Source organism: Pseudomonas sp. ABa2, from assembly GCF_056676075.1.
The window spans coordinates 4,739,885-4,795,526 of sequence record NZ_CM155239.1 but is presented as its reverse complement, the minus strand read 5'-3'; the positions used below and the strand labels follow the sequence as shown (position 1 = coordinate 4,795,526).

Annotated in this window: 51 protein-coding genes, 3 pseudogenes and 1 riboswitch (2 of these 55 cut by a window edge); of the genes and pseudogenes, 32 read left to right on the top strand and 22 right to left on the bottom strand. The window is 67.8% G+C overall.

The window, feature by feature from the left end; genetic code table 11:
- Both metF and ahcY read right to left on the bottom strand, forming a co-directional pair.
- Positions 1-113, bottom strand: the start of a protein-coding gene (gene metF / locus AC1G9C_RS23150; RefSeq protein WP_457788659.1) for a methylenetetrahydrofolate reductase [NAD(P)H]. 733 nt of this gene lie to the left of the window's left edge; 113 of the gene's 846 nt are visible here — the first part of the coding sequence; its start codon is at positions 111-113; the stop codon falls past the left edge of the window.
- Between the two features lie 107 nt (positions 114-220).
- A complete protein-coding gene (gene ahcY / locus AC1G9C_RS23145) occupies positions 221-1,630 on the bottom strand; it encodes an adenosylhomocysteinase (RefSeq protein WP_480408911.1) in 1,410 nt (469 codons plus the stop codon).
- A gap of 22 nt (positions 1,631-1,652) precedes the next feature.
- A riboswitch (S-adenosyl-L-homocysteine riboswitch) is annotated at positions 1,653-1,746 on the bottom strand.
- A gap of 222 nt (positions 1,747-1,968) precedes the next feature.
- Between ahcY and AC1G9C_RS23140 the strand changes: the two genes are divergently transcribed.
- From AC1G9C_RS23140 to AC1G9C_RS23130, 3 genes are all read left to right on the top strand, one after another.
- Positions 1,969-2,355 carry an MAPEG family protein gene (locus tag AC1G9C_RS23140; RefSeq protein WP_480408910.1) on the top strand — a complete coding sequence of 129 codons (387 nt, stop codon included), beginning with the start codon at positions 1,969-1,971 and terminating at the stop codon, positions 2,353-2,355.
- A gap of 150 nt (positions 2,356-2,505) precedes the next feature.
- Positions 2,506-4,095, top strand: a complete 1,590-nt coding sequence (locus tag AC1G9C_RS23135) for a methyl-accepting chemotaxis protein (RefSeq protein ID WP_480408909.1) — start codon at positions 2,506-2,508, stop codon at positions 4,093-4,095.
- Positions 4,096-4,243: 148 nt separating this feature from the next.
- Entirely contained in the window at positions 4,244-4,690 is a 447-nt protein-coding gene (locus tag AC1G9C_RS23130) for a c-type cytochrome (RefSeq protein WP_480408908.1), read from the top strand.
- On the opposite strand, the gene AC1G9C_RS23125 is transcribed toward AC1G9C_RS23130, so the two are convergent.
- From AC1G9C_RS23125 to AC1G9C_RS23105, 5 genes are all read right to left on the bottom strand, one after another.
- Complete coding sequence (locus AC1G9C_RS23125) at positions 4,691-5,071, bottom strand: DUF1090 domain-containing protein (protein ID WP_021445999.1); 381 nt, start codon at positions 5,069-5,071, stop codon at positions 4,691-4,693. It abuts the gene before it with no gap.
- 110 nt (positions 5,072-5,181) lie between these two features.
- The gene (gene ligB, locus AC1G9C_RS23120; protein ID WP_480408907.1) at positions 5,182-6,873 is read right to left on the bottom strand and encodes an NAD-dependent DNA ligase LigB; all 1,692 of its coding nucleotides are present in this window, start codon (positions 6,871-6,873) and stop codon (positions 5,182-5,184) included.
- 183 nt (positions 6,874-7,056) lie between these two features.
- Positions 7,057-8,247, bottom strand: coding sequence for a methionine adenosyltransferase (metK, locus tag AC1G9C_RS23115; protein ID WP_021444172.1), 1,191 nt, complete (start codon positions 8,245-8,247; stop codon positions 7,057-7,059).
- Positions 8,248-9,249, bottom strand: a complete 1,002-nt coding sequence (locus AC1G9C_RS23110) for an ArsR/SmtB family transcription factor (RefSeq protein WP_480408906.1) — start codon at positions 9,247-9,249, stop codon at positions 8,248-8,250.
- Between the two features lie 73 nt (positions 9,250-9,322).
- The gene (locus tag AC1G9C_RS23105; RefSeq protein WP_480408905.1) at positions 9,323-10,204 is read right to left on the bottom strand and encodes a LysR family transcriptional regulator; all 882 of its coding nucleotides are present in this window, start codon (positions 10,202-10,204) and stop codon (positions 9,323-9,325) included.
- Positions 10,205-10,319: 115 nt separating this feature from the next.
- On the opposite strand from AC1G9C_RS23105, the gene AC1G9C_RS23100 reads away from it, so the two are divergent.
- From AC1G9C_RS23100 to fba, 7 genes are all read left to right on the top strand, one after another.
- The gene (locus AC1G9C_RS23100; RefSeq protein WP_480408904.1) at positions 10,320-11,474 is read left to right on the top strand and encodes a TDT family transporter; all 1,155 of its coding nucleotides are present in this window, start codon (positions 10,320-10,322) and stop codon (positions 11,472-11,474) included.
- Positions 11,475-11,586: 112 nt separating this feature from the next.
- On the top strand, positions 11,587-13,587 hold the full coding sequence (gene tkt / locus AC1G9C_RS23095) for a transketolase (RefSeq protein WP_480408903.1): 2,001 nt from the start codon (positions 11,587-11,589) through the stop codon (positions 13,585-13,587).
- A gap of 91 nt (positions 13,588-13,678) precedes the next feature.
- Positions 13,679-14,746 (top strand): erythrose-4-phosphate dehydrogenase, encoded by a 1,068-nt coding sequence (epd, locus tag AC1G9C_RS23090; RefSeq protein WP_480408902.1) that lies wholly within the window; start codon positions 13,679-13,681, stop codon positions 14,744-14,746.
- A gap of 4 nt (positions 14,747-14,750) precedes the next feature.
- Entirely contained in the window at positions 14,751-15,911 is a 1,161-nt protein-coding gene (locus AC1G9C_RS23085; RefSeq protein WP_021446163.1) for a phosphoglycerate kinase, read from the top strand.
- A 68-nt stretch (positions 15,912-15,979) separates the two neighbouring features.
- The gene (locus AC1G9C_RS23080) at positions 15,980-16,165 is read left to right on the top strand and encodes a hypothetical protein (RefSeq protein ID WP_021446164.1); all 186 of its coding nucleotides are present in this window, start codon (positions 15,980-15,982) and stop codon (positions 16,163-16,165) included.
- A 13-nt stretch (positions 16,166-16,178) separates the two neighbouring features.
- On the top strand, positions 16,179-16,499 hold the full coding sequence (locus tag AC1G9C_RS23075; RefSeq protein WP_021446165.1) for an MliC family protein: 321 nt from the start codon (positions 16,179-16,181) through the stop codon (positions 16,497-16,499).
- Positions 16,500-16,659: 160 nt separating this feature from the next.
- Positions 16,660-17,724: a class II fructose-bisphosphate aldolase gene (gene fba, locus AC1G9C_RS23070; protein ID WP_021446166.1), complete on the top strand. Its 1,065-nt coding sequence runs from the start codon at positions 16,660-16,662 to the stop codon at positions 17,722-17,724.
- Between the two features lie 94 nt (positions 17,725-17,818).
- Here fba and AC1G9C_RS23065 read toward each other — a convergent pair whose 3' ends face one another.
- The gene (locus AC1G9C_RS23065; protein ID WP_397495779.1) at positions 17,819-18,502 is read right to left on the bottom strand and encodes a polysaccharide lyase family 7 protein; all 684 of its coding nucleotides are present in this window, start codon (positions 18,500-18,502) and stop codon (positions 17,819-17,821) included.
- Positions 18,503-18,877: 375 nt separating this feature from the next.
- On the opposite strand from AC1G9C_RS23065, the gene AC1G9C_RS23060 reads away from it, so the two are divergent.
- The 3 genes from AC1G9C_RS23060 to AC1G9C_RS23050 are packed head-to-tail and all read left to right on the top strand — an operon-like array spanning position 18,878 to position 21,005.
- Positions 18,878-19,354 (top strand): hypothetical protein, encoded by a 477-nt coding sequence (locus tag AC1G9C_RS23060; protein WP_480408901.1) that lies wholly within the window; start codon positions 18,878-18,880, stop codon positions 19,352-19,354.
- 13 nt (positions 19,355-19,367) lie between these two features.
- On the top strand, positions 19,368-20,468 hold the full coding sequence (locus AC1G9C_RS23055; protein ID WP_021446169.1) for a PQQ-dependent sugar dehydrogenase: 1,101 nt from the start codon (positions 19,368-19,370) through the stop codon (positions 20,466-20,468).
- Positions 20,469-20,510: 42 nt separating this feature from the next.
- The gene (locus tag AC1G9C_RS23050; protein WP_021446170.1) at positions 20,511-21,005 is read left to right on the top strand and encodes a YgjP-like metallopeptidase domain-containing protein; all 495 of its coding nucleotides are present in this window, start codon (positions 20,511-20,513) and stop codon (positions 21,003-21,005) included.
- Positions 21,006-21,210: 205 nt separating this feature from the next.
- On the opposite strand, the gene AC1G9C_RS23045 is transcribed toward AC1G9C_RS23050, so the two are convergent.
- Genes AC1G9C_RS23045 through yccS form a run of 3 tightly spaced genes read right to left on the bottom strand, consistent with a single transcriptional unit; the run spans position 21,211 to position 24,158 of the window.
- The gene (locus tag AC1G9C_RS23045) at positions 21,211-21,444 is read right to left on the bottom strand and encodes a DUF2789 domain-containing protein (protein ID WP_021446171.1); all 234 of its coding nucleotides are present in this window, start codon (positions 21,442-21,444) and stop codon (positions 21,211-21,213) included.
- 59 nt (positions 21,445-21,503) lie between these two features.
- A complete protein-coding gene (locus AC1G9C_RS23040; RefSeq protein ID WP_480408900.1) occupies positions 21,504-21,986 on the bottom strand; it encodes a GreA/GreB family elongation factor in 483 nt (160 codons plus the stop codon).
- A 6-nt stretch (positions 21,987-21,992) separates the two neighbouring features.
- A complete protein-coding gene (yccS, locus tag AC1G9C_RS23035; RefSeq protein WP_480408899.1) occupies positions 21,993-24,158 on the bottom strand; it encodes a YccS family putative transporter in 2,166 nt (721 codons plus the stop codon).
- A gap of 97 nt (positions 24,159-24,255) precedes the next feature.
- Between yccS and AC1G9C_RS23030 the strand changes: the two genes are divergently transcribed.
- The 3 genes from AC1G9C_RS23030 to ald all read left to right on the top strand — a co-directional run bounded on the left by AC1G9C_RS23030 (position 24,256) and on the right by ald (position 27,687).
- The gene (locus tag AC1G9C_RS23030) at positions 24,256-25,704 is read left to right on the top strand and encodes an NfeD family protein (RefSeq protein WP_480408898.1); all 1,449 of its coding nucleotides are present in this window, start codon (positions 24,256-24,258) and stop codon (positions 25,702-25,704) included.
- Positions 25,704-26,456 carry a slipin family protein gene (locus tag AC1G9C_RS23025; RefSeq protein WP_122109370.1) on the top strand — a complete coding sequence of 251 codons (753 nt, stop codon included), beginning with the start codon at positions 25,704-25,706 and terminating at the stop codon, positions 26,454-26,456. Before AC1G9C_RS23030 ends, AC1G9C_RS23025 begins: the two co-directional genes overlap by 1 nt.
- A gap of 109 nt (positions 26,457-26,565) precedes the next feature.
- Positions 26,566-27,687: an alanine dehydrogenase gene (gene ald, locus AC1G9C_RS23020; protein WP_480408897.1), complete on the top strand. Its 1,122-nt coding sequence runs from the start codon at positions 26,566-26,568 to the stop codon at positions 27,685-27,687.
- Positions 27,688-27,712: 25 nt separating this feature from the next.
- Here ald and AC1G9C_RS23015 read toward each other — a convergent pair.
- The 7 genes and pseudogenes from AC1G9C_RS23015 to AC1G9C_RS22985 form a co-directional block, all read right to left on the bottom strand.
- Positions 27,713-28,369: pseudogene (locus AC1G9C_RS23015) on the bottom strand (flavin reductase family protein); the annotation flags it as partial.
- A 14-nt stretch (positions 28,370-28,383) separates the two neighbouring features.
- A complete protein-coding gene (locus AC1G9C_RS23010; RefSeq protein WP_480408896.1) occupies positions 28,384-29,883 on the bottom strand; it encodes an amidohydrolase family protein in 1,500 nt (499 codons plus the stop codon).
- Complete coding sequence (locus AC1G9C_RS23005; RefSeq protein WP_480408895.1) at positions 29,880-31,076, bottom strand: amidohydrolase family protein; 1,197 nt, start codon at positions 31,074-31,076, stop codon at positions 29,880-29,882. The genes AC1G9C_RS23010 and AC1G9C_RS23005 overlap by 4 nt, the downstream gene beginning before the upstream one ends.
- A gap of 83 nt (positions 31,077-31,159) precedes the next feature.
- Positions 31,160-32,212, bottom strand: coding sequence for an extracellular solute-binding protein (locus tag AC1G9C_RS23000; RefSeq protein WP_480408894.1), 1,053 nt, complete (start codon positions 32,210-32,212; stop codon positions 31,160-31,162).
- Between the two features lie 49 nt (positions 32,213-32,261).
- Positions 32,262-33,053 carry an ABC transporter permease gene (locus AC1G9C_RS22995; RefSeq protein ID WP_480408893.1) on the bottom strand — a complete coding sequence of 264 codons (792 nt, stop codon included), beginning with the start codon at positions 33,051-33,053 and terminating at the stop codon, positions 32,262-32,264.
- A complete protein-coding gene (locus AC1G9C_RS22990) occupies positions 33,053-33,967 on the bottom strand; it encodes an ABC transporter permease (protein ID WP_480408892.1) in 915 nt (304 codons plus the stop codon). The genes AC1G9C_RS22995 and AC1G9C_RS22990 overlap by 1 nt, the downstream gene beginning before the upstream one ends.
- A gap of 1 nt (position 33,968) precedes the next feature.
- Positions 33,969-35,057, bottom strand: coding sequence for an ABC transporter ATP-binding protein (locus AC1G9C_RS22985; protein WP_480408891.1), 1,089 nt, complete (start codon positions 35,055-35,057; stop codon positions 33,969-33,971).
- A 142-nt stretch (positions 35,058-35,199) separates the two neighbouring features.
- On the opposite strand from AC1G9C_RS22985, the gene AC1G9C_RS22980 reads away from it, so the two are divergent.
- The 3 genes from AC1G9C_RS22980 (at position 35,200) to AC1G9C_RS22970 (ending at position 37,425) form a co-directional block, all read left to right on the top strand.
- Entirely contained in the window at positions 35,200-35,889 is a 690-nt protein-coding gene (locus AC1G9C_RS22980; protein WP_021446104.1) for a GntR family transcriptional regulator, read from the top strand.
- An 8-nt stretch (positions 35,890-35,897) separates the two neighbouring features.
- Positions 35,898-36,665 (top strand): aspartate/glutamate racemase family protein, encoded by a 768-nt coding sequence (locus AC1G9C_RS22975; protein WP_122109377.1) that lies wholly within the window; start codon positions 35,898-35,900, stop codon positions 36,663-36,665.
- 118 nt (positions 36,666-36,783) lie between these two features.
- Positions 36,784-37,425, top strand: coding sequence for a dioxygenase family protein (locus AC1G9C_RS22970; protein ID WP_480408890.1), 642 nt, complete (start codon positions 36,784-36,786; stop codon positions 37,423-37,425).
- Between the two features lie 19 nt (positions 37,426-37,444).
- Here AC1G9C_RS22970 and AC1G9C_RS22965 read toward each other — a convergent pair whose 3' ends face one another.
- Together AC1G9C_RS22965 and AC1G9C_RS22960 are read right to left on the bottom strand one after the other, a co-directional pair.
- Positions 37,445-39,259: an SLC13 family permease gene (locus AC1G9C_RS22965; RefSeq protein WP_480408889.1), complete on the bottom strand. Its 1,815-nt coding sequence runs from the start codon at positions 39,257-39,259 to the stop codon at positions 37,445-37,447.
- A 135-nt stretch (positions 39,260-39,394) separates the two neighbouring features.
- A complete protein-coding gene (locus AC1G9C_RS22960; RefSeq protein ID WP_480410435.1) occupies positions 39,395-40,531 on the bottom strand; it encodes a BaiN/RdsA family NAD(P)/FAD-dependent oxidoreductase in 1,137 nt (378 codons plus the stop codon).
- Positions 40,532-40,786: 255 nt separating this feature from the next.
- Between AC1G9C_RS22960 and AC1G9C_RS22955 the strand changes: the two genes are divergently transcribed.
- The 13 genes and pseudogenes from AC1G9C_RS22955 to AC1G9C_RS22895 all read left to right on the top strand — a co-directional run.
- Entirely contained in the window at positions 40,787-41,518 is a 732-nt protein-coding gene (locus AC1G9C_RS22955; protein WP_480408888.1) for a substrate-binding periplasmic protein, read from the top strand.
- Positions 41,519-41,806: 288 nt separating this feature from the next.
- A complete protein-coding gene (locus AC1G9C_RS22950; protein ID WP_480408887.1) occupies positions 41,807-43,267 on the top strand; it encodes a 2-hydroxymuconic semialdehyde dehydrogenase in 1,461 nt (486 codons plus the stop codon).
- 13 nt (positions 43,268-43,280) lie between these two features.
- The gene (locus tag AC1G9C_RS22945) at positions 43,281-44,102 is read left to right on the top strand and encodes a fumarylacetoacetate hydrolase family protein (protein WP_480408886.1); all 822 of its coding nucleotides are present in this window, start codon (positions 43,281-43,283) and stop codon (positions 44,100-44,102) included.
- The gene (locus tag AC1G9C_RS22940) at positions 44,099-45,037 is read left to right on the top strand and encodes an acetaldehyde dehydrogenase (acetylating) (protein WP_480408885.1); all 939 of its coding nucleotides are present in this window, start codon (positions 44,099-44,101) and stop codon (positions 45,035-45,037) included. The genes AC1G9C_RS22945 and AC1G9C_RS22940 overlap by 4 nt, the downstream gene beginning before the upstream one ends.
- An 11-nt stretch (positions 45,038-45,048) precedes the next feature.
- A complete protein-coding gene (gene dmpG, locus AC1G9C_RS22935) occupies positions 45,049-46,086 on the top strand; it encodes a 4-hydroxy-2-oxovalerate aldolase (RefSeq protein ID WP_480408884.1) in 1,038 nt (345 codons plus the stop codon).
- Positions 46,083-46,868, top strand: a complete 786-nt coding sequence (locus AC1G9C_RS22930) for a 2-keto-4-pentenoate hydratase (RefSeq protein ID WP_480408883.1) — start codon at positions 46,083-46,085, stop codon at positions 46,866-46,868. Before dmpG ends, AC1G9C_RS22930 begins: the two co-directional genes overlap by 4 nt.
- Positions 46,861-47,286, top strand: a complete 426-nt coding sequence (locus AC1G9C_RS22925) for a RidA family protein (protein ID WP_096827574.1) — start codon at positions 46,861-46,863, stop codon at positions 47,284-47,286. Before AC1G9C_RS22930 ends, AC1G9C_RS22925 begins: the two co-directional genes overlap by 8 nt.
- A pseudogene (locus AC1G9C_RS22920) lies at positions 47,183-47,868 on the top strand (3-hydroxyanthranilate 3,4-dioxygenase). Before AC1G9C_RS22925 ends, AC1G9C_RS22920 begins: the two are co-directional and overlap by 104 nt.
- Entirely contained in the window at positions 47,865-48,851 is a 987-nt protein-coding gene (locus tag AC1G9C_RS22915; protein WP_480408882.1) for an amidohydrolase family protein, read from the top strand. The pseudogene AC1G9C_RS22920 and the gene AC1G9C_RS22915 overlap by 4 nt, the downstream one beginning before the upstream one ends.
- Before the next feature lie 67 nt (positions 48,852-48,918).
- On the top strand, positions 48,919-50,259 hold the full coding sequence (locus tag AC1G9C_RS22910) for an MFS transporter (protein WP_480408881.1): 1,341 nt from the start codon (positions 48,919-48,921) through the stop codon (positions 50,257-50,259).
- Between the two features lie 84 nt (positions 50,260-50,343).
- Positions 50,344-51,300 (top strand): LysR family transcriptional regulator, encoded by a 957-nt coding sequence (locus AC1G9C_RS22905; protein WP_480408880.1) that lies wholly within the window; start codon positions 50,344-50,346, stop codon positions 51,298-51,300.
- Positions 51,301-51,918: 618 nt separating this feature from the next.
- Positions 51,919-53,181, top strand: a complete 1,263-nt coding sequence (locus AC1G9C_RS22900) for an OprD family porin (RefSeq protein WP_480408879.1) — start codon at positions 51,919-51,921, stop codon at positions 53,179-53,181.
- 613 nt (positions 53,182-53,794) lie between these two features.
- Positions 53,795-54,253: pseudogene (locus AC1G9C_RS22895) on the top strand (methyl-accepting chemotaxis protein); the annotation flags it as partial.
- Here the strand turns inward: AC1G9C_RS22895 and AC1G9C_RS22890 are convergent.
- Both AC1G9C_RS22890 and dbpA read right to left on the bottom strand, forming a co-directional pair.
- Positions 54,242-55,480 (bottom strand): diguanylate cyclase domain-containing protein, encoded by a 1,239-nt coding sequence (locus AC1G9C_RS22890; RefSeq protein ID WP_480408878.1) that lies wholly within the window; start codon positions 55,478-55,480, stop codon positions 54,242-54,244. The pseudogene AC1G9C_RS22895 and the gene AC1G9C_RS22890 overlap by 12 nt on opposite strands.
- Positions 55,481-55,505: 25 nt before the next feature.
- Positions 55,506-55,642 carry the end of an ATP-dependent RNA helicase DbpA gene (dbpA, locus tag AC1G9C_RS22885; protein ID WP_480408877.1) on the bottom strand. 1,240 nt of this gene lie beyond the right edge of the window, so the window shows 137 of its 1,377 coding nt (coding positions 1,241-1,377); its start codon lies off the right edge, out of view; its stop codon occupies positions 55,506-55,508.

The window sequence follows — 55,642 nt, the reverse complement described above, 5'->3', positions numbered from 1 at the left end:
AAGAAGTCGGGGTTGTAGCTGGCCAGCTGGCGCGCCACGTTCATCAGTTTTTCGTGCCCGGCTTCGGTCTTGGTGGGGAAGAACTCGAAGCTGTAGCGGCGTTCTTGGCTCATACGGAGTTTCCACGTGTGTAGGGCGGACAGGCGCAGCTTGTCCACCGTCATGCTCGAGCAGGTGGGCAGGCCGCTCGCCGGCCTGCCCACCCTACGCCTGGTGCTGCTTAGTAGCGGTAGGCGTCCGGCTTGAACGGGCCTTCCACGGTGACGCCGATGTACTCGGCCTGCTGCGGGGTCAGGCGGGTGACCACGCCGCCGAAGCCCTTGACCATCTCCAGCGCCACTTCTTCGTCGAGCTTCTTCGGCAGCACTTCCACGGTCAGGCGCTCGGCTTTCTTCTCCGGGGAGAGGTCGGCGAACTTCTGCTCGAACAGGAAGATCTGCGCCAGCACTTGGTTGGCGAAGGAGCCGTCCATGATCCGGCTCGGGTGGCCGGTGGCATTGCCCAGGTTCACCAGGCGGCCTTCGGCCAGCAGAATCAGGTAGTCGTCGTTGGCCGGATCGAAAGTGCCGGCGCCGGTGCGGTGGATCTTGTGCACCTGCGGTTTGACCTCTTCCCACGCCCAGTGCTTGCGCATGAAGGCGGTGTCGATCTCGTTGTCGAAGTGGCCGATGTTGCACACCACGGCGCGCTTCTTCAGCGCCTTGAGCATGCCCGCGTCGCACACGTTGACGTTGCCGGTGGTGGTGACGATCAGGTCGATCTTGCCCAGCAGCGCGGCGTCGACGCTGGCCTCGGTGCCGTCGTTGAGGCCGTTCTTGTACGGCGAGACCAGCTCGAAGCCGTCCATGCAGGCCTGCATGGCGCAGATCGGATCGATCTCGGAGACCTTGACGATCATGCCTTCCTGACGCAGCGACTGCGCCGAGCCCTTGCCCACGTCGCCGTAGCCGATCACCAGCGCCTGCTTGCCGGACAGCAGATGGTCGGTGCCGCGCTTGATGGCGTCGTTGAGGCTGTGGCGGCAGCCGTACTTGTTGTCGTTCTTGCTCTTGGTCACCGCGTCGTTGACGTTGATCGCCGGGACTTTCAGGGTGCCGGCCTTGAGCATGTCGAGCAGGCGGTGCACGCCGGTGGTGGTTTCCTCGGTGACGCCGTGGATGCGCTCGAGCATCTGCGGGTATTTCTTGTGCAGGATTTCGGTCAGGTCGCCGCCGTCGTCCAGCACCATGTTGGCGTCCCACGGCTTGCCGTCCTTGAGGATGGTCTGCTCGATGCACCACTCGTACTCCTGCTCGGTCTCGCCCTTCCAGGCGAACACCGGGATGCCGGCGGCGGCGATGGCGGCAGCGGCCTGGTCCTGGGTGGAGAAGATGTTGCAGCTTGACCAGCGCACCTCGGCACCCAACGCGATCAGGGTCTCGATCAGCACGCCGGTCTGGATGGTCATGTGGATGCAGCCGATGATCTTCGCGCCCTTGAGCGGCTGGCTGGCGGCGTACTTGCGGCGCAGGCCCATCAGCGCCGGCATCTCGGATTCGGCGATGATCAGCTCTTTGCGGCCCCAGTCGGCCAGGGAAATGTCGGCGACCTTGTAGTCGGTAAAACCGGCAGGCGTCAGTACAGCGCTCATGATGAGTTCTCCATTCGTTGTCTGCGAATGGGCGCCGTTGATGCGTATGGTTAACGCCCCATCCGAGCCTGACAAAGTCCGCACCTGGCGGATTTGCTGCAGCGCCCCTCGGACGGGTGGCGGGAGCGGCCGGAGCGGTGCCGGCTGCGTGAAGCTGGCGGATTATAGCCGCGTGCGGCGTGCAGCCCAAGGCTTTCCGTCGGTCTTTGCGCGGCGCCGCTGGCCACTGCCGCCGGCGCATTGGCCGGATCGCCGTCGACCTGTCCCGGCCGGGTCATGGACGCCCGGCCCGCGGGCGGTCCAAGCTGCGCACTCCCTCAGCGAACTGCGGAGCCTGCATGACCCTCGCCTACTGGTGCGTCCTGATCGCCATCGTCCTGCCCTACCTGGCCACCGCCAGCGCCAAGTTCCTCGGCGCCGGCTACGGGCCGCGCGCCAACAGCGACCCGCGCGCCTTCCTCGCCGCTCTGCAGGGCTGGCGCAAGCGCGCCCACAACGCCCAGCTCAACGGCTTCGAGGTGACCCCGGCGTTCGCCGCGGCGGTGATCATCGCCCACCAGGCCGGCGGTGCCGCGCAGGGGCTGCTGGATCAACTGGCGATCGCCTTCGTGGTCAGCCGGGTGCTGTATTTGCTCTGCTACCTGGCCGACTGGGGACCGATCCGTACGCTGGTGTGGCTCGCCGGCATGGGCCTGATCGTCGCCCTGTTCGTGGTCTCGGCCTGAGCCGAAACGGCGCGTGACCGCTCGGTCGGCGCGCCGTTCTGGTGCATTTTGCCGCGATAAACAGGGCGCCAGGCTGCTGGCGGCTGGCCACTTTCTTGCTTGCTCCCGATTATTTGGCGGGGGTTCCCGCCGTCTGCCAGGGAGCCTCTCATGTCCGCCACCGCCTTGTTCGACCGCCTGCTCTGCGCCATCGGCCTGCGCACGCTGAATCAGCAGTTCCTGTTTTCCTACGCGCTGATGTTCCTCCTGGCGGTGATCGCCTCGGTGGCGCTGTACCTGAGCATGTCGGTGTCGCCGGAGACCATCAACGTCGCCGGTGCGCAGCGCATGCTCAGCCAGAAGATGACCAAGGAGGCGCTGCTGCTGCGCGAAGGCGTGCTGCCGGCGACCGCCTTGGAAGCGACCATGGCGCAGTTCGACGGCGCTCACCGCGACCTGCTGGCCGGCAACCCGGCGCGCAATATCAGCGCCATCGCCGAGCCCAACGTGCAGGCGCAGATGAACAAGGTCGGCGCTCTCTGGCAGGGCTTTCGCGGCCAGCTGCAGCGCCTGGTCGGCGGCGACACGGCGGTCGACCTCGCGGCCCTGGAGCAGCAGTCGGTGCAGCTGCTGCGCGAGATGAACCAGGCCGTCGGGCTGATGGCGGCGCACGCCGAGGGTAGCCAGCGGCGGCAGATGTGGCTGGCCTTCGGCTGCGTGCTGGGCATCCTCGCCCTGGTGGTGCTCGGCCGCCAGTTCGGCCTGCGCCCGCTGATGCACAACCTCAATGCGGTGGAAGGCGCGCTGACCCGGGTCGGCTCCGGCGACTTCACCCGCGGCCTGGACGGGCGCCAGGGTGACAACGAGATCGGCCGCATCTTCGCCGGCTACAACCGCATGCAGGAGCAGGTGCGCGGCCTGCTGGCGGAGGTCAAGCGCAGCGGCGAGCGCACCGGCGAACACGTCGGCAGCGTGGTCGGCGCGGCGCAGGCGGCCGGCGACGGCGTGCGCCGCCAGTACGAGGACCTCGACCAGGTGGCCACGGCGATGAACGAGATGAGCGCCACCGTGGCGGAGGTGGCCCGGCATGCCGCGCACGCCGCCGAATCGGCACGCAGCGCCGACGACTGCGCGCAGAGCGGCCAGCAGGTGGTGCAGCGCAGCGCCGCGCAGATCGCCGAGCTGAGCGCCCAGCTGCAACGCAGCGGCGCCCAGGTGCAGTGCCTGGAGGCGGAAACCACCGGGGTGGGCAAGGTGCTCGAGGTGATCAGGTCGATCGCCGAACAGACCAACCTGCTGGCGCTCAACGCCGCCATCGAGGCGGCGCGCGCCGGCGAGGCCGGGCGCGGTTTCGCCGTGGTCGCCGACGAGGTGCGCACCCTGGCCAGTCGCACCCAGCAGTCCACCGGCGAGATCCAGGCGATGATCCAGCGCCTGCAGAGCGGCGCCCGCGATGCGGTGACGGCGATGCAGCAGAGCGCGCAGCTGGCCGAGGACAACCTCAGCCATATCCGCCAGGCCAGCGAGGTACTCGACGCCATAGTCGGTGCGGTGGACGGCATCAACGCGCTGAACGCGCAGATCGCCACCGCCGCCGAGCAACAGAGCCAGGTGGCGCAGGAGATCGACCAGCGCGTGACCCATATCTCCAGCCTGGCCGAACGCAGCCAGGGCGAGACCGCAAGCGTGGTGCAGGTCAGCGCGCAGATTCACGGCGAGGTGCGCCAGCTCAACCAGCAGCTGGATCGTTTCCGTACCTGAGTAGCTGGTGCGCACGGCGCCGCCTGCCGACGTCGGACGTCGGACGGCGGGCGGCGGGCGGCGCGACAACTGCGGTAAAACACCGCGCTTGGCCTGATCGGGTCGAGTGGCGATACTGGCCGCCCGTTTTTTTCCGGAAGGCGTCGCGATGAAGTTCAAAGCCCTGCTGCTGGCCTGCGCCTGCCTGACCCTGGTCGCCTGCGGCGGCGTCGATCCCGATTCGCCGCTGGGCCAGCGCCAGGCGCTGTTCAAGCAGATGCTCAAGGTCAGCGAGGACCTTGGCGGCATGCTGCGCGGGCGCATTGCCTACGACGAGGCCGGCTTTATCGCCGGCGCCGCCGAGCTGGAGCGTCTGTCGCGCCAGCCCTGGCAGCACTTTCCGCAGATCCGCGACGACGAGCGCAGCAAGGCCACCGACGAGGTCTGGCAGCGGCAGGCGCAGTTCCAGCAGCTGGCGCGCGAGCTGGAGCAGGCCACCGCCGCTCTGGTGCAGGCCACCGCTGCGCCGCCGCTGCGCCGCGCCGCGTTGGAGCCGGCGGTGCAGCAGGTCGAGGACAGTTGCGAGGCCTGTCACCAGGCGTTTCGCGCCTACTGATCAGCGCGCGAGTTCGGCCTCGGCCTGTTCCAGTTCGGCGCGCGCCTCGGCCAGCTTGGCCTGGCGCTTGGCGATCTTGTCCGGATCGCCCTTGCTCAGCGCATCGCGCAGGTCCATCTCGCGCTGCTCGATCTCCTGCCGCGCCTCGTCGATCTCGGCCTGGCGCTCGGCCTGCAGGGCGCCGTCGTGGCAATGCGCTTCGACCTGCGCCAGGGCCTGTTGCAGGCCGGCCACCTGGTCAGGGTTGTGGTGCTGACGGGCGATCTCGATCTTCTCCTGCAGGGTTTGGCGCTTGGCCGCGCAGCCGCTGACGCCGCTGTCGGCGAAGCTGAAGGCGGTGCTGGCGACCAGCAGGGCGAGCAGGCTGAGCTGACGAATCATGGGCTTGTCCTTATGGCTGGGGTTTGGAGGAAGACCGCGTCGCGGCGCCGGGGTTCGCTGCGGCCGAGCCAGGAAGGCGCTGACCATGATCTGGGTCAAGGTTGCGCGCGTTATTGCGCGGCGGCCTGCAGGCGCGGTTGAAAGGCGGCAATGCCGGCCTGCTGCAACTGCGCGCCGAGGCGCCGCACCTCCGGGTGCTGGAAGAACGCCAGCAGCCGCTCGGCGCCCTGCGCGCCGACGCCGCGCTGGCGTTGCCAGTCGGCGCGGCCACGGGCGAGCAGGCTGGGCCAGTCCGGCGTCGGCTCGGCGGCGAAACCGGGTGGGGCGCCGAGGGCGCGCAGCCATTGCTCGAGCGGGCGCTGGTGGGCCAGGGCGAAGGCCTGCTGCAACTGCGCCGCGCGGCGCGCACCAATGCCGGGCAGAGCCTGCAGCTGGGCGGCGTCCAGTTCCAGCCAGTCGAGCAGACCGTCCAGCTGGGCGTTCGCCACCAGGCTGTGCCAGGTGCCCGGGCCGACGCCGGGCAGGGCCAGGCCCCCTTTGCCGCCGAGCCAGCCCAGGCGCGCCTGGAACTGCTGGCGGCAGTTCGCGCTGAGGCGCCAGCAGCTCAGCGCGTGGTAGTCGGCCGGATTGGGGGCCTGCACCGGGGCGCGCTGCGGGCTTCGCCAGATCACCCCGTCCAGGCGCGGGATGGTCAGCCCGGCCAGGCGGATGGCCACCTGGTCGCCGGGCCGCACGTCCAGCGTGCGCCAGCCCTGCAGCGAACCCAGGGCGACGCGGCTGATGCGCCGCTCGTCGAGGTCGACCGGCTGCAGGCGCAGGATCGGGGTGATGCGCCCGCTGCGGCCGATGCTGAAGTCCACCGCCTGCACCACCGCCAGCGCCTGGCTCGGCGGGTATTTCCAGGCCACCGCCCAGTGCGGCGCCTCGGCCTGCCAGCGCCGGCCGGGCGGCCGCGCGCCCTGGCGCAGCACCACGCCGTCGCTGGCGAAGGGCAGGGCCTGGCGATACCAGTGCTGGCGCCAATGGCGGGCTTGCTCCGGCGTGTGCAGCGGCTGGGTGTAATCCGCGCTGTCGACGAAACCCAGCGCCTGCAGGCCCTCCAGGCGTGCGCGCATATCCGCCGGGCCGTCCGGCCAGTCCCAGACGAACAGGCCGACAGCGGCCGCCTCGCGCTCGTCCAGGGTCTGCCGCGCCATCAGTCCGGCCACCTTGCCGCGTGCCCCGGCGCCGCCGGCGAGCGCCTGCACATGGCCGTCCAGGCGCCAGTACAGCTCGCCCTGCAGCACCGCATCGAGCGGCTCGCGCAGGCGCCTGGGAATGGCCGGCAACTGCCGCGCCCGCGCCGTCCAGTCCTGGCCCTGGCGGCCGTCGCCGCGGCTGATCGCCTGCTGCAGCGTGCCGCCGCGGTAGACCAGGGTGACCGCCACACCGTCGACCTTGGGTTGAATCCACAGCTCCTCGCGGCTGGCGATCCACTCGGCCACGGCCGCATCGCCGAGCTTGCGCAGACCGGTCTGTGGTATCGGATGGTCGAGCCGGGTGGCGGCGCCGGCCAGCGGCTCGGCCAGCGCCGGGGCGGCGTCGGGGAAGCAGGCGCGCCAGTGCTGCAGACGCTCGCGCGCCTGGTCGTAGAGCTCGTCGGCGACCAATGAGCGGCCCTGGTTGTGGTAAGCGTCGTCCCAGCGGGCGATCTGCTCGGCGAGGGCATCGAGTTCGGCGCTGGCGCGCCCGGCGGGCCAGTGCGGGCAGGGCTCGGCCTGGGCGGCCAGGGGCAAGAGGAGCAGGGCGATCCAGGCCTTCATGGCAAGCGTCCGTGCTTGGGGGGAAGGCTTGAGCCTAGTCGAGCGCATGCCGGTGCGCGAATGACGCCGCTGCTGCGGCGCGTAGCTCGGGTGCAGCCAGCGTTTCCCGGGTGGCATCCGGGCTACGAGCGGCCAACAAAAAGCCCCGCACGATGGCGGGGCTTCGGCTGTTGCGCTGGGGGCTTACAGGCCGGCGGCGGCGCGCAGGTCGGCGGCCTTGTCGGTGCGTTCCCAGGTGAAGGTGGTGAAGCTGTCGTCGCCCACCGTCTTCTGCTGCGGGGTGCGGCCGAAGTGGCCGTAGGCGGCAGTGTCCTGGTACATCGGGTGGAGCAGGTCGAGCATGCGGGTGATGGCGTAGGGCCGCAGGTCGAACACTTCGCGCACCAGCTGGATGATCTTGTCTTCGGCGATCTTGTGGGTGCCGAAGGTATTGACCGAAATCGAGGTCGGCTGGGCCACGCCGATGGCGTAGGACACCTGGATCTCGCAGCGCTCGGCCAGGCCGGCGGCGACGATGTTCTTGGCCACGTAGCGGCCGGCGTAGGCGGCGCTGCGGTCGACCTTGGACGGGTCCTTGCCGGAGAAGGCGCCGCCGCCGTGACGGGCCATGCCGCCGTAGCTGTCGACGATGATCTTGCGCCCGGTCAGGCCGCAGTCGCCCACCGGGCCGCCGATGACGAACTTGCCGGTCGGGTTGATGTGGTACTGGGTGTCTTTATGCAGCAGTTCGGCCGGCAGGCTGTGCTTGACGATCAGCTCCATCACTGCTTCCTGCAGGTCGCTCTGGCTGATTTCCGGGTTGTGCTGGGTGGACAGCACCACGGCGTCGATGCCGACCACCTTGCCGTTCTCGTAGCGGCAGGTGACCTGGGATTTCGCATCCGGGCGCAGCCAGGGCAGCAGGCCGGACTTGCGCGCCTCGGCCTGGCGCTCGACCAGGGCGTGGGACAGGCGGATCGGCGCCGGCATCAGCACGTCGGTCTCGTTGCTGGCGTAGCCGAACATCAGGCCCTGATCGCCGGCGCCCTGGTCTTCCGGCTTGGCGCGGTCGACACCCTGGTTGATGTCCGGGGACTGCTTGCCGATGATGTTGAGCACGCCGCAGGTGGCGCCGTCGAAGCCGACGTCGCTGCTGGTGTAGCCGATGTCGCAGATCACGTCGCGGACGATCTGCTCCAGGTCGACCCAGGCGCTGGTGGTGACTTCGCCGGCGACGATGGCCACGCCGGTCTTGACCAGGGTTTCCACGGCCACGCGGGCGTGCTTGTCCTGGGCGATGATGGCGTCGAGCACGGCATCGGAAATCTGGTCGGCGATCTTGTCCGGATGCCCCTCGGACACGGACTCGGAGGTAAACAGGGAATATTCGCTCATCTATCGGTTCCTTTCTTGCCGGAGGCTGAGGGCGCTGCGCGCATCGGGTTTGGCGAAGTGCCGTAACTGAATTTGAAAGCCGTTCTTCAGGCCAATGTAGAGGCTCTCGCCGGCAACCAGGCCGGCGGCGCTGGCCCAGCGGGCCAGGTCGTCCTGTTCGAAGCCGAGCCAGAGGTCGCCGCAGGCTTCCCTGGCCCAGCTCTGGTCGTGGCTGCACAGCTCGCTGAGCAGCAGGCTGCCGCCGGGCGCGACCAGCCGCGCCAGCTGACGGAAGGCCTCGGCCGGGGTGGCGAAGTGGTGCAGCACCATGTTCAGCACCACGCAATCGGCGGCCGCTTGTTCGTCCTGCAGGGCGTCGGCCAGGCGCAGCTCGACGTTGTCCAGGCCTTCGCCGACGCAGCGCTGGCGCGCCAGCTCGAGCATCGCCGGGCTGTTGTCCAGCGCCGTGACACGGGCGAAGCGGCGGGCCAGCTCGGGCAGGAAGGCGCCGTCGCCGGGGCCGATTTCCAGCGCGCTGGCGGTCGGCGCGAAGTGCAGCGCATCGAGCAGCGCCAGCAGGCTGTCGCGGTACTGCGCAAGGCTCGCGATCAGGTCCTGCTGGGCCTGGAAGCTCGCCGCCATGCGCGCGAAGAAGTCGCGGCTGGCGGTGGCACGCTGCTGGTGCACGGTGGCGATGCGTGCCTGCACTTCGCCTGGCAGCGGCAGCGCGTCGATGTCTTCCAGCAGCGCCGCATGCAGGCGGCCGCCGGGCAGGGCGCGGCGGTAGAAGATGGCGTTGCCTTCGCGGCGCGTGGCCACCAGGCCGGCCTGGGCCAGCACCTTGAGGTGGTGGCTCATGCCCGACTGGCCGATGGCGAAGATCTGCGCCAGCTCCAGCACGCCGAACGAGTCGTTGCTCAGCGCGCGCAGCACGTTCAGGCGCAGCGCATCGCCGCCGGCCTTGCACAGGGCGGCGAGCTCGTCGCAGGGGTCGAAGTCCAGCTGGGAGGCACGCAGGGTCATGGTGGCGCAGTCTAGTCGGTCATTTTTCATCCAGCAACAGCAATATCAAAAAGTTTTGATATTGCTCGAGGGCTCATTCCGGCGCTTCGCTCAGCGCCAGGAAGGCCGCCGGCGCCGGGCTCAGGCTGGCGCCGGGGCGCCACAGCACATGTAGCTCGCGCTCGATCTGCAGGTCGGCTACCGCCAGGCGGCGCAGCTCGCCGCTGGCCAGCTCGCGCTCGACGACCCGTTGCGACAGCCAGGCGATGCCCTGGCCGTCGGCGAGCAGGCGCTTGAGCGCCTCGGTGCTGCCGATGGCCATGCCCGCCTGCGGCTCCAGGTCGTGGGCCCGGTAGGCCTGCTCGACGCTGGCGCGCGCGCCCGAGCCGGGTTCGCGCATGTACAGCGGGTAGGCCTGCAGGTCCGCCGCCTGCAGCCGCTCGACCCCGGCCAGTGGATGCCGCGGTGCCACCACCGGCAACAGCGCGTCGCGCGCCAGCAGGCGGTGATCGTAATCGGCTCGGGCGAAGGGGCCTTCGACGAAGCCCAGGCTGATCCGGCCCTCGTCGAGCTGGCGGGTCACCGCCTCGGTGTTGCTCACCTCCAGGCCGACGAAGATCTGCGGGTGCAGCGCGCGGAAGCGGTTGATCAAGGGCGGTAGCAGGTAGGCGCCGAGGGTGGCGCTGGCGCCCAGGTGCAGCTCGCCCTGTTCCAGCTGGGCGAAGTCGCGCAGGTCGCGCTCGGCCGCCTGCTCCAGGGCGAAGATGCGCCGCGCGTAGTCGTGCAAGCGCCGGCCGCCTTCGGTCAGGCGCACGCCGCGGGCCTGGCGGTCGAACAGGCGCAGCTCGAGGCTGGCCTCCAGGTCGCGGATCTCGCGGGTCACCGCCGGCTGGCTGATATGCAGGCGCGCGGCGCCGGCGCTGATGCTGCCGGCCTCGGCCACGGCGAGAAAGACCTTGAGGTGATGCAGGTTCACGCGGTCTACCTATAAATGGAAGGTATGCAAAAGATGCTGAATATGTATTTTTAATATGGCAGCTGCGGCCCTAGGCTGACCACCCCTTCAGCCATGCCACGGGATCACCCGATTCATGCCGCGCCCCTTCAGTCGTCTGCCCGAACCGCTCGCCTTTATCCGCCACTTCACCCCCAACTGGTTCGCCATGACCATGGGCACCGGCGTGCTGGCGCTGGTGCTGGCCCATCTGCCGTGGCAGCTGCCGGGCCTGTATGCGCTGGGCGAAGGGTTGTGGCTATTCGGCGTGGCGCTGTTCGCGCTGTTCAGCCTGCTGTTTGTGCTGCGCCTGGCGCTGTTTCGCGAGACGCTCTGGCCGATGCTGCTGCACCCGGTGCAGTCGATGTTCCTCGGCGCCATTCCCATGGGCCTGGCGGTGCTGCTCAAGGGCCTGCTGCTGTTCGGCGTGCCGCGCTGGGGCGAGGCCGTCTATGCGCTGGCGCATGCCCTGTGGTGGCTGGACGCCGCGTTGGCGCTGCTCGGCGCGCTGCTGGTGCCCTACCTGATGTTCACCCGGCAGAACCACGCGCTGGAGAAACTCACCGCCGTCTGGCTGCTGCCCATAGTCGCGCCGGAGGTGGCCGCCAGCACCACCGGCTCGCTGGCGCCGCACCTCTCTGCCGCGGACGCGCAGCAACTGCTGGTGGCCGGCTTCGTGCTCTGGGGGCTGTCGCTGTCGCTGGCCTTCTCGCTGATCACCCTGGTGCTGCTGCGCCTGGCCCTGCACAAGCTGCCGGACACCGATTTCGCCGCCACCAGCTGGCTGCCGCTGGGGCCGCTGGCCACCGGCTGCCTCGGTCTGCTGAGCATGGGCCAGGCGGCGCCGGCGGCCTTCGCCGGCACGCCGCTGGCCGGCGCCGCCGAGCTGGCGCGCGACCTCGGCCTGCTCGGCGGCCTGGCGCTGTGGGGCGCCGGGCTCTGGTGGCTGGTGATCGCCAGCCTGTTCACCCGTCACTACATCCGCGACAACATGCCGTTCAACCTCGGCTGGTGGGGCTTCACCTTCCCGCTGGGGGTGTTCACCCTGGCCACCTTCGAGCTGCAGGCGCTGACCGGCCTGGCCTTTTTCGCCCTGATCGGCCTGGTGCTGACGGTGCAACTGAGCGCGGTCTGGTCGCTGGTACTGAGCCGCACCCTGGCCGGCGTCTGGCACGGCGAACTGTTCCAGGCACCCTGTCTGGCCGGGCCGGGCAGCCCGGCAGTAAGCGTGTTGAGCGAGCAGGCGGGCTGATTCGGCGCGATCTGCGACCATCTGTCATTGCCCCGCGGGGGCCGGCTGGGCGAAAATGGCCGCCTTTTTCGCCCCTTCATCAAGAAGCAGCCCCCCGTAGGAGATTTGAGCGATGCCCAGCCGTCGTGAGCGAGCCAATGCCATCCGTGCCCTGAGCATGGATGCCGTGCAGAAAGCCAACAGCGGCCACCCCGGTGCCCCCATGGGCATGGCGGACATCGCCGAAGTGCTTTGGCGCGACTACCTCAAGCACAACCCGAGCAACCCGAATTTCGCCGACCGCGACCGCTTCGTGCTGTCCAACGGCCATGGTTCGATGCTGATCTACTCGCTGCTGCACCTGACCGGCTACGACCTCGGCATCGAGGACCTCAAGCAGTTCCGCCAGCTGCACAGCCGCACCCCGGGCCACCCGGAATACGGCTACACCCCGGGCGTGGAAACCACCACCGGCCCGCTCGGCCAGGGCATCGCCAACGCCGTCGGCTTCGCCATCGCCGAGAAGGTGCTGGGCGCGCAGTTCAACCGCGACGGCCACCAGATCGTCGACCACTTCACCTACGCCTTCCTCGGCGACGGCTGCATGATGGAAGGCATCAGCCATGAAGTCTGCTCGCTGGCCGGCACCCTGGGCCTGGGCAAGCTGATCGCCTTCTACGACGACAACGGCATCTCCATCGACGGCGAGGTCGAGGGCTGGTTCACCGACGACACGCCCAAGCGCTTCGAGGCCTATGGCTGGCAGGTGATCCGCAACGTCGACGGCCACGACGCCGAAGAGATCAAGATGGCCATCGACACCGCGCGCAAGAGCGCGGACCAGCCGACCCTGATCTGCTGCAAGACCACCATCGGCTTCGGCTCGCCGAACAAGCAGGGCAAGGAAGAGTGCCACGGCGCGCCGCTGGGCAATGACGAGATCGCCCTGACCCGCGCCGCCCTGGGCTGGAACCATGGCCCCTTCGAAATCCCGGCCGAGATCTATGCCGAGTGGGACGCCAAGGAAGCCGGCGCCGCCGCCGAGGCCGCCTGGAACGAGAAGTTCGCTGCCTACGCCGCCGCTTACCCCGAGCTGGCTGCCGAGTTCAAGCGCCGCATCGCTGGCGAGCTGCCGGCAGACTTCGCCGCCAAAGCCGCCGCCTATATCAAGGATGTGGCCGAGAAGGGCGAGACCATCGCCAGCCGCAAGGCCAGCCAGAACGCGCTGAACGCCTTCGGCCCGCTGCTGCCGGAATTTCTCGGCGGCTCGGCCGACCTGGCCGGCTCCAACCTGACCCTGTGGAAGGGCTGCAAGGGCGTCACCGCCGAGGACGCTTCGGGCAACTACCTGTTCTACGGCGTGCGCGAGTTCGGCATGAGCGCGATCATGAACGGCATCGCCCTGCACGGCGGCTTCGTGCCCTACGGCGCGACCTTCCTGATCTTCATGGAATACGCGCGCAACGCCGTGCGCATGTCGGCGCTGATGAAGCAGCGCGTGCTCTACGTGTTCACCCACGACTCCATCGGCCTCGGCGAGGACGGCCCGACCCACCAGCCGATCGAGCAGCTGGCCAGCCTGCGCGGCACGCCGAACCTCGACACCTGGCGCCCGTGTGATGCGGTGGAGTCCGCCGTGGCCTGGAAGCACGCCATCGAGCGTAATGACGGCCCGTCCGCGCTGATCTTCAGCCGGCAGAACCTGCCGCACCAGGCCCGCGATGCCCAGCAGCTGGGCGATATCGCCCGCGGTGGCTACGTGCTGAAAGACTGCAGCGGCGAGCCGGAACTGATCCTGATCGCCACTGGCTCCGAGGTTGGCCTGGCCATGCAGGCCGCGGCCAAGCTGCAGGAGCAGGGCCGCCAGGTGCGCGTGGTGTCGATGCCGTCGACCAGCGTGTTCGACCAGCAGGACGCCGCCTACAAGCAGGCCGTGCTGCCGCTGCAGGTCGGTGCGCGCATCGCCATCGAGGCCTCGCACGCCGACTACTGGTACAAGTACGTCGGCCTGGAAGGTCGCATCATCGGCATGACCAGCTTCGGCGAGTCGGCGCCGGCGCCGGCGCTGTTCGAGCACTTCGGCTTCACCGTCGAGAACATCCTCGCCACCGCCGACGAGCTGCTGGACGCGTAGGATGGCTTGAGCGAAGCGATACCCATCGATCTGCCGTGATGGGTATCGCAGGCTCAACCCCTCCTGCGGTCGCCATCCATTCGAGATCGCCATGTCCCATCGCCCCTACCGCGTCGCCCTCAATGGCTATGGCCGCATCGGCCGCTGCGTGCTGCGCGCCTTGTACGAGCGCGGCGCCGGGGCGGGCCTGGAGATAGTCGCGCTGAACGACCTGGCCGATCAGGCCAGCATCGAATACCTGACCCGCTTCGACTCCACCCACGGGCGGTTTCCCGGCGAGGTCAGGGTCGACGGCGACTGCCTGCATATCAACGGCGACTGCGTGAAGGTGCTGCGCCAGAGCGAGCCCGAGGCCGTCGACTGGGCGGCGCTGGATATCGACCTGCTGCTGGAGTGCTCCGGCGCCTACCACAGCCGCGCCGACGGCCAGCGCTTCCTCGACGCCGGCGCGCCGCGGGTGCTGTTCTCCCAGCCCATGGCCGGCGAGGCCGATATCGACGCCACCGTGGTCTACGGGGTCAACCAGGCCTGCCTGACGGGCGCCGAGCGACTGGTATCCAACGCCTCCTGCACCACCAACTGCGGCGTGCCGCTGCTCAAGTTGTTGAACGAGGCGGTGGGGCTGGAGTACGTCTCCATCACCACCATCCACTCGGCGATGAACGACCAACCGGTGATCGACGCCTACCACCACGAAGACCTGCGCCGCACGCGCTCGGCCTTCCAGTCGGTGATCCCGGTGTCCACCGGGCTGGCGCGCGGCATCGAGCGTTTGCTGCCGGAGCTGAGCGGGCGTATTCAGGCCAAGGCCATCCGCGTGCCGACGGTCAACGTCTCCTGCCTCGACATCACCCTGCAGACCGCGCGTGATACCAGTGCTTCCGAGATCAACCGGGTGCTGCGTCAGGCGGCGGAAAGTGGCCCGCTCAAGGGGCTGCTGGCCTACACCGAGCTGCCGCACGCCAGCTGCGATTTCAACCACGACCCGCACTCGGCCATAGTCGACGGCAGCCAGACCCGCGTGTCCGGCCCGCGCCTGGTCAACCTGCTGGCCTGGTTCGACAACGAGTGGGGCTTCGCCAACCGCATGCTCGACGTCGCCGAACATTTTCTCGCTGTATCCACTTCCTCCGTACAACCAGCCCCCGTGAAGGACTGATGCCATGACCGTTCTGAAGATGACCGACCTCGACCTCGCCGGTAAGCGCGTGCTGATCCGCGAAGACCTCAACGTCCCGGTGAAGGACGGCGTGGTCAAGAGCGATGCGCGCATCCTCGCCGCCCTGCCGACCATCAAGCTGGCGCTGGAAAAGGGCGCGGCGGTGCTGGTCTGCTCGCACCTGGGCCGGCCGGAAGAGGGCGTGTACAGCGAGCAAGACAGCCTGGCGCCGGTCGCCGCCTACCTGAGCCAGGCGCTCGGCCGCGAAGTGCCGCTGGTCAAGGACTACCTCGGCGGTGTCGAGGTCAAGGCCGGTGAGCTGGTGCTGCTGGAGAACGTGCGCTTCAACAAGGGCGAGAAGAAGAACAGCGACGAGCTGGCGCAGCAGTACGCGGCGCTGTGCGACGTGTTCGTGATGGACGCCTTCGGCACCGCCCACCGCGCCCAGGGCTCGACCCACGGCGTGGCCAAGTTCGCCAAGGTCGCTGCGGCTGGCCCCTTGCTGGCTGCCGAGCTGGACGCCCTGGGCAAGGCCCTGGACAAGCCGGCGCGCCCAATGCTGGCCATCGTCGCCGGCTCCAAGGTGTCGACCAAGCTCGACGTGCTCAACTCCCTGGCCGACATCTGCGACTCGCTGATCGTCGGCGGCGGTATCGCCAACACCTTCCTCGCTGCGGCCGGCCTGCCGGTGGGCAAGTCGCTGTACGAGGCCGACCTGGTCGACACCGCCCGCGCCATCGCCGCCAAGGTCAGCGTGCCGCTGCCGGTGGACGTGGTGGTGGCCAAGGAATTCGCCGAATCGGCCTCCGCCACCGTCAAGGCGGTCAAGGACGTGGCTGAGGACGACATGATCCTCGACATCGGCCCGCAGACCGCGGCGATGTTCGCCGAGATGCTCAAGGCCTCGCAGACCATCCTGTGGAACGGCCCGGTCGGCGTGTTCGAGTTCGACCAGTTCGGCAACGGTACCAAGGCCCTGGCCCTGGCCATCGCCGAGAGCCCGGCGTTCTCCATCGCCGGCGGCGGCGACACCCTGGCGGCCATCGACAAGTACGGCGTGGCCGAGCAGATCTCCTACATCTCCACCGGCGGCGGTGCCTTCCTCGAATTCGTCGAGGGCAAGGTGCTGCCGGCCGTGGAAGTGCTGGAGCAGCGCGCGGAGTAAACCGAATTAAACCCTGGCGTGATCGGGCGGTCTGTTACAACTGGAACAAGCGCACAAGGAGTCACGCCATGGTCAAGCTAGCCGCGTTGGGCATCATCGGGATTTTCCTGGCCGGCTGTGCCGGTGGACGGGAGCAGGCCTGCGAGGTGTTCAGCCCGGCGCCGATCGACCTGCCGACCACCCAGGACGATCGGCGCATCGAAGGGCAAAGCAGTGGCGACCCTACCGGCACGGTGCCGGAGCAGCGCTGCTGACAGGGAGCGATAAATGGATACGAGGATTCTTGCCGCGCTGGCGGCCGTGGCACTGGCGGGGTGCAGCAGCCAGCCGCAGGCGCCGGATCAGTGGACCCGCTGGGTCTGCGACAGCCAGGCCGAGCTGCAGTGGCGCTTCGCCGATGGCGGCTACGATCAGATCGACCTGCGCCTGGGCGGCGACGATATCGTCTACCGCCTGACTCAGGAACCGGCGGCCTCGGGCGCCTTGTACAGCGACGGGCGGCTGTCCTTCCACACCAAGGGCGAGGAAGGCCTGGTCTACTGGACCGCGACCGACGACCTGATCGGCCGCGGCTGCAAGGCGCCCTGAGGTATAGCCCGGATACAATCCGGGGCATGGAAATGACTAGCCCCGGCAGAGCCGGGGGCGGAGCCGGGGACGACCCCTTGTCCCGCGAAACTTGAACAACGCCGGCCCCTGCGGCAGGCTTGCACGATTAACGACCTCCAAACCGGGAGACAGGAACACCATGGCACTTATCAGCATGCGCCAGATGCTCGACCACGCCGCCGAATTCGGCTACGGCGTGCCGGCCTTCAACGTCAACAACCTCGAGCAGATGCGCGCCATCATGGAAGCCGCCGACAAGACCGATTCGCCGGTCATCGTCCAGGCCTCCGCTGGTGCCCGCAAGTACGCCGGTGCGCCCTTCCTGCGTCACCTGATCCTCGCCGCCATCGAAGAATTCCCGCACATCCCGGTGTGCATGCACCAGGACCACGGCACCAGCCCGGACGTGTGCCAGCGCTCGATCCAGCTGGGTTTTTCCTCGGTGATGATGGACGGCTCGCTGAAGGAAGACGGCAAGACCCCGGCCGACTACGACTACAACGTGCGCGTGACCCAGCAGACCGTGGCCTTCGCCCACGCCTGCGGCGTGTCCGTGGAAGGCGAGCTGGGCTGCCTGGGCAGCCTGGAAACCGGCATGGCCGGTGAGGAAGACGGCGTCGGCGCCGAAGGCGTGCTCGATCACAGCCAGCTGCTGACCGACCCGGAAGAGGCCGCCGACTTCGTCAAGCGCACCCAGGTCGACGCCCTGGCGATCGCCATCGGCACCAGCCACGGCGCCTACAAGTTCACCAAGCCGCCGACCGGCGACGTGCTGTCGATCGAGCGCATCAAGGAAATCCACAAGCGCATCCCCAACACCCACCTGGTGATGCACGGCTCCTCCTCGGTACCGCAGGAGTGGCTGAAGGTGATCAACGAGTTCGGCGGCGACATCAAGGAAACCTACGGCGTGCCGGTCGAGGAAATCGTCGAAGGCATCAAGCACGGCGTGCGCAAGGTCAACATCGACACCGACCTGCGCCTGGCTTCCACCGGCGCCATCCGTCGCATGATGGCCGAGCACCCGAGCGAGTTCGACCCGCGCAAGTTCTTCGCCAAGACCATCGTCGCCATGCGCGACATCTGCATCGCCCGCTACGAAGCCTTCGGCACTGCCGGCAACGCCTCCAAGATCAAGCCGATCTCCCTGGAAGGCATGTACCAGCGTTACGCCAGTGGCGAGCTGGCCGCCAAGGTCAACTGACGCCGTCGCGACCGCCTGCGCGGCTCGCCCAAGCAAACGCCGCGGCTCCTCACGGAGTCGCGGCGTTTTTTATCGCCTGCTGCTCCGGCGGGCCTTATTGCACGGTGCCGAGCAGCGGTCGGTGCTCGATGCCAAGCTTGTCGAAGCGCGCCGCGCCGGCTTCGGTTTCGTAGCCGGTGTTGTCCTGGGTGTAGACCCCGGCCTTGAAGTACAGCGGCTTGGGCGCCCAGCTCGAGTCGAGGCGGGTACTCCATTTGACCCCGTTGACGTTGATGCCCAGCGTGCCCTTGGGCGTCAGGTGCACGACATAGGTGAAGCGCTGGTTCAGGGCGATGCCGCTGGCCAGGGTCACGGTCTGGATCGCCGACTCGGGCGCCAGGCGCACCTTGGCGACGATATTGCCGCTGGCGGCGTAGGCCTTGTACTGGTACTCCAGCTTGAGCAGCGGCATCGAGCTCTTGTAGGCGTGGATCTGGCCGATGACGATCTTGCCGGTGGACGGCACCTGGCTGACGCGCAGTCCGGCGTGCAGGAAATTGTCGGCCTCCGGATAGGTCCAGTTGCGCAGGCGGCCGTCGGCATGGGTTTCGCGCAGCTCGCTGCGCGGGTAGCTCGCGCTCTCGGTCGTGGTGCCGTTGACCGGGGCCCAGAAGAAGATGGCGCCGTCCCTGGATTGGAAATAGTGATCCTGATAGCCGCCGGCCAGCACTGGGGTTTCGATGGTGGTGGCGGGAACGCCGACTGGAACGCTGAGATTCCACATGGCGAGTTCGATCATGCTCGATGCTCCTGAAAAAACAGAAACTTCAGTCGAGGGCACATCTCATCCAGGAGTCAGTAACGGCTTACTTGGCGTTCCAGCGGGTGACACACGCGAACTAGAAGGAGGGCAGGGCTGCCCGTGCCGCAGGGCGGAATGCTCTGGCGGCACGCTTTGTAACGGCAGTCGCGGCGAATAGCTGAGAGCCGCTCGTCGTATTATTGGCGTCAATATATGGTCGACATGAGCCGGCCTCGGCTCCAGACCTCCGCGCGCGGCGAGATGCCTCGGCGCATGGGCGGCGCAGGTAAAACCCTGTAAAACACCGGCGCCGTGGCGGCCGGCGGGCTGCGCCATAATTCCCGCACTGTAGTTCCGGGAACCCCCCTGCCCATGTCCAGCACGCCGCGCCTGTTGTTCGCCTTCGTTGTCGCCGTGGCACTGGCCTCGCTGCTCGCTTCGATCTTCCAGACCCAGTCCAACCTCGCCGCCCTGCAGGCGCTCGGTGCGCCGATGCCATTGGACGTGCGCCTGGGCACCACCTGCCTCGACCTGCTCGGCTTCGCCCCGACCTTCGCCCTGCTCGCCGCCCTGGGCTTTGCCTTCGCCCTGCCGCTGGCGCAGTGGAGCGCGCGGCGCCTGCCGCGGCTGCGCTGGGCGATCTTCGTCGGCGCCGGCGCCGCGGCGATCTGGCTGGCGCTGGCCCTGGCCAATGCCCTGGCGCCGATGCCGACGCTGATCGCCGCCGACCGCGACCCGCTCGGCACCCTCGGCCTGATGGCCTGCGGCAGCGCCGGTGCACTGCTGTTCGGCCTGCTCGGTCGGCGCGCACGCTACCGCACGCAACCGACCCCATCCGATTCCCCGTGACAAGGCCCAGCCCATGTTGAGACCCCTTCGCGCGCTGCTGCTCGGCGCCCTGCTCGTCGGCGCCCCGGCGCTGGCTCAGGACTACCGCATCGAGACCTTCGGCGAAGGCCTGGAGCATCCCTGGTCGCTGGCCTTCCTGCCGGACGGGCGCCTGCTGGTGACCGAGCGGGTCGGCCGCCTGCGCATCGTCGAGGCCGACGGCAGCCTCGACCCGCAGCCGGTGGCGGGGTTGCCGGAGATCTTCGTCGCCGCCCAGGCCGGGCTGATGGAGGTGGCGCTCGACCCGGACTACGCCGATAACCGTTGGCTCTACCTGAGCTACGCGCACGGCTCGCTGGAGGCCAACAACACCCGCCTGGCCCGCGCCCGCCTGGTGGACGACGAGCTGCACGACTTCGAGGTGCTGTTCACCGCCGCACCGCTCAAGGCCGGCGCCGCCCACTACGGCGGGCGCATCGCCTTTCTCGCCGACCAGAGCCTGGTGCTGACCCTGGGCGACGGTTTCGACTGGCGCGAACAGGCGCAGAACCCGGCCAACCACCTGGGCAAGATCGTGCGCCTGAACCGCGACGGCAGCGTGCCGCAGGACAACCCGCTGGTGGGGCAGGCCGGCGCCGCGGCGGAGATCTACAGCCTCGGCCACCGCAACGTGCAGGGCATCGTCTTCGATGCCGAGAGCGGCCGCCTGTACAGCCACGAACACGGCCCGCGCGGCGGCGACGAGCTCAACCTGATCGAGCCCGGGCGCAACTACGGCTGGCCGCTGGCGACCTTCGGCATCGACTACACCGGCGCGCGCATCAGCCCCTACACCGAGCTGCCGGGGCTGACCCCACCGCTGCTGCACTGGACGCCCTCGGTGGCGCCGTCGAGCCTGACCCAGTACCGCGGCGCGCTGTTCCCGGAATGGCAGGGCGACCTGTTCGCCGCCACCCTGGTCGAGCGCAGCGTGCGCCGCATCCGCCTGCACGACGGCATGCTGGCCGGCGAGGAGAGCCTGTTCGAGGAGCTCGGCGAGCGTATCCGCGACGTGCGCGTCGGCCCCGACGGCGCGCTCTACCTGCTCACCGACAATGCAGACGGCCGGCTGCTGCGGGTGCTGCCGAGCGAGTGAGGCGGGTTACACTGACGACCCTTTCCGCGCAGGACCTCGCCGTTGAAATACCTCCAGGGCTACCCCGCCGCCGTCCAGCAGCAGGTGCGCCAGCTGATCGCCGACGACCGTCTGGGCGACTACCTGGCCCAGCGCTACCCCGGCCGCCACCAGGTGCAGAGCGACAAGGCGCTGTACGGCTACGTGATGGAACTCAAGCAGGAGCACCTGAAGAACGCCCCGGCCATCGACAAGGTGCTCTACGACAACCGCCTCGATCTGACCCACCGCGCCCTGGGCCTGCACACGGCGATCTCGCGGGTGCAGGGCGGCCGGCTCAAGGCGAAGAAGGAGATCCGTGTCGCCGCGCTGTTTCGCGACGCCGCGCCGCTGTTCCTGCAGATGATCGTGGTGCACGAGCTGGCGCACCTGAAGGAGGCCGAGCACAACAAGGCCTTCTACAAGCTGTGCGACTACATGCTGCCGGGCTACGCGCAGATCGAGTTCGACCTGCGCCTGTACCTGACCTGGCGCGAGATGAGCGGTTCGGGGGCGTAGGTTGGCGCTTCGCGCAGCGAAGCCCAACGGGGCGTGCGCAGCACGCCGCCCGGCGATCCGCAGCACTCCGCCCGGCGAGCGCCGCGGCCGGCGATCCGCCGCCGCCGTTGGGCTTCGTCGCGGGCTCCTCAGCCCAACCTACGCGGCGACGCGTCTTCGGCGTAGCCTGGATGCCATCCGGGGCAACGGGGCCTGGCAATCCGCTTCAGCCGCGCAGCAGCACATTGAGCTGGTCGACCACCTCGGCCCAATCGGCGTCTTCGAGGATTTCCTCGCGCAGGAAGGCCGCCTGCGCCGGGCTCCAGAACGCGGCGTCGGCCAGCTTGCGCTCGGCCGGCAGCGGCGCGTGGGTCCGGATAAAGGTCTCGATGCTGGCCGCATCGTTGGCCAGGCCGAGTTGCTTGAACAGCGCGGGCAGGTCGTGGATCGGGTTTTCCATGGCGGTTTCCTCTGGCGGGTGTCGGCTCGTCTAGCAACCCTAGCCCAGATAGCCCCCGCTCACTCGACCGCCAGTACCTCGAACGACTGCACGCCGCCGGCTGCCGCCAGACGCACCTCGTCGCCCGGGCCCTTGCCGAGCAGGGCGCGACCCAGCGGCGCGGCGCTGCCCAGCACCTGGATCTCCAGGCCCTGCTGCTGCAGCTTCATGCTCGCCCCCTGCGGGCCGAGAAACAGCCAGCGTTCGCGCTCCTGCGCGTCGACCAGCAGGACCAGCGCGCCGAGGGCGATGCCCTGCGCCGCGTCGAACGGCCGCGGGCGCAGCTGGCGCCAGGTGATCAGGGTCTGGCGCAGCTCTTCCACCCGGCGCGCCTGGCCGCTGGCCAGGTAGGCGGCCTCCAGGCCGAGGGTGTCGTACTTGTTCTCGGCCACGTTCTCTTCGTGGGTGGCTGCCTCGTGGGCGGTCTGCGCGGCGTGCTGGGCCTGCAGCAGGTCGGCCTGCAGCTGCGCGAGCACCTGTTCTTGCAGGAGGTTCTTGTCCATGTCCGGCTAACCCTTGTCCTGGCGCAGATGGGCGCCCAAGGTGCGCAGCGGCGCCAGCTGGCGGCAGATCAACGCCAGCTGGGTCTGCACCAGGCGCTGGCGTTCGTCGGCGTCCTCGGCGATCTGCTCCAGTTCCTGCGCCAGCGCCTGTTCGGCGTCGCTGTGGATCGCCAGCGGGCGTTCGCCGCGCAGGCCGGCGGCGATCTCGTCGAGGCTTTGCGCGATGGCCTCGGCCTGCTCCAGCAGGCGCGTCTGGGCCGCCTGCGGCAGCTGTTCGCCGCGGTGCGCGCCGAGTGCGGAGAGGTAGCTGAGCAGGGTGTGCGAGAGCACCAGGAAGCGAAAGCCCAGGTCCGCGTCTTTGCGGAAGTGCCCCGGCTCCATCAGCATGTTGCCGAGGGTGGTGGACAGCGCCGCGTCGGCGTTGTGCGCGTTGCGCCGGGCCAGGCGGTAGCCGAGGTCGTCGCGCTTGCCGTGGGCGTACTGGGCGATGATCTGGCGCAGGTAGGCGCTGTTGCAGCTCAGGGTGCCGGCGAGCATGCGCCCCAGGCGCCGGCCCTGCCAGTCCGGCAGGATCAGGAACACCGCCAGGCCGGCGATCAGGCCGCCGAGCAGGGTGTCGATCAGGCGCGGCAGGAACAGGCCGTAGCCGTCGCCGATCTGGTTGAAGCAGAACAGCACCAGCAATGTGATCGCCGCGGTGGCCAGGGTGTAGCGCGTGCTGCGGGTGGCGAAGAAGGCCACCCCGGCGACCACGGCGAACAGCGCCTGGATACGCGGGTCGGGGAACAGGTCGATCAGCGCCCAGCCGAGCCCCAGGCCGAGCAGGGTGCCGGCGATGCGCTGCACCAGCTTGAGGCGGGTGGCGCCGTAGTTCGGCTGGCAGACGAACAGGGTGGTCAGCAGGATCCAGTAGCCCTGGGTCGGGTGGATCAGGTGCAGCAGGCCATAGCCGGCGGCCAGGGCGACGGACAGGCGCAGGGCGTGACGAAACAGCAGCGAGGTGGGCGTCAGCTGCTGGCCGATACGTTCGGCCACCTCCCTCAGCGAGTGCGGTTCGCGGTCGAGCAGGCTGCTGTCCTGTTCCTCGGCCAGGGCGTCGGGGTTGCTGGCGTTGCTCAGCAGCTGGTCGAGGCTGGCCAGGTTGCCGGCCAGGGCGCCGAGCGAGCGCAGCAGGCGGCGCCAGGCCGGATTGCTCTGCAGGTGCAGGTGATCGAGCGAGGCGTGCAGGTCCTCCAGCGCCTGGCTGCACAGCTCGCGGTACTCGAACGGCTGGCGCAGCTCGATGGCGCTGCCCAGGCGCTGGCAGGCCTCGCCGTGCAGGCGCAGCAGGCGCTGGCAGCGAAACAGCACGTCGCTGTGGAAGAAGGCCTCGGCCAGCTCGTTGTAGGGGTAGTGCGAGGAACTGGCGCGCTCGTGAATGTCCTGGGCGAGGAAATACAGCTTGAGGTAGCGGCTGACCTTGGGCCCTGGGCGGCCGTCGCCGACCCGGTGGAGGATGATCTCCTTGGCCGCGTTGAGCGCCGACACCACCCGGCCGTTCTGCTTGGCCAGCTCCAGGCGCCGCGCCTCGACGTCGAGCTGGCGCAGCGGCTCGAACAGCGCGGCCTTGAGCTTGAGGTAGCGGCCCAGCTCGCGGAACAGCCGGGCCAGGCTGTGCTGCAGCGGCTGCTGGGCGAACAGCGCGTGCCAGATCACCGACAGCAGGCCGTACCAGGCGGCGCCGGCCACCAGCAGCAGCGGCTCCAGCCACAGGCCGGCGACGCCGCCGCGCTGCTCGACGCCGATCATGCTGTACACGGCGAGGATCAGGGTGCCCGAGCCGAGGGTGGCGAAGCGCTCGCCGAGGGCGCCGAGCATGGTCAGGCAGAAGGCCGACAGCGCCAGGGCGACGACGAACAGCCAGGGGTAGGGGAACAGCCACTCGACCGCGTAGGCCGCGGCGCTGAAGCAGCAGAGGGTGACCAGCACGGTGCCCAGGCGACCCTGCCAGCTGTCGTCGGTCTCGGTCAGGGCGCTGGCGATGATGCCGAGAAACAGCGGGATCAGGGCGTGCATCCAGCCCTGCCACCAGCACAGCGCCAGGGCCCCGGCCAGGGCGATGAATACCCGCAGGCTGGCGCTGAACTTGTCCAGCGCCCACAGGCGGCGCAGCGATTGGCGAAGGCGGGGCATGGGCGGCCTGGTCGGGAAAGATGCGAGCAGCCTACCGGAACTGGCCGGTCGCTGGGTATCCATCCGCGACCTGTCGGGGGCGCCGAGGCCATGGACTATGCTCAGTGAGGGAGCGCCGCCAGCTGACCGGCATCCGCGCGACTCCCGGGAGGCGAAGGTGTTTGCTGCGTGGCTGCGTCTGTGCCTGGGCGCCCTGATTCTCGGCGGCTCGCTGGGTGCGAGTGCGGCGCCGGGGGCGGTGGTGCAACTGCAGGTGGACGGGGTGATCGGCCCGGCCAGCGCCGACTACCTGGTGCGCGGCCTGGCCAAGGCGGTGGACGAGGGCGCGCAGCTGGTGCTGATCCAGATCGACACCCCCGGCGGCCTGGACACCTCCATGCGCGCGATCATCAAGGCGATCCTCGCCAGCCCGATTCCGGTGGCCAGCTACGTCGCCCCCGGCGGCGCGCGGGCAGCCAGCGCCGGTACCTATATCCTCTACGCCAGCCACGTCGCCGCCATGGCGCCGGGCACCAACCTCGGCGCGGCCACCCCGGTGGCCATCGGCATGCCCGGCACGCCGAGCAAACCGCCGGGCGAGAGCAAAGACGAGGGCAAGGGCAAGGACGGCGAGGCGGACAAGAGCCCCGGCGATGCCATGACCGCCAAGCAGGTCAACGACGCCGCCGCCTATATCCGCGGCCTGGCGACGATGCGCGGGCGCAACGCCGAATGGGCCGAGCGCGCGGTGCGCGAGGCGGTCAGCCTGGCCGCCGAGGAGGCGCTGGCGCAGAAGGTGATCGACTACCTGGCCACGGACCTGGCCGACCTGTTGCGCCAGCTCGACGGCAAGACCCTGCAGGCCGGCGGCGTCGACCAGACCCTGGCCACCGCCGGCGCGCCCCTGATCAGCCATGCGCCGGACTGGCGCACCCGCCTGCTGGCGGTGATCACCAACCCCAGCGTGGCGCTGATTTTGATGATGATCGGCGTCTACGGCCTGTTCTTCGAGTTCTCCAACCCCGGCAGCGGCGTCGGCGGCGTGCTCGGCGGCATCAGCCTGATCCTCGCGCTCTACGCCCTGCAGCTGCTGCCGGTGAACTACGCCGGGGTGGCGCTGATCCTGCTCGGCATCGCCTTTATCGCCGCCGAGGCCTTCCTGCCCAGCTTCGGCGTGCTCGGCATCGGCGGCGTGGTGGCCTTCGTCTTCGGCGCGCTGATCCTGATCGATACCGACGTGCCGGGCTTCGGCATCCCGCTGGCGCTGATCGTCACCCTGGCGCTGGTCAGCGCCGGGTTGATCCTGGCCATCCTCGGCATGGCGCTGAAGGCCAGGCGGCGCCAGCAGGTGGCCGGCGACAGCGGTCTGGTCGGCAGCCTGGTGGCGGTCGCCGCGGTGCAGGCCGAGGACCCTTGCAGCGGCTGGGTGGCGCTGCAGGGCGAGCGCTGGCAGGTGCAGGGCAGCGAACCGCTGCGGCCCGGACAGCGGGTGCGGGTGACGGCGCGCCAGGGCGTGCAACTGCAGGTCAGCGCGGTGGATGAACCGCCGCCCCAAGGAGGTCACTGATGGGTTTCGAACTGAGTTTTCTCTCGCTGACGATCATCGTCCTGGCCCTGCTCGCCTCGGCCTTTCGCATCCTGCGCGAGTACGAGCGCGGCGTGGTGTTCCAGCTCGGCCGCTTCTGGCGGGTCAAGGGCCCGGGCCTGATCCTGGTCATCCCCGGCTTGCAGCAGATGGTGCGGGTGGACCTGCGCACCATAGTGCTGGACGTGCCGACCCAGGACGTGATCTCCCGCGACAACGTCTCGGTCAAGGTCAACGCGGTGGTCTACTTCCGCGTGCTCGACGCGCAGAAGGCGATCATCCAGGTCGAGGACTACCACATCGCCACCAGCCAGCTGGCACAGACCACCCTGCGCGCGGTGCTCGGCAAGCACGAGCTGGACGAGATGCTCGCCGAGCGCGAGCGGCTCAACGTCGACATCCAGCAGGTGCTCGATGCGCAGACCGACGCCTGGGGCATCAAGGTGGCCAACGTCGAGATCAAGCATGTCGACCTCGACGAGTCCATGGTGCGCGCCATCGCCAAGCAGGCCGAGGCCGAACGCGAACGGCGGGCCAAGGTGATCCACGCCGAGGGCGAGCTGCAGGCCTCGGAAAAGCTCATGCAGGCCGCTGAGATGCTCGGCCGCCAGCCCGGCGCCATGCAGCTGCGCTACATGCAGACGCTGAGCAATATCGCCGGCGACAAGAGCTCGACCATCGTCTTCCCGCTGCCGGTGGAGCTGCTGCAGGGCATCGCCGAGGTGAAGAAATAGCCGCCCGGCGCGGGACTATTCCCTGAAAAACCTGGCGAAAACAGATGGCCGACTGCCAGGTCTTTTCTAGACTTCAAGAAGGCAACGGGTCCTTCCAGCGGAGGTCGCTATGCGCATCGGTGTGCCCAAGGAAATCAAGAACCACGAGTACCGCGTCGGCCTCACCCCGCAATCGGTGGCCGAGCTCGCTGCGCTGGGCCACGAGGTCTGGGTCGAGACCCAGGCCGGCGCCGCCATCGGCTTCTCCGATGACGACTACCGCCAGGCCGGCGCGCAGATCGCCCAGGGCGCCGGCGAGGTGTTCCAGGAGGCGCGGCTGATCGTCAAGGTCAAGGAGCCGCTGGCGGTGGAACGGGCCAAGCTGCGCCCGCACCACACCCTGTTCACCTACCTGCACCTGGCCCCGGACCGGCCGCAGACCGACGAGCTGATGGCCGGCGGCGCCACCTGCATCGCCTACGAGACGGTGACCGACGGCCAGGGGCGACTGCCGCTGCTGGCGCCGATGTCCGAGGTGGCCGGGCGCATGTCGATCCAGGCCGGCGCCAGCTGCCTGGAGAAGGCCCGCGGCGGCCGCGGCGTGCTGCTCGGCGGGGTGCCCGGGGTGGCCCCGGGCAAGGTGGTGATACTCGGCGGCGGCGTGGTCGGCAGCCATGCGCTGGCCATGGCAGTGGGCCTGGGCGCCGATGTCACGGTGCTGGACAAGAGCGTCGATGCCCTGCGCCGGCTCGATGCGCTGTACGGCAACCGCATCACCACGCTCTACTCGACCCGCGCCGCGCTGCGCGAACAGGTGCTGGCCGCCGACCTGGTGATCGGCGGCGTGCTGATCCCCGGGGCCGCCGCGCCCAAGCTGATCAGCGCCGAGATGGTGCGGCACATGCGCCCCGGCGCGGTGCTGGTGGACGTGGCCATCGACCAGGGCGGCTGCGCCGAGACCTCGCGCGCCACCACCCACGCCGAGCCCACCTATGTGGTCGACGAGGTGGTGCACTACTGCGTGGCCAACATGCCCGGCGCGGTGGCGCGCACCTCGACCCTGGCGCTGAACAACGCCACCCTGCCGTTCGTCGTCGCCCTCGCCGAGAAGGGCACGCGGCGCGCCCTGGAGGAAGACCCGCACCTGCTCAACGGGCTCAACGTGGCCAAGGGCGTGATCACCTGCGGCAGCGTCGCCGAGGCCCACGGCCTGCCGTTCCAGTCGGCGGCCGGGGTGCTGGAGCACCTGTAGCGGGGCGTGCTCGTGGCGCTGGCTCGGCTCCCGGCCAGAGCCGCTCTCCACCGCCCGGCCGTTCCCGCCAGGCCTGCAACGAGCGGGTCGGCAGATCGAAGTAGTCCCGCGTGCGGGCGTAGCCGTGGCCGCCCATGCGGCCGATGGCGTCCAGACCGAGCTGGTCGATATAGAGCGTCTTCGGGTCGATCAGCTCGTCGCGTACATGCACCATCAATACTTCGCCAAGGATGATTTCCCGCGACTGGCCGATGGACAGGCCCATCATTCGCCGGCACTCCAGGGCGACCGGCGCTTCGGCAATGTACGGGCAGCCGACGCGGCTGCCGGGCAGTGCGGTGAGCCCGGCGGCGAGCAGTTCGTCGAAGCCGGGTTCGAAGGGCACCGCGCAGACGTTCATGGCCTCCACCAGCGCGTCGGAAACGATGTTCACGGTGAACTCCTGGTTCAGCAGGATGTTGCGGGTGGTGTCCTTCGGGGTCAGGTCGGCGTGATTCTCCACGCCCAGGGCGAGGATCGGCGGGTCGGCGGACAGGGCGTTGAAGAAGCTGAAGGGCGCGGCGTTGGCACGGCCTTCGGCGTCCACTGTGGTGACCAGCGCGATGGGCCGGGGCACCACGCTGCCGATGAGGACCTTGTATTTCTCGCGCGGGCTCAGTTGGGCGAAGTCGAAGCTCAGCATGGCGTTATCTCTTGTTATCGGTCGGGTTCGCTGGCGAAGGCGCACAGCGGGTGTTCTGCGCTCCAGGCATCGGCGAAGGGAATGGCCGGCTGGAACAGGTCGCGCCAGTCGGGCTGGCCGAAGGCGCGGTCGGCATGGCTCCGCATCAACCTGTGGTACTGGCGCTGGGCCTGACGCTGCAGGTCGCGATAATCGACGCCGTTGACCTGGCCGCTGTCCATCACGCAGCGGCCGCCGATCCAGCTGGCGATGCAGTCGTCGCCGCGGCCGGCGAGGACGAGGTTCTTCAGTGGGTCGAACAGCGGCCCCAGGTGCAGGCCGTCGAGGCTGAACACGGTGATATCGGCGCAGGCGCCCGGTGCCAGCCGGCCCAGGTCGTCGCGGCCGAGTGCCCGGGCACCGCCCAGGGTGGCGGCGTTGTAGAGGTCGAGGGCGCTGGTCTGCGCGCTGCCACCTTCCTTGAGGCGGGCGATGTTCAGGCCCTGGCGCATGTTCTCCAGCAGGTCTGCCGGCCAGGTGTCGGTGCCGAGGGCGAAGTTCACCCCGTGGGCCCGGTAGCGGCCGAAGGAGTCCAGCGCTTCGCCGTCGCGGGCGAACACCACGGGGCAGTGCACCAGGCTGCTGCCGCTGTTGGCCAGGCGCGCGAGGTCGTCGTCGTCTTCGATGTAGATGCCATGGGGCAGCAGCGTTCGTGGGCCGAGCAGGTCCAGCTCCTCCAGCCAGGCCAGCGGCGCCTTGCCGCGCAGCGCTTTCACCAGCGCCACTTCGCCAGCCCCCTGGCAGCAGTGCAGACGAACCGGAGCGGTCAATTCGCGGCTGAGGGTAACTGTGCGTTGCAGCAGCGCTGGGGTGCAGGTCTGGATGCGGTCCGGCAGCAGGGCGCCGCGAATCAACCCGTTGTGAGCGCCGTCGAAGTCGCGGAAGAAACGCTCGGCGGCGTCCAGCCCGGCCAGGCCACGGGGTTCGTCCCAATGCTCGGCGAGGCTGCCGTCGGCGCGCAGGTACTGCATGCCGCTCATGAAGCAGGGGCCGAGGTAGGTGCGCAGGCCAAGCTCGCCGGCAACACCGGCGACCGCCGCGAATTCGTCGTAGGTTTCGGCCCACTCGCGGTAGTACATGGAGGTGATCGGCATGGCGGTGGTGATGCCGTTGCGGATCAGTTGGGTGAAGGCGTAGCGGTACTTGAAGACTTCCTCTTCGAAGCGGTAGCTCTCCTTCGGCCCACGGGCGAGGTATTCCGCCGACCACATGCGGCCCATGGCGGCCTCGTCGCCGTTGTCGAGACACAGCACGGTGGAGTCGAGATCGCCCAGGGCGTCGAGGTCGATGAAGCCGGGGCCGAGCAGGGCGTTGCCGTAGTCGATCCACTGATCCACCGGGCCGGGAAAGCCCCGGCCGACGAAGAGGATGCGGGCGCCTTCGATGATCACCTCGCCATCGCGCCAGAGCACGTGGCGAGTGCCATCGAAGCCCACCACGCAACTGGCCTTGAGGCCGATGCGCGGCGTATTCACAGACGGCGCTCCAGTAGGCGGCCCTGGGCTGCTATCAGCTTGCCGGCGCGATACACCTGGCGCGTCGGCCGCGCCACCACGGCTTCGCCGAGGCTTTGTGCATCCATCAGCAGGAAGTCGGCGCGGGCACCGAGGGTGAGGCCGTGTTCCGACAGGCCGAGGGCCTTGGCGCCATTCTGGCTGGCGGCATCGAAGGCGGCGGCCAGCTCGTCGTCCTTGGCCAGATCGAAGCGGAAGGCCAGCAGCATGGCGCGCTCCAGCATGTCGCCGTTGCCCATGGGCGACCAGGCGTCGCGGATGCCGTCAGAGCCCAGGCAGAGGTTCACGCCGGTTTCGCGCAGGGCGAGGAAGGGCGGCACTGAGCAGTCGGCCGGTGCCGAGCTCATCAGCGAAATATCCAGTGCAGCCAGACGCTCGGCCAGCGGCTTGACCTGGCTCCAGGGTGCCATGCCCAGGCAATAGGCGTGGCTGATCATCACCCGGCCCTGGCGGTTGAAACGCTCGGTGTAGTCGGCGATGCGGGCGATCTGCCAGAGGCCCAGCTCGCCCTTGTCGTGCAGGTGGATGTCCACGCCCCGGTCAAACTCGGCGGCCAGGCCGAAGACGATGTCCAACTGGGCGATGGGGTCATTGTCGATGCCGCAGGGGTCGAGTCCGCCGACGTTTTCCACGCCCAGGCCCATGGCCTGGCGCATCAGCTCGGCGGTGCCGGGGCGGCTGACCAGCCCGGTCTGCGGGAACACCACCAGCTCCAGGTCGATCAGGTCGCGGTAGCGCTCGCGCAGGGCCTGCATGGCCTCCACATGGCGCAGGCCGAATTCGGGGTCGATATCCACATGGCAGCGCATGGTCAGCGAACCACGGGCGATGCAGTTTTCCAGCAGCGCGCCGGCGCGCTCGGCGATGGGCGCGGTGACCTCGCGCAGCACGCGGCGCTCGTTGGCGATGTAGTCCTTGAGCGTCGGGCCGGCGCTGTTGGGGCGCCAGGGTTGGCCCCAGAGGGTCTTGTCCAGGTGGATGTGGCTTTCCACCAGGGCGCAGGTCATTAGTTGGCCGGCGCCATCGATATCACCGTCGGCACACGGTGCAGCGCTGGCCGGGCGGCGCTCGGCGAAGCGCCCGTTCTGGATGAGGAAGTCTTCAGCCGCGCCGCCGAAGGGGCGGACGTTGCGCAGCCAGTAAGTGTCGGTCATGGGGGCATCTCAACGCATGAAGGTGGACAAACGTAGGATGGGTTTCGCTGCGCTCTACCGCATCCTACAAAGGCCCAAAGGCGTCAGCCCTTGAGCTTGGACCAGATACGGTCCTGCAGCTCGCGGGCCTGGTTGCTGCACTCCTTCTCGGGGCGCAGGCGCTCGGCGTAGGCGTCGGGCATGTTGATGGCGTCCATCACGCGCCACTTCTGGTCCAGCAGCGCGTCGCTGTCGATGCCGTTGGCATAGGCGATGGCGTTGGACACGGCAGCAGCGTTTTCCGGCTTCATCATCCAGTCGATGAAGACCTTGGCGTTGCCTGGGTGCGGCGCGCTCTTGGGCACGGCGAAGTTGTCCTGGAACATGGCCACGCCTTCACGCGGGTAGACGTACTTGATGCTGCTCTTCTGCAGCGTGGCGCGGGCAGTGGAGCCGTTCCAGTTCTGCATCATGATCACCTCGCCCGAGGCCATGCGGTCCACGGTATTGTCGGAGCTGTACATCTTCAGGAAGGGTTTCTGCTTCTGCAGCAGCTCGAGGATGCGCTTGGCGTCCTGCGGGTTTTCGCTGCATTCATCCACGCCCAGGTAATGGCTGGCGGCGTTGATCAGGCTGCTCGGCGTATCCAGCGCAGCGAGTTGGCCTTGCAGTTCGGGACGCGGGTCGAAGAATTCTTTCCAGGAGTCGTCCAGCTTGCCCCCCGGCACCCGCGCGCTGTCGTAGGAGAAGCCAGTGGTGCCCCAGAGGTAGGGCGCCGAGAACTTGCGGCCGGGGTCGAACTCGGGATCACGGAAGGCCGGCTTCACATGGGGGAAGTTCGGCAGGCTCGGCGCGTCGATTTCCTGCAGGTAGCCCTGCTCGATCAGGGTGCGCATGATCGAGTGCGACGGCACGATCACGTCGTAGGCGGCGCCGCCGGCCTGCAGTTTGGCCAGCAGGGTTTCGTTGCTGTCGTAACCGTCCATGGTGACCTTGATGCCGGTCTCCTTCTCGAACTTGGCCAGCAGTTCCACCGGGTAGTAGTCGGTCCAGTTGTAGAAGAACAGTTCCTTGGGTTCGTCCGCCTGGGCGCAGGCGGCGGCGAAACAGCCGAGGGTCAGACCGGTTACCCCATGACGCAATGCTTTCAACTTCATTGTTTTTTCTCCGGTTGAAGAACAGGTTGGGCAGAGATGGAGCAAGGGATCAGGCGGTGGGTTTGCCTCGCTGGCCGAGCCAGAAGGAGAGCACCACCAGGACGATGGAAATCACCAGCATCAGGGTCGAGATTGCGTTGATCTCGGGAGTTACCCCGGCCTTGATGGCCGAGAAGATGTACACCGGCAGCGTGGTCGCACCGGGGCCGGCGACGAAGAAGGTCATGATGAAGTCGTCCAGGCTGACCACGAACGCCAGTACTGCGCCGGACAGCACCGCCGGGAACAGCAACGGCAAGGTCACCCGGCGGAAAGTGTGGAAGGGGTTGGCGTAGAGGTCGCCCGCCGCTTCCAGCAGGCTCTTGTCCAGGTCGTTCAGGCGCGCGCGAATCGGCAGGTAGGCGAACGGAATGCAAAAGCCGATGTGGGCGATGATCACCGTCAGCAGGCCGAGCTTGATGCCGAGCGCCATGAATAGCAGCAGGGTGGCCACCGCCGTGACGATCTCCGGCAGGATCAGCGGCAGGTTGATGCCGCCTTCCACCATCTTCTGCCCGTAGAAGGGCCGGTAGGTGGCCAGCGCCGCGAGCAGGGCGATGGTGGTGGCGCAGACGGTGGCGATACTGGCGACTATCACCGAGTTCAGCGCCGCCGCCTGGATCGACGGGTTGGCGAGAATGCGCCCGTACCAGGCGAAGGAGAACTCGGTCCACACCGTGGCGGTGCGGTTGGCGTTGAAGCTGTAGGCGATCAGCACCAGGATCGGCAGATACAGGTAGGCCAGCACCAGCAGGCTGGTTTCGCGGGTCAGCGGCAATTTCTTCAGGTGGTTGGCGATCATCAGCGGGCTCCCTGGCGAATGGCCTTGGCGGCTTTCTTGGCGTAGAGGGCGTAGAGCACCAGAGTCAGCAGCATCAGCCCGAGCAGAAGGAAGGACAGCGAGCTGCCCAGCGGCCAGTTGCGCGCGGTGCCGAACTGCTGCTGGATCAGGTTGCCGATCATCAGCGTCTTGCCGCCGCCGAGGATGGCAGGGGTGATAAAGGCGCCCAGGCTCGGCACGAACACCAGCAGCGCACCGGCCACCACGCCGGGCATGGACAGCGGCAGGATCACCCGGCGCAGTGCCTTGAAGCGGTTGGCGCCGAGGTCGTAGGCGGCTTCCACCAGGCGCCAGTCGAGCTTCTCCAGGGTGGAGTAGATCGGCAGGATCATGAACGGCAGGAAGCTGTAGACCAGCCCGACGACCACGGCGAAATCGTTGTACAGCAGGGTGATGCCGCCGGCCTGCGGGAACAGCGCATTGAGGCTCTGTGCCAGCCAGCCGTGTTCGCGCAGGATGATCAGCCAGGCGTAGTTGCGAATCAGCAGGTTGGTCCAGAACGGGATGGTGATCAGCAGCACCATGATGTTGCGCGAACGTTCGCTGAGGCTGGTCATCCACAGGGCCACGGGAAAGCCCACGAGGAAGCACAGCAGCGTGGTGCCACCGGCCTGCAGCACCGAGCGCAGCAGTGCCTGGGCGTAGACCCAGTTCAGTTCGAGGTTGCCGTCGAAGTCTTCCTGGAAGAACAGCTGCGTGTAGCTGTGCCACTGCCAGTCGGCACTCCAGTCCACGCCGCCGTAGAGGTTGCGCGGCAGCAGGCTGATGTAGCCCATGATGCCCAGCGGAATGGCGATCAGGCAGAGCAGGGTGAGCAGCACCGGCGACAGCAACAGCAGCCGGTTGAGGCTGGGGGAGGTGGCGCTGACGCTCATCTCAGGCCTCCATCAGCAGGCAGGCGTGGGGCGGCAGATGCACCGTCACGGGCGAGCCCACGGGACGGGCGCCGGTGGCGCCTTCGTTACTTTCGCGCAGCATCACTTTCACATCATTGGCCAGCCGGCACTGGTAGAGCGTGGCCGTGCCGATGTAGAGCACGGCCTCGACCACGCCGCGCAGGTGGTGCGGTTCTGACGGAGCCACCAGCTTCGACCGCTCCGGACGGAACGCCAGTTGCGCGCGGCCGGCCAGGGAGTCGCCGTTGTTGGTGCAGGGAATGTCCACCGCAAGCCCATCGGGGCGGAACAGGCGACCGTTCTGCGGGCACTGGCGAAGCTGGCCGGGGAGGAAGTTGATGTCACCGATGAAGTGGGCGACGAAGGGGTGCTGCGGTCGCTCGTAGACCTCGCTGGGGGTGCCGATCTGCAGGATCTTGCCGCTGGCCATCACGGCGATGCGATCCGACAGGGTTAGCGCCTCCTCCTGGTCGTGGGTGACGAAGATGAAAGTGATGCCCGCCTCCTGTTGCACACGCTTGAGCTCTACCTGCATTTCCTTGCGCAGCTTGAGGTCCAGCGCGGAGAGGGGTTCGTCCAGCAGCAGCACGTCCGGGCGCGGTGCCAGCGCACGGGCCAGGGCCACGCGTTGCTGCTGGCCGCCGGAGAGTTCGGCGGGGCGGCGGCGGGCCAGGTGTTCCATCTGTACCAGTGCCAGCATCTCCCGCACCCGCACGGGAATGGCAGCGCGCGCCAGGCCCTGCATCTCCAGGCCGAAGGCGACATTCTCGGCCACCGTCATATGAGGGAACAGCGCATAGTTCTGGAACACGGTATTGATCCGGCGCTGGTACGGCGGCAGCTCGTCCACCCGTTGTCCGCCGATATGGATGCTGCCGGAGCTGAGTTGTTCGAAGCCGGCGATGCTGCGCAACAGTGTGGTCTTGCCACAGCCCGAGGGGCCGAGCAGGGTGAAGAACTCGTTGGGGCGGATGCTCACCGTAACGTCGTCAAGCGCCGGGGCCACTTCAGGGTCGTCGATATAGCGCTTGCTGACGCGTTGCACTTCGATGGACGATTCGCGCTTCATTTTGGTGCGTCACCTTTTGTTTTTGTATGCAAAAATTGAATGCAATCTACAAATAGCCCGTTTAAGCTGATTGCGCAACAGGCTTTTTCTGGCGGAATCTCTCCCTCCGAAGCAGGCCGTTCAGCGCAACAATGGAGTGACCATGACCGACAAGAAGCTGGAAACCATGGTGGACCGGGTCTATCAGGGGGTTTACCAGGCCATCAGCAAGCGCTCGCTGCGACCCGGCATGAAACTGGGCGAGGCTTCCCTGGCGGGGTTGTTCGGCGTCAGCCGCACTTCGGTGCGGGCGGCGCTCAAGCAACTGGAAGCCGATGGACTGGTGAGCTCCGAGCCGAACAAGGGCTGTTGGGTCTCGCTGCCCAGCGACGAGGAGATCCGCTCATTGTTCGAGACCCGGCGGCTGATCGAGATCGGCATCGTCACCGAGCTGTGTCGGCGGCGTGACGCGGCGGCCATGCGCAATCTGCGTGAGCATCTGCTGCTGGAGGAGGCGGCGCGGCGCGAGCATGACCATGAGCGGCTCATCCACCTGCTGGGCGAATTCCACATCAAGCTGGCCATGGCGCTGCACAACCCGGTGCTGCTGGACTGGTTCCGCAAGCTCATCTCCCGCGCCTCTCTCTACGCCGCGGCGCTGGACGACGAACGCCATGACGCCTGTCGTGACGACGAGCACCTGCGGCTGATCGAGTTCATCGAGGCCGGCAACCAGAACGCCGCCATCGAGTTGACCTGTTTCCACCTAGCCGCTATCCAGAACGCCATCCTCGAATCGGCCGACAAGCTCAAGACCGGCTACCACCCGCTGAAGCACCTTATCGAGAGCTGAGCGCAGCGATGAAGATCCAGTTGATCAACCCGAACACCAGTGCCGCCATCACTGCCCGCCTGGCCGAGGTCGCTCGAGATCTGCTGCACCCCGGCAACCAGTTGCTGGCCGTGACCAATGGCGCGGGACCGAGCTCCATCGAGAGCCACTACGACGAGGCGCTTTGCCTGCCAGGCTTGCTCCAGGCCATTCGTGACGGTGAGCGCGAGGGTGCCGAAGGGCATGTGATCGCCTGCTTTGGCGACCCGGGCCTGCTCGCTGCTCGGGAAGTCGCCCGCTATCCGGTGATCGGCATGGCCGAGGCGGCGATGCACTTGGCAGCCTGGGTCGCGACCGGGTTCAGCATCGTGACGACCTTGAGCCGTACCAAGGTCATTGCTCGCCATCTCGTCGAGCGTTATGGCTTCGCGCAGCATTGCCGGGGCATTCATGCGGTGAACATCCCGGTGCTGGCTCTGGATGGACAGCCGCAAGGCCTGCAATCTCTGATGCACGCCGCCTGCCTCGAGGCCTTGGAACGTGATGAGTCCGCCGCTATCGTCCTCGGTTGCGCCGGCATGAGCCACTTGGCCGAACCGCTCAGTCAGGCGCTTGGCGTGCCCGTGATCGACGGCGTGGGCGCCGGCCTGAAAATGGTGGAGTTGCTCGGCGAACTCAAGCTGAGTACCAGCAAACGGGGTGATTTGGACTATCCGTTGGCCAAGCCCTATACGGGGTTCCTGCAGGGCTTCGCCTGGACGGAACGCCTGCCCCCCAAGCCTCGTTTTGCCGATTGATTGTCTGTTTGGCGCCTTGGGCTGGCATGCCCTGGCGCCCGTTGGTTTAGGCCGGAGGCGGCGCACCTGGCAGAGCGCACTACACTGCATGACAGGGCTTGCCATAGAGGGGCGTGCCATGTCTGAGATCAGCCGTCGCCATCTGCTGCTCGCCGCCGGCGGCGCCCTGCTGGCCAGCCCGGCGCTGGTGCTGGCCGAGCGTCTGCTGACACCGGCGCAGACCCTCGGGCCCTTCTACCCCGACCAGCTGCCGCTGGATCGCGACAACGACCTGGTGCAGGTCGAGGGCCAGGCCGAGCCAGCGCGCGGCACCCGCGTGCAGCTGCACGGGCTGATCCTCGATGGCCGCGGCCAGCCGCTGGCGGGCGCGCTGGTGGAAATCTGGCAGGTCGATGCCAACGGCATCTACCTGCACAGTCGCGGCGGCGACCGCCAGCGCCGCGACCCCGGCTTCCAGGGCTACGGCCGCTTCACCACCGGCGCCGACGGCCGCTATCGCTTTCGCACCATTCGCCCGGTGGCCTATCCCGGGCGCACCCCGCATATCCACCTGGCGGTGACCCTGCCGGGGCTGCCGCGCTTCGCCACCCAGTGCTATATCCGCGGCGAGCCGGGCAACCGCCGCGACGGCCTGCTCAATGCGATCCGCGATCCGCAGCTGCGCGAACTGCTGATCGTGCCCTTCGTGCCGGTGACCGGGCAGGTCGACGAGCAGGTGGCGCGTTTCGACGTGGTGCTGGGCGTTACCCCGGCTTCATGATCGCCCTTTGCACAAGCGCCTACAGCGGCCAGACCCACAACAGCAGCGGCACGCTGACCAGCACCACGAGAATCTCCAGGGGCAGGCCGAGGCGCCAGTAGTCGCCGAAACGGAAGCCGCCGGGGCTGAGAATCAGGGTGTTGTTCTGGTGGCCGATGGGGGTGAGGAAGGAGCAGGAGGCGCCGATGGCCACCGCCATCAGCAGCGAGTCGGGGCTGACCCCGAGCTGGCTGGCGGCGCTGAGGGCGATGGGGCACATCACCGCGGCGGTGGCGGCGTTGTTCATGAAATCCGACAGGGTCATGGTCACCACCAGCAGTAGGGTCAGGGTGACGATGGCGTTGCCCTGCGCCAGGTGCTCCATCAGCAGGCGCGCCAGCAGGTCGGCGGCGCCACTTTCCGACATGGCCCCGGCCACCGGGATCAGCGCGCCGAGCAGCACGATCACCGGCCAGTCGACGGCCTCGTACACCGCGCGCAGCGGGATCAGGCGCAGCAGCATGTAGGCCAGCACCCCGGCGGCGAAGGCCACTGCCGCCGAGAGCAGGCCGAAGGCGGCCGCAGCGATGGCCAGCAGCATCACCCCCAGGGCCAGGTTGGCCTGGCGCGGGTCGGGAATGTTGATGGCGCGCGCGGCCAGCGGCACGCAGCCATAGTCGTTGGCGAATTCGCCGATGTCCTCGGCGCCGCCCTGCATCAGCAGCACGTCGCCGCTCTGGATCAGGGTTGAGCGCAGGCGCTTGATCGAGCGGTGGCTCTGCCGCGAGATGGCCAGCAGGTTGATGCCGTAGCGGCTGCGCAGGCGGGTGCTGCTGGCGGAACGGCCGATCAGTTGCGAGTCGGGCTTGACCAGCAGTTCCTGCAGCGCGCGCTCCTCGCCATTGCTCTCCTTCTTCTCCGGCTCGGCGCCATCCTCCTGGCGCTGCTGCTCGGCCTCCTTGGCCTCGCGCTCGGCTTCCAGCAGCAGGTCCAGCTGGCCCAGCACCTCGCCCAGTTCCTCGGGCTCGGCCTCGATCACCAGCACGTCGTCGGCCTGCAGCACGCGGCGCGGGTTGGGCGCACTCAGGCGCAGCTTGTTGCGTACCATGGCCACCACCTGGGCGTCGGCCTCGTCGAGCAGTTGCTCGATCTCGCGCAGGGTCTTGCCCTGGGCCTTGCCGCCGTCCTTGACGCGCGCCTCAGTGAGGTAGCGGCCGGTGTCGAAACTGGCGGCGTTGCACACCTCGCGCCTGGGCACCAGGCGCCAGCCGAGCAGGGTGATGAACAGCACGCCGGCCAGCGCCACCGCCACACCTACCGGGCTGAAGTCGAACATGGCGAAGGGGCCGGCGCCGTGCTGCGCGCGGAAGCTGGAGACGATCAGGTTGGGCGGCGTGCCGATCAGCGTGGTCATGCCGCCGAGAATGGTGCCGAAGGCCAGCGGCATCAGCACCCGGCCGGGCGGCAGCTCCAGGCGCGCGGCGATCTGCAGGGCGATGGGCATCAGCAGGGCGAGGGCGCCGACGTTGTTCATGAAGGCCGAGAGCAGGGCGCCGAGCCCGGTCAGTGCGGCGATCGACGCCAGCCCCCCGGCGTTGCCGGGCAGCAGGCGCTGGGCCAGGCGGTTGACCGCGCCGCTGCTCTGCAGACCATAGCTGAGCACCAGCACGCAGGCCACGGTGATCACCGCCGGGTGGCCGAAACCGACGAAGGCCTCGCGTTCCGGCACCAGACCGGCGATCACGCAGGCCAGCAGGGCGCCGAGGGCGACCACGTCATGCCGCCAGCGGCCCCAGATGAACAGCCCCATGCTGGCGACGAGAATGGCGAAGATCAGGCCTTGGTCGAGGGTCATGGGGCGGACTGTCCTTGTGCGAGGGGCGCAGGTGCTTGTTGTAGCAGAGTCCATACCGCCGCGGCGGTTCCCCGCTCGTTGGGGCATTGGTGCGCAGGGCGCACCCTAGGGCGGCAAACCGCGTTGGCGGATGCCTCAGACGTACTGCGCGGCGGCGTAGCCCGAGGCCCAGGCCCACTGGAAGTTGAAGCCGCCGAGGTGCCCGGTGACGTCGAGCACCTCGCCGATGAAGTACAGCCCCGGCACCCTGAGCGATTCCAGGGTCTTCGACGACACCTCGCGGGTGTCGACGCCGCCCAGGGTGACCTCAGCGGTGCGGTAGCCCTCGGTGCCGGCCGGCACCAGCTGCCAGTCGGACAGGCGCTCGGCAATCGCCTTCAGCTCGCCCGGGCTGTACTGCTTCAGCGGCTTGTTGGCGAACCAGCTGTCCACTAACAGGGTCGCCATCTTCTTGGTGAACAGCTCGGCCAGCAAAGTCTTCAGCTCGCTGGCGCCGCGTTCGCGCTGCTGGGTCGCCAGCCACTCGGGCAGGTCGATATGCGGCAGCAGGTCGATATGCAGGGTGTCGCCCGGCTGCCAGTAGGAGGAGATCTGCAGGATCGCCGGGCCGGACAGGCCGCGGTGGGTGAACAGGATGTTCTCCTTGAAGCTCTGCCCGTTGCAGCTCACCAGGCAGTCCTCCACCGAGGTGCCGGACAGCTCCGTGCACAGCGTCTTGAGCTGCGGGTCGGTAATGGTGAAGGGCACCAGGCCGGCGCGGGTCGGCAGCACCTGATGGCCGAACTGGCGGGCCACCTGGTAGCCGAAACCCGTGGCGCCGAGGGTGGGGATGGACAGCCCGCCGCTGGCGATCACCAGCGACTGGCAGGCGATCGCGCCGAGGTCGCTGTGCAGCAGGAAGCCGCCGTCGGTCTTGGCGATGCTCTGCACCGCGGTGTTCAGGCGGATCTCGGCGCCGGCCTCGGCGCACTCGGCCAGCAGCAGATCGAGGATGGCATTGGCCTTGTGGTCGCAGAACAGCTGGCCGAGCTTCTTCTCGTGATAGGGCACGCCGTGCTTGGCCACCAGGCCGATGAAGTCCCACTGGCTGTAGCGCGCCAGGGCGGACTTGCAGAAGTGCGGATTTTCCGAGAGGAAGTTGCCCGGCTCGCAGTACAGGTTGGTGAAATTGCAGCGCCCGCCGCCGGACATGAGGATCTTCTTGCCGGCCTTGTTGGCATGGTCCAGCACCAGCACGCGGCGGCCGCGCGCGGCGGCGTTGGCGGCGCACATCAGGCCGGCGGCGCCGGCACCGACTATCACTACCTCAGTGTGCAACACGAGAGTTCCCCAGCGATTCGAGCGCACAGGCGGAGGCTGCGCGAAAACCCGCGCATCTTACCCGAAGCCGCTCTGGCCCGCCGATCCTGGCGCGGCAGGGCGGATGGACGGCCGCCCTGGCCAGCACCTGTATCAAAAATGAGACAGTGACGAGGGCTTTCGCGCCTGCTATCACTAGCATTGATCATTCCCCACGGATCGCCGCCGATGCCCGCAGTGCGCGCCTGGCTGTTGCTCTTGCTGCTGTCGCCGGCTCTGGCGGCGGGCGAATCGTTGCGCCTGGTGGCGGACCCCTGGCCGCCGTTCAACGACCGCCGCCTGCCCGGAAACGGCCTGGCCAGCGAGCTGGTGGAGCAGGCGCTGCAGCGCGCCGGCTACCGCTCCAGCTACGTCGAGGTGCCCTGGCAGCGGGCGGTGCTGGGGCTCAAGCGCGGCGACTACGACGTGCTGATCAACGCCTGGTACAGCCCCGAACGCGCCGAGTTCGGCCACTACTCGCAGCCCTATCTGGTCAACCGCATCCGCTTTCTGCAGCGCAAGGGCGCCGGCATCCGCTTCGACAGCCTGGCCGATCTGTATCCGCACAGCATCGCCGTGGTGCGTGGCTACGCCTATTCCGCCGAGTTCGACGGTGACGAGCGGCTGCGCAAGGTCGGCGTCGGCGGTTTCGCCACCGCCGCGCGCATGCTGCACGCCGGGCGCGTGCAGCTGACCCTGGAGGACGAGCTGGTGGCGCGCTATCACCTCGGTCGCGAGCTGCGCGCCATGCGCGACGAGCTGGAGTTTCTGCCGCTGCCGTTGAGCGAGAACGGCCTGCATATCCTGGTGCGCCGCAGCCACCCCGAACACCGCGAGATCGCCACGCGCTTCGACCGGGCGATCCAGGCCATGCGCGACGACGGCAGCTATGCCGCCACCTTTCGCCGGCATGGTCTCTGAGGCCTGCCAGGCGCCGCGGCGCTGATCGCTCCCAATCAGATCCGCTGCGTCAGTGCCGGATGCCTCGGGCGGGACTGGCACGCTGAACGGCGCATGCCGCGGGGGTCGCGCCCGACGATGGCGAACTCCTGGCTCGATCTGGAGCACGGCAGCCTGGCGCGCACCGAGCTGGTCCGTCGGCGCCGCAACGAGTATTCCTGGCAGCTATACCTGCGGCAGGTCTTTTGATTATTCACTTATGGGGCGCACTCCTAGACTCGGCGAAAACAGCCTACAACGGAGGTCGCCGTGTCCCATCCCTTGCTCCGCCACTACATCGCCGGATCGTTCGTCGCCAGCAGTCGGACCTTCGACAATGTCTCGCCGGTCGATGGTCGCGTCCTGGGTCAGGTTTGCGAAGCCGGTGCGGCGGAGGTCGACGCCGCGGTGACGGCCGCGGTCGACGCGCAGTCCGGTCCCTGGGGCGGGTGGTGCGCGGCTCAGCGCGCCGACCTGCTGGAGCGCATCGCCGATGCCATCGAACGGCGTTTCGAAGACTTCGTGGCCGCCGAGGTGGCCGACACCGGGCGCCCCGTGCAGCAGGCGCGCAGCCTGGATGTCGCCCGCGGCATGCACAACTTCCGCACCTTCGCTGGGCTGATCCGCCAGTCCGGTGGCGAGTACTACGAGATGCGCGCCGGCGACGGCAGCGACGTGTTCAGCTACACGGTGCGCAAGCCGCACGGGGTGGTGGCGATCATCTCGCCGTGGAACCTGCCGCTGCTGCTGCTGACCTGGAAGGTGGCGCCGGCCCTGGCCTGTGGCAATTGCGTGGTGGTCAAGCCCTCGGAGGACACGCCTTCGAGCGCCACGCTGCTGGCCGAGGTGATGCACGAGGTCGGTGTGCCGGCCGGCGTGTTCAACCTGGTGCATGGTTTCGGGCCGGCTTCGGCGGGGGAATTCCTCACCCGCCATCCGGACGTGGACGCCATCACCTTCACCGGCGAGTCCCGCACCGGCTCCACCATCATGAAGGCCGCCGCCGAAGGCGTGCGCGAGGTGTCCTTCGAGCTCGGCGGCAAGAATGCCGCGGTGGTCTTCGCCGATTGCGACTTCGACGCCGCGGTGGCGGGCGTGCTGCGCTCCAGCTTCACCAATGCCGGGCAGGTCTGCCTGTGTTCCGAACGGGTCTATGTGGAGCGGCCGATCTTCGACAGGTTCGTCGCCGCTCTGAAGGCCGGCGCCGAGCGGTTGAAGATCGGCTATCCGCACGAGGACGGCGTCGCCATGGGCTCGCTGATCTCGCGCAAGCACCGCGACAAGGTGCTGGGCTACTTCGAACTGGCGCGCGCCGAGGGCGCCACCCTGGTCACCGGCGGGGGCGTGCCGGTATTCGGCGATGCGCGCGATGACGGTGCCTTCGTGCAGCCGACCATCTGGACCGGCCTTGGCGACGACGCTCGCTGCATGCGCGAGGAGGTCTTCGGCCCGGTGTGCCATATCGCCCCGTTCGACAGCGACGAGGAGGTGCTGCAGCGGGTCAACGATTGCGCCTACGGCCTCGCCGCGGCCCTGTGGACCCGCGATCTGGGGCGCGCCCATCGCATCTCACGGCGCATCCGCGTCGGCATGGTGTGGGTCAACACCTGGTTCCTGCGCGATCTGCGCACGCCCTTCGGCGGCGCGCGCCTGTCCGGCCTGGGGCGCGAGGGGGGGCGGCACTCGCTGGATTTCTACTCCGAGACCACCAGCGTCTGCGTCAACGCCTGAGGAGGCCTCCGTCATGCATCAAGCCCTTATCCAGGCAGCCGATCGGCTGCGCCAGGCGGAGCGAGGCGGCCTTGCCTGCGCGCCGATCCGTGGTCTGATCGCCGAAGCCCTGGTTGACGAACCGGCTAGCGATCCCGTGAGCCTGGCCTACGCCGTGCAGCGCCATAACGCCCAGATTGCTCTGAATCAGGGGCGGCGCCCGGTCGGACGCAAGATCGGCCTGACCGCTCGCAGCGTGCAGCAGCAGCTCGGCGTGGAGCAGCCGGACTTCGGCGTGCTCTTCGCCGACCTGGCACGGGGCGATGGCCAACCCATCGCCTGGGACGATTGCGCCCAGCCCAAGGTAGAGGCAGAGATCGCCCTGGTGCTGGAGCAGGATCTGCCCCACGAGCGTCACACCCTGGCGGATCTGCTGCGCGCCATCGCTTTCGCCCTGCCGGCCATCGAAGTGGTGGGCAGCCGCATCGCCAACTGGGACATCCGCCTGGTGGACACCATCGCCGACAACGCCTCGGCCGGCCTCTTCGTCCTCGGCAGTCGCCCGGTGAAGCTGGAGCAGCTGGATCCGGTGGGGTGCGGCATGAGTCTGAGCCTGCGCGGCGAGCCGGTGTCCACGGGGGCCGGCGCGGCCTGCCTGGACAACCCGCTGAACGCCGCGCTCTGGCTGGCCGACACCATGGCGCGCCTGGGCGAGCCGCTGCGCGCCGGCGACATCCTCCTCACAGGCGCGCTGGGGCCGATGGTCTCGGCCCGGCCGGGGGACGTGTTCACCGCCCATATCCAGGGCCTGGGCAGCGTCAGTGCCGCCTTCGCCGCGCAGGAGGCACGCCCATGACGCGCAAACGCAAGGTCGCCATCGTCGGCTCCGGCAATATCGGCACCGACCTGATGATCAAGGTGATGCGCAACGCGCAGCATCTGGAAATGGGCGCCATGGTCGGCATCGACCCGGCGTCCGACGGCCTGGCCCGTGCCGCACGCCTGGGCGTCGCCGTTAGTCACGAGGGCGTGGAGGGCCTGAGCCGACTGCCGATCTTCGACCAGATCGACTTCGTCTTCGACGCCACCTCGGCCGGCGCCCACGTGAAGAACGACGCCTTCCTGCGCGGCATCAAGCCCGGCATCCGCCTGATCGACCTGACCCCGGCAGCCATCGGTCCCTACTGCGTGCCGGTGGTCAACCTGGAGCAGAACCTCGCCCAGCGCAACGTCAACATGGTCACCTGCGGCGGCCAGGCCACCATCCCCATGGTTGCCGCGGTGTCGCGGGTGGCCAGGGTCCATTACGCCGAGATCATCGCCTCCATCGCCAGCAAGTCCGCCGGCCCGGGCACCCGCGCCAATATCGACGAGTTCACCGAGACCACCAGCAAGGCCATCGAGGTGATCGGCGGCGCGGCCAGGGGCAAGGCCATCATCATCATGAACCCGGCCGAACCGCCGCTGATGATGCGCGACACCGTGTTCGTGCTCAGCGAGGCCGCCGATCAGGCCAGGGTCGAAGCCAGCATCGAGGCAATGACCGCCGCCGTGCAGGCCTACGTGCCGGGCTATCGGCTGAAACAGCGGGTGCAGTTCGACCTGATCCCCGCCGCTGCGCCGCTGCACATTCCCGGCCATGGTCGTTTCTCCGGGCTGAAGACCTCGATCTTCCTCGAGGTGGAAGGCGCCGCCCACTACCTGCCGGCCTACGCCGGCAACCTCGACATCATGACCTCTGCCGCGCTGGCCACCGCCGAGCGCATGGCCCAGGCGATGAACCAAGGCTGAGGAGACGCCCCATGACATGCGACCCGAGCAAGAAGCTCTATATCTCCGACGTGACCCTGCGCGATGGCAGCCATGCCATTCGCCACCAGTATTCGCTGGCGCAGGTCCAGGCCATTGCCCGCGCGCTGGACCTGGCGCGCGTCGATTCCATCGAAGTGACCCATGGCGACGGCCTGCAGGGCTCCTCGTTCAACTACGGCTTCGGCGCCCACAGCGACCTGGAATGGATCGAGGCGGCGGCCGATGTCATCGAGCACGCCCGCCTGACCGTGCTGCTGCTGCCGGGCATCGGCAGCGTGCATGACCTCAAGGCCGCCTATGGCGCCGGTGCCCGCAGCGTGCGGGTGGCCACTCACTGCAGCGAGGCGGATGTGTCGAAACAGCACATCGAGTACGCCCGCGAACTCGGCATGGACACCGTCGGCTTTCTGATGATGAGCCACATGCTCCCGGCCGAGGAGCTGGCCCGCCAGGCCAAGCTGATGGAGGGCTACGGCGCCCAGTGCATCTACATGGCCGACTCCGGTGGGGCGATGAACATGCGCGACGTTCGCCAGCGTATGCGCGCCTTCAAGGCCGTGCTCAAGCCGGAAACTCAACTGGGCATGCATGCCCACCACAACCTCAGCCTCGGCGTGGCCAACTCCATCGTCGCGGTGGAGGAGGGCTGCGAGCGCATCGACGCTAGCCTCGCCGGCATGGGCGCCGGCGCCGGCAACGCGCCGCTGGAGGTGTTCATCGCCGCCGCCGAACGCCTGGGCTGGAACCACGGTACCGATCTGTACCGGCTGATGGATGCCGCCGACGACCTGGTGCGACCGTTGCAAGACCGACCGGTACGGGTCGACCGCGAGACCCTGGGCCTGGGTTATGCCGGGGTCTATTCGAGTTTCCTGCGCCATGCCGAGGCGGCGGCGCAGAAGTACGGGTTGAAGACCCTGGACATCCTCGTCGAGCTGGGCCGCCGGCGCATGGTCGGCGGCCAGGAAGACATGATCGTCGACGTTGCCCTCGACCTGCTGGCCCTGCAACCGGAGAACCGTCCATGAGTACCGATATCGTCCGCATCGCCGCAGCGCTGGATCAGGCCGCCCGTCGCGCCGAGGCGTTGCCGCAGTTCAGCACCGAGCGTCCGTTTCTGCTGGAGGAGGCCTACCAGATCCAGCGCGCGTCGATGCAGCGCCGCTACGAGGATGGCGAGCGCAGCATCGGCATCAAGCTGGGCTTCACCAGCCGCGCCAAGATGATCCAGATGGGCGTGGACAGCCTGATCTGGGGCTGGCTCACCGACGCCATGCTCGAGGAAGACGGCGGCCTGGTGGATCTGTCGCGCTATATCCATCCCCGCGTCGAACCCGAGGTCTGCTTTCTCACCCGGCGCGACATCGATCGCCCGCTTAGCCTGCTGGAGGCCGCCGACTATCTGGAGGCGGTCGCTCCCGCCCTGGAGATCATCGACTCGCGCTACCAGGCGTTCAAGTTCAGCCTGGAGGACGTGGTCGACGACAACTGCTCGTCCTCCGGCCTCACCCTCGGCCCCTGGTCGCGCGACTGGTCCGGCCTGGCCAATGCCGGCGTGATCCTGCGCCAGGACGGCCAGGTGCTGCAGACGGGTTCCACCGCCGCCATTCTCGGCCACCCGCTGCGCAGCCTGGTGCAGGCGTCACGCCTGCTGCACGGCAGCGAATGCGTGCTGCCTGCCGGCAGCCTGATCATGGCCGGCGCCGCCACGGCGGCGGTGCCGCTGCGTGCGGGGTCGCACTTCTGCGTCGAGATCCAGGGCTTGGGTGAGAGCAGCTTCATCACCTGCAAGGAATCGAACCATGAGTGACAACCGCTCCACCGTCGTTGCCGGCAAGGCCAGACCGCGCGGGCGCTTCCCGCACATCAAGCGGGCCGGCGACTTCCTCTTCGTCTCCGGTACCAGTTCGCGGCGTCCCGACAACAGCTTCGCAGGCGTGGAAGTGGACGAGCTGGGCACCACCAGGCTCGACATTCGCGCCCAGACCCGCGCGGTCATCGAGAACATTCGCGACATTCTCGCCTGTGAAAACGCGAGTCTCGGCGACGTCGTCGAGATCAGCAGCTTCCTGATCGATATGAACGATTTCGGCGGTTACAACGAGGTTTACGCCGAGTACTTCGATGAGACCGGCCCCACGCGAACCACCGTGGCCGTTCACCAATTGCCCCACCCGCACCTGCGGATCGAAATCAAGGCTGTCGCCTATTCCCCCTCCAACCGCTGAGAGAAGAACAATGGACAAATACCACTTCAGCCCCCCGCTCAATTTCAATCGCTGGCTCGACGACAACGCCCACCTGCTCAAGCCGCCGGTGGGCAATCGGCAGATCTGGCAGAACAGCGATTTCATGGTCACCGTGGTCGGTGGGCCCAATCAGCGAACCGATTTTCACGACGATCCGGTGGAGGAGTTCTTCTACCAGTTCAAGGGCAACGCCTACCTCAATATCTGGGACCGCGGCCGCTACGAGCGGGTGGACCTGAAGGAAGGCGACATCTACCTGATGGCCCCCACGTCATCCATTCGCCGCAGCGCCCCGAGCCCGGCAGCCTCTGCCTGGTGGTGGAGCGCGTGCGCCCGGCGGGGCAGAGGGATGCCCTGCAATGGTCCTGTGCCCGCTGCGGGACGCTGGTCAAGCGCTACGAGATGCAGCTGCAGAGCATCGTCACCGACCTGCCGCCGGTCTACGAGCAGTTCTACGCGACCTCCGCCGAGGAGCGCCGCTGCAGCGCCTGCGGCGAGATCCATCCCGGCCGCGACTGGCAAACCTGGCACAAGACCCTCAACGAGTTCCATCCCGTATGAAGATCGACATCCACTCCCATTTCTTCCCCAGGGTGAGCCAGGCCGAAGCCGCCCGCTTGAGCCCCGAGCGCGCACCCTGGCTGCAGACCGAGGGCCGGCATGGCCACATCATGCTCGGTGACAAGCCGTTTCGCCCGGTGAACGATCTGCTCTGGGACCCGCTGCGCCGTCTGGAGCACCTGGACGAGCAGGACCTGGATATCCAGGTCATGTGTGCCACCCCGGTGATGTTCGGTTACGACCAGCCCATCGAGCGGGCCCTGCCCTGGGCACAGCTGATGAACGACCGCGCGCTGGAGATGACCGCGCTGGCCCCCGACCGGCTCAAGGTGCTGGCGCAGGTGCCCCTGCAGGACATCGACGCGGCCTGCCGCGAGGCCAGTCGCGCCATGTGCAACGGACATGTCGGCGTGCAGATCGGCAACCACGTGGGCAACCACGACCTGGACGAGGCAGGACTGGTGGAGTTCCTCCACCACTGCGCGGTGGAAGACATCCCGCTGCTGGTGCACCCCTGGGACATGATGGGGCGCGAGCGCATGAAGAAGTGGATGCTGCCCTGGCTGGTGGCCATGCCGGCGGAAACCCAGCTGGGCATCCTGTCGCTGATCATGTCCGGCGCCTTCGAACGGCTGCCGCACTCCTTGCGCATATGCTTCGCCCATGGCGGCGGCAGCTTCGCCTTCCTGCTCGGCCGGGTGGACAACGCCTGGCGCCACCGCGACATCGTTCGCGAGGATTGCCCCGCCTTGCCGTCCAGTTACGTCAAGCGCTTCTTCGTGGACTCGGCGGTATTCGCCCCCGGTGCCTTGCGTCTGCTGGTGGACGTGATGGGTGCCGACCGCGTGATGCTCGGCTCCGATTCGCCGTTCCCGCTCGGGGAACAGGTAATCGGCGCCGGTGTGCTGGAACACCCGACATTAAGTGAACAGGACAAGACACGTATCTGCGCCGACAACGCACGCGCGTTCTTCGGCTTTTGAGGCCTGCCAAAACAACCAATACCCCTACACAACTGGCTTTGCCGAACAAAAAATAATAGGAGGCGCCATGAGCGGTAATTTTCAATCGGTCAGCGAGATCATCGACAGCAGTCCGCTGTCAGCCCTGCAGATCAGGGTCTTGCTGTTGTGTTTTCTGGTGGTGGTGCTCGATGGCTTCGACACTGCGGCCATCGGCTACATCGCCCCGGAACTGATTCGTGAGTGGGGCATCGAACGCAGCCAGCTCGCTCCGGCCTTCGCCGCCGGGCTGTTCGGCATGCTGGTCGGCAGCGTCGGGTCCGGCCCGTTGGCCGATCGTTACGGCCGCAAGCTGTTGTTGCTGGCCAGTCTCACCATCGTGGCGGTAGGCACGCTGGTCTGCAGCCTGGCGCCGAACATCGAAGTGCTCACCGTACTGCGCTTTCTCACCGGCATCGGTCTGGGCGGCGTGCTGCCCAATGCCATCACCCTGAGCTCGGAGTATTCCCCGGCACGGCGTCGCATGCTGCTGGTGACCCTCAGTTACTCCGGCTTCACGCTGGGCCTGGCGCTGGGCGGCTGGGTGGCCGGCGCGCTGTTGCCGGCGGTGGGCTGGAAGGGCGTGTTGCTGTGCGGTGGCGTGGCGCCCTTGCTGCTGCTGCCGATACTGATCCTGGTACTGCCGGAGTCCACCTGCTTCATGGCCGGCAAGCCTGCTTATGCCAAGCGCTTGCAGACGATTCTGACGAAGATCAGTGGTCGCCAGGATTGGCAGGGGGTGACGCTGGTCGGCGAGACGGCTGCGCGTCAGCAGGCCTCCTCGATCAGCACGCTGTTCGCCGACGGCCGCGCGCTGCGCACCCTGCTGCTGTGGCTGACCTTCTTCTGCTGCCTGTTCGTCTTCTACCTGCTGACCAGCTGGTTGCCCACCATCCTGCGCAGCAGCGGCTACGCCGTTCAGGAGACATCCAACATCGCCGCGATGATCCCGTTCGGCGGGGTGCTGGGGGGCATCGTCATGGCCCTGCTGATGGACCGCTACGGCGCCTTGCGTCTGCTCCCGCTGCTGTGTCTGGGAGCGGCCGTCGCGCTGGCCCTGACCGGCACCCAGCTGGGCAGCAGCGCGCAACTGATGCTGATGGTCTTCGCCGTCGGTTTCACCCTCACCGGCGCCCTCAACAACCTGAGCATTCTCGCCTCCACCCTCTACCCCACGCATGCCCGTGCCACCGGTGTGGGTTGGGCGCTGAGCGCGGGCCGTACCGGTTCGATCATCGGTTCGATTCTGGGCGCCTGGTTGTTCGAGGCTGCCGGCGGACTGCAGAGCTTCTTCATCTGGCTCGCCGTGCCGGCGCTGGTGGCCAGCCTGGCGCTGCTGGTGATGAGCCTGCAAGGCGCGCGCGCCGTCCCTCAGGGCAGCGTGGCCTGAGCTATCTTGCTCAGGTCGGCACGCGCCGATGCCCGAAGCACGGCCCTGGCACCTCGCCAGGGCCGGTAGTCGCAGAGGTGGAAGATGAAAACCAGTGTGGTCTCGGTCGCGCGCAAGCTGAAGTTCTATCAACTGGTGATCTTCGACCAGGTGGTGAAAAGCGGATCGCTGTTGCGAGCCGCTGAGGTGCTGAACATGACCCAGCCCGCGGTGACCAAGGTCATCCACGAGATGGAGTCCTACTTCGCCGCGCCGCTGCTGGTCCGCGGCAATCGCGGTGTCTGCGTGACGGAACTGGGCGACCTGGTGCTGGTACGGGCGCGCTCGATGCTTGCCGAGTTGAGGGCATTGAGCGACGAGGTCGAGGCCTATCAGGAAGGCAACAGCGGGCATGTGGTCGTGGGCACGCTGATTTCCGCCACCACCTCGTTGCTGCCGCGCGCGCTGCGCCTGCTCAAGGAGCGAGCGCCGCGGGTGCTGGTGTCGGTGCAGATCGGCCAGTTCGATCAGCTGTTCCCGGCCTTGATCGCCGGCGAGGTCGACCTGGTGGTCGGGCGCGTGCCGGACGATTGGCGAGGTAGCGGCGAAGCGCGTGCGCTGGGCGTCGATGTGCTGTACGACGAACAGCTGTGCATCGTCGGCGGGGTAGGCCATCCGCTGCATCAGCGCGCGACGCTGGATGTGGCCGACCTGCATCCCTATCCCTGGGTGTTGCCACCACCGGGCTCGCTGCTGCGGCGCACCGTCAACCAGGTGTTCGCCGAGGCCGATCTGCCCTTGCCGAGCAATGTCATCGAGTCGTTGTCGGTGCTGACCAACGTGGCGCTGATGCAGGACCAGCAGACCATCGGCCTGCTGCCCCTGGAGACCACTCGGCAGGTGGCCGGCCCTGGCGGAGTGCGCGCGTTCGACCTCAACGTCGCGCTGCGTTTCGGCGACATCGGCTGTTTCTACTCCAACGGCCGCAAGCTCGGGCCCGCCGCGAAACTGTTCCGGGAGTGCCTGCATCTGGCCTGTGACGCCTATCAGGACAAGGGGTAACGGCGGTTGCCTGCGTAGCAACCAGCCGCCTTGCCGAGCGATGCCCCTGACTGCGCAACTGCAGGCCAATCGGGTCTCGCTGATGCCGGCCTTATAAGTTGCCGATAGTTGGCGAGTTGATCGCCGAGGCTTGGTTTTATTTATCCATTGATTATCCGGGTTCTGTATTAACGGCGTCTTGGGTTATATCGCTGCGCGGAAGTTAAGCGTTCGATTGGAACTTGTCGAAAGCGATATTGCTGGCGTGTTGGGTATCAATGAATGGAATAGCTGCAGGTATTCTTTTTATTGGTGATTTATTTGCTGGTCATATAGTTTTTGGACAGTGGGGAGTTCACTGCGGTAGCTGGTAAGTGCCGAGATAGAGGGATCCTTGCTTGTTGCTGGAAGGCGTTCGTGCACGCCGGTGCCGGCGCCATTGGTGGAATCTGGCGAGTTGCGTACTGGTCGTTGGTCGCGCCGCTACGTTCTTCTGCGCGGTTTTTCCGAAGTGTGCATTGCCTTGCTCGAGTTGGGCGGGGTGGGACAGTTTTATCTGGCGCCGGGAGGGCGCGATGAATCTGGGTGGCAACTTTGCGTGTCGCCGTATCTGGTTGAACAATAATAAAGGTAGTCGCCATGAGTAAAAACAAGTTGTACGCGGTAGCGGTCGTGAGTGCTGGGGCTGTCGTTGCGGCGCCATTGCAGGCAGAGGAAGGCGGTTTTGTCGAGGATGCCACTGCGACCCTGCAGTTGCGCAATTACTACTTCAGTCGCGATTTCTCCGACATCGTCGGACCCAATCAGCAGTCCAAGGCCGAAGAATGGGCCCAGGGCTTTATCCTCAATTTCAAGTCCGGCTACACGCCCGGCCCGGTGGGCTTCGGACTGGATGCCATCGGCACCCTCGGCATCAAGCTCGACAGCAGTCCCGATCGCGTCAACAGCGGCCTGCTGCCGGTGCAGGAGGACGGCGAGGCGGCCGATGAATACAGCCGTCTGGGCGTCGCGGCGAAGATGCGTCTGTCGAAGACCGAGCTGAAGGTAGGCGAGCTGCAGCCCAATCTGCCGGTCCTGTCCTATAGCGACATCCGCCTGCTGCCCCCGAGCTACCAGGGCGCCAGCCTCACTTCCAGCGAGATCGCCGGGCTGACCCTGCAGGCCGGCCACCTCACCGGCACCAGCCTGCGCAACGAGGCGGGCGACGACAAGCTGCAGGCCATGATTGGCTTCCAGCCTCAGCGTCAGGTCTCCAGCGACGCCTTCAACTACGCCGGTGCCGACTATGCCTTCAACGGCAATCGCACCACCGCCGGCCTCTGGTACGCCCAGCTGGAGGACATCTACGAGCAGCGTTACCTGGGCCTCAAGCATTTCGAGCCGGTGGGCGACTGGCTGCTGGGGGCCAATCTCGGCTTCTACGATTCGCAAGAGGACGGCAAGCAGCTGATCGGCGAGCTGGACAACCGCGCCTTCTACTCGCTGTTCTCCGCCAAGCGCGGTGGCCACACCTTCTATGTCGGCTATCAGGGCATGTTCGGCGATCACGGCTTCCCCCGCGTGTTCGCCAACGTCTCGCCGCTGGGTAACGAGGTGCCGACCTTCGAGTTCGCCTCGGCCGACGAGCGCTCCTGGCAGGTCCGGCATGACTACGACTTCGCCGCGCTGGGGATTCCGGGCCTGACCACCACCCTGCGCTACATCAAGGGCGATAACGTCGATACCGGCCGCGGCTTCGAAGGCAAGGACTGGGAGCGGGATCTGGACATCGGCTACGTGATCCAGAGCGGTGCCCTCAAGGGCCTTGGCCTGCGCGTGCGCAACGTCACCGCGCGTTCCAACTACCGAACCGATGTCAACGAGAACCGCCTGATCCTCAACTACACCCTGACGTTGTTCTGATTGCCCATCCATCGTCAAAAAGGCGCGGGCCGTGCGTTGAGAACCATCAGTTGCACGGCCTGCCGCCCTCCGCTTCGTCCTGGCTGCCGCCCCGACCATCGCGTCCTGGCTGCGCGGCTCATGGCATTGTCGAGGTAGCCAATACATGCCCCAGAAAAATATTGCCGCGGCGCTGCTGGTGCTGGCGGCCGTGCTCGTCGTGGTTGGGTTTCATCTCGGTCAGGCCTGGATAACCGGCGTGGCGGTGCTGCTGAGTGCCTTGGCCGGTTGGCGCTATCACCTGCTGCCCGCCGAGATCGTCGAGGTCCGCGTGCCCGTGGAAGTGCCCGTCGCCGTGATGCCGGCAGAGCCGGAGGTGAAAGGCGAGCCGCCGGCGCCTCCGGTGTCTTTCGAACCGCTGCTGGTGCGGTTGCTGGAGCTCGGCGAGACGATCGCCCAGAGCAACTCCGATATGCAGCAAGCCGACGTTCTGGCCCGCCAGGCAGGGGAAAACCTCCAGCTGTCGATTCGCAGCATCGAGGACTCCAGGGACCTGATCACCGAGCTGGCGGATTACATGGACCACATCACCCTGATGTTCAACGATCTCAGCGAGCAGTCCCAACGTATCGGGTCGATTGTCGGCAGCATCCAGGAGATCGCCAAGCAGACCAACCTGTTGGCGCTCAATGCCGCCATTGAGGCCGCGCGGGCGGGTGAGCAGGGGCGGGGCTTCGCCGTGGTCGCCGACGAAGTGCGCCACCTGGCGCGGCGCGCCAACGAGGCCAGCGAGCAGATCCGCGACATCGTCCGCAGCTTGCAGCAGGCCTCGGAAGAGGCGCGAGTGGGGCTGACCCAGGTCGATGGGTCTGCCCGAACCGGCCTGGAAAAATCCGCCGTTGCCCTGCAGGCGCTGGCGCAGATGAAGGAGCTGGCGGCCGTACGCCTGGGATTGCTGCAGCGTACCGTGCTGCGCATGGGGGAAAAGCAGCGGCTTGCCGAGCTGCTACGACAACTGTTGATCGAGACGAGCAGTAGCGCGGAGCGTGAGCACCTGCGGGCACTCGGCCGTACTGCCCGGCTACAGGGATAGCACCGTGCGTGCGCGGCCCTGCTGCTTGGCCCGGTACAGGCGGATGTCGGCCTCGTGCAGCAGGCTTTCCAGATCGTCCGGTTCGCCGCGATAGAGGCCGGCGCTGAACGACAGCGGCGGCGCGCCGGCGGCGTAGTGCAGGCCGGCGCACTGGCGGCGCAGGCGGTCGAGGGCCTGGGCCAGGTCGTCGGCCTGCTGCGCGCTGACCAGGGCGAACTCCTCGCCGCCGAGGCGACCGAGCAGGGCCTTGGGGAAGGCGCCGGCCAGGGCGCGGGCGAACACCACCAGGGCGCTGTCGCCGCTGGCATGGCCGAAACCGTCGTTGATCTGCTTGAAGTGATCGAGATCGAGCATCGCCACGCTCAGTTCGTGGCCGTCGCGGCGCGCCTGCTGCAATAGCTGCAGGCCCTGCTCGTAGAAGGCGCGGCGGTTGTTCAGCCCGGTCAGGGCGTCGAACTGCGCCGCCTGCTTCAGCGCGCGCAGCAGGTCGCGGCGCTCCAGGGTGGACATCACCCGGCAGTTGAGTTCCTCGGGGCAGAACGGCTTGCGCAGGAAGTCGTCGGCGCCGTGCTTGATGAACAGCGCGCTGAGCGAGCCCTTGGCGTCGGCGGACAGGCCGATGATGATCAGCTCATGGCGTTTCATCTTCTGCCGCAGCAGCTTGACCAGCTCGAAGCCGCTGATGCCGGGCATGGCGTGGTCCAGCACCAGCAGGTCGATGTCCGGCTGCTCGGCGAGCAGGCGCAGGGTCTCCTCGCCGTCGCGGGCCTCGAGGATCTGGTAGCGGTGCGGGGTCAGCACGTGGCGGATGTAGTGGCGGGTGGCCTCGGAGTCCTCGGCGATGAGGATCTTGATCTTCGCGTTGTGCTCCAGGCGGTGCAGCAGGCGGAAGGCGTACTCGTAGGAGTGCTGGCTCTCCTTGAGCACGTAGTCGACCACGCCCTTCATCAGCAGCTCGTCGCGGCGCTGCTCGTTGTAGCTGCCGCTGAGCACGATGCACGGCAGGCGGTAGCGCATCACCAGGTCGACGCTCTCGCCGTTGGGCGCATCCGGCAGGTGCAGGTCGACGATGGCGGCGAAGAACAGCCCGGCGGAGGTCTCCAGCATCACCTCGGCCTCGGCCAGCGAGGCGCAGAACACCGGCTGCAGCGTCGGCTCCTGGCGGAACAGGTGCTCGAGAATCTTCAGCACCAGCGGACTGTCTTCGATGACCAGGATATTGCGCATCCCTATTCCTCTCCTGGCGGGCCTGCTAGAGCAGGCGTACGCGTAACGTGCGCCCCTTGATCTTGCCTTCGGTGAGGCGTTTGAGGGCCTGTCTGGCCACGTCGCGCTCGACCGCGACGAAGGCCTGGTAGTCGAACAGGGCGATCTTGCCGACCTGGCTGC

Bases quoted from the DNA above. Each gene is read 5' to 3' on its own strand.
- ahcY (WP_480408911.1), bottom strand. From the start codon at position 1,630: ATGAGCGCTGTACTGACGCCTGCCGGTTTTACCGACTACAAGGTCGCC.
- AC1G9C_RS23140 (WP_480408910.1), top strand. From the start codon at position 1,969: ATGACCCTCGCCTACTGGTGCGTCCTGATCGCCATCGTCCTGCCCTAC.
- AC1G9C_RS23135 (WP_480408909.1), top strand. From the start codon at position 2,506: ATGTCCGCCACCGCCTTGTTCGACCGCCTGCTCTGCGCCATCGGCCTG.
- AC1G9C_RS23130 (WP_480408908.1), top strand. From the start codon at position 4,244: ATGAAGTTCAAAGCCCTGCTGCTGGCCTGCGCCTGCCTGACCCTGGTC.
- AC1G9C_RS23125 (WP_021445999.1), bottom strand. From the start codon at position 5,071: ATGATTCGTCAGCTCAGCCTGCTCGCCCTGCTGGTCGCCAGCACCGCC.
- ligB (WP_480408907.1), bottom strand. From the start codon at position 6,873: ATGAAGGCCTGGATCGCCCTGCTCCTCTTGCCCCTGGCCGCCCAGGCC.
- metK (WP_021444172.1), bottom strand. From the start codon at position 8,247: ATGAGCGAATATTCCCTGTTTACCTCCGAGTCCGTGTCCGAGGGGCAT.
- AC1G9C_RS23110 (WP_480408906.1), bottom strand. From the start codon at position 9,249: ATGACCCTGCGTGCCTCCCAGCTGGACTTCGACCCCTGCGACGAGCTC.
- AC1G9C_RS23100 (WP_480408904.1), top strand. From the start codon at position 10,320: ATGCCGCGCCCCTTCAGTCGTCTGCCCGAACCGCTCGCCTTTATCCGC.
- tkt (WP_480408903.1), top strand. From the start codon at position 11,587: ATGCCCAGCCGTCGTGAGCGAGCCAATGCCATCCGTGCCCTGAGCATG.
- epd (WP_480408902.1), top strand. From the start codon at position 13,679: ATGTCCCATCGCCCCTACCGCGTCGCCCTCAATGGCTATGGCCGCATC.
- AC1G9C_RS23085 (WP_021446163.1), top strand. From the start codon at position 14,751: ATGACCGTTCTGAAGATGACCGACCTCGACCTCGCCGGTAAGCGCGTG.
- AC1G9C_RS23080 (WP_021446164.1), top strand. From the start codon at position 15,980: ATGGTCAAGCTAGCCGCGTTGGGCATCATCGGGATTTTCCTGGCCGGC.
- AC1G9C_RS23075 (WP_021446165.1), top strand. From the start codon at position 16,179: ATGGATACGAGGATTCTTGCCGCGCTGGCGGCCGTGGCACTGGCGGGG.
- fba (WP_021446166.1), top strand. From the start codon at position 16,660: ATGGCACTTATCAGCATGCGCCAGATGCTCGACCACGCCGCCGAATTC.
- AC1G9C_RS23065 (WP_397495779.1), bottom strand. From the start codon at position 18,502: ATGATCGAACTCGCCATGTGGAATCTCAGCGTTCCAGTCGGCGTTCCC.
- AC1G9C_RS23060 (WP_480408901.1), top strand. From the start codon at position 18,878: ATGTCCAGCACGCCGCGCCTGTTGTTCGCCTTCGTTGTCGCCGTGGCA.
- AC1G9C_RS23055 (WP_021446169.1), top strand. From the start codon at position 19,368: ATGTTGAGACCCCTTCGCGCGCTGCTGCTCGGCGCCCTGCTCGTCGGC.
- AC1G9C_RS23045 (WP_021446171.1), bottom strand. From the start codon at position 21,444: ATGGAAAACCCGATCCACGACCTGCCCGCGCTGTTCAAGCAACTCGGC.
- AC1G9C_RS23040 (WP_480408900.1), bottom strand. From the start codon at position 21,986: ATGGACAAGAACCTCCTGCAAGAACAGGTGCTCGCGCAGCTGCAGGCC.
- yccS (WP_480408899.1), bottom strand. From the start codon at position 24,158: ATGCCCCGCCTTCGCCAATCGCTGCGCCGCCTGTGGGCGCTGGACAAG.
- AC1G9C_RS23030 (WP_480408898.1), top strand. From the start codon at position 24,256: ATGCTCAGTGAGGGAGCGCCGCCAGCTGACCGGCATCCGCGCGACTCC.
- AC1G9C_RS23025 (WP_122109370.1), top strand. From the start codon at position 25,704: ATGGGTTTCGAACTGAGTTTTCTCTCGCTGACGATCATCGTCCTGGCC.
- ald (WP_480408897.1), top strand. From the start codon at position 26,566: ATGCGCATCGGTGTGCCCAAGGAAATCAAGAACCACGAGTACCGCGTC.
- AC1G9C_RS23005 (WP_480408895.1), bottom strand. From the start codon at position 31,076: ATGACCGACACTTACTGGCTGCGCAACGTCCGCCCCTTCGGCGGCGCG.
- AC1G9C_RS23000 (WP_480408894.1), bottom strand. From the start codon at position 32,212: ATGAAGTTGAAAGCATTGCGTCATGGGGTAACCGGTCTGACCCTCGGC.
- AC1G9C_RS22995 (WP_480408893.1), bottom strand. From the start codon at position 33,053: ATGATCGCCAACCACCTGAAGAAATTGCCGCTGACCCGCGAAACCAGC.
- AC1G9C_RS22990 (WP_480408892.1), bottom strand. From the start codon at position 33,967: ATGAGCGTCAGCGCCACCTCCCCCAGCCTCAACCGGCTGCTGTTGCTG.
- AC1G9C_RS22985 (WP_480408891.1), bottom strand. From the start codon at position 35,057: ATGAAGCGCGAATCGTCCATCGAAGTGCAACGCGTCAGCAAGCGCTAT.
- AC1G9C_RS22980 (WP_021446104.1), top strand. From the start codon at position 35,200: ATGACCGACAAGAAGCTGGAAACCATGGTGGACCGGGTCTATCAGGGG.
- AC1G9C_RS22975 (WP_122109377.1), top strand. From the start codon at position 35,898: ATGAAGATCCAGTTGATCAACCCGAACACCAGTGCCGCCATCACTGCC.
- AC1G9C_RS22970 (WP_480408890.1), top strand. From the start codon at position 36,784: ATGTCTGAGATCAGCCGTCGCCATCTGCTGCTCGCCGCCGGCGGCGCC.
- AC1G9C_RS22965 (WP_480408889.1), bottom strand. From the start codon at position 39,259: ATGACCCTCGACCAAGGCCTGATCTTCGCCATTCTCGTCGCCAGCATG.
- AC1G9C_RS22960 (WP_480410435.1), bottom strand. From the start codon at position 40,531: ATGTGCGCCGCCAACGCCGCCGCGCGCGGCCGCCGCGTGCTGGTGCTG.
- AC1G9C_RS22955 (WP_480408888.1), top strand. From the start codon at position 40,787: ATGCCCGCAGTGCGCGCCTGGCTGTTGCTCTTGCTGCTGTCGCCGGCT.
- AC1G9C_RS22945 (WP_480408886.1), top strand. From the start codon at position 43,281: ATGCATCAAGCCCTTATCCAGGCAGCCGATCGGCTGCGCCAGGCGGAG.
- AC1G9C_RS22940 (WP_480408885.1), top strand. From the start codon at position 44,099: ATGACGCGCAAACGCAAGGTCGCCATCGTCGGCTCCGGCAATATCGGC.
- dmpG (WP_480408884.1), top strand. From the start codon at position 45,049: ATGACATGCGACCCGAGCAAGAAGCTCTATATCTCCGACGTGACCCTG.
- AC1G9C_RS22930 (WP_480408883.1), top strand. From the start codon at position 46,083: ATGAGTACCGATATCGTCCGCATCGCCGCAGCGCTGGATCAGGCCGCC.
- AC1G9C_RS22925 (WP_096827574.1), top strand. From the start codon at position 46,861: ATGAGTGACAACCGCTCCACCGTCGTTGCCGGCAAGGCCAGACCGCGC.
- AC1G9C_RS22915 (WP_480408882.1), top strand. From the start codon at position 47,865: ATGAAGATCGACATCCACTCCCATTTCTTCCCCAGGGTGAGCCAGGCC.
- AC1G9C_RS22910 (WP_480408881.1), top strand. From the start codon at position 48,919: ATGAGCGGTAATTTTCAATCGGTCAGCGAGATCATCGACAGCAGTCCG.
- AC1G9C_RS22905 (WP_480408880.1), top strand. From the start codon at position 50,344: ATGAAAACCAGTGTGGTCTCGGTCGCGCGCAAGCTGAAGTTCTATCAA.
- AC1G9C_RS22900 (WP_480408879.1), top strand. From the start codon at position 51,919: ATGAGTAAAAACAAGTTGTACGCGGTAGCGGTCGTGAGTGCTGGGGCT.
- AC1G9C_RS22890 (WP_480408878.1), bottom strand. From the start codon at position 55,480: ATGCGCAATATCCTGGTCATCGAAGACAGTCCGCTGGTGCTGAAGATT.